Genomic DNA, 57671 nt, shown 5'->3' on the forward strand with positions numbered 1-57671 from the left:
ACGAGATCGTCGAGCGGATCATCGCAGAATGCGACGATGCCGGAGCCAACAATGTCCTGCTCGTCTGCAATCGCGGCGACATGTCGCAGGAAATGTATCTCAATCAGATCCGGCGGATCGGGCAGGAAGTCCTGCCGCGTTTGCAGGCGCACAATGTCACGGTCGTGCCCCATGCCGAAGCTGCGCTGAGCGAAGCCTGAGACTCGGAGAAGGGACTGAAGCATGGCGGACAAGCGCGCAAATATCGTAATCGTCCACGGGGCCTGGGTCGGGGGCTGGCGCTGGCGCAAGGTGGCCGACCTGCTGCGCGATCGCGGGCATTATGTCTTTACTCCCACGCTGACCGGCCTTGGCGAGCGGGCCCACCTCACGAGCCCCAAAGTCAATCTCGCAATGCATGCGCAGGATATTGCCAATGTCATCCGCTACGAGGAACTCGATGACGTCCTGTTGGTCGCGCACTCCTATGGCGGAATGCCGGTCTCGCAGGCGCTGGAACTGATTCCGGAAGGCGTCGTGCAGTCGCTGATGTATCTCGATGCCTTCTATCCCGAGGACGGCGAGTGCCTCAACGAACTGACGCACATGCCGGCGCACCTGCCCGAGAAGGAGGGCGACTACCTCGTCCCGCCACCGCGCGCCAAGCTGGTCGGGTTCAATGCGCATATGCAGGCCGATGCGCGGCAGTCCTACGAGGACCGGCGGACCCCGCAGTCGGTCTATTGCTTCAGCGACAGGGCGAAGCTGACCGGCAAGCGTGAGCTGGTGCCGAAGAAGACCTTCGTCGTTGCCACCGGGTATCAGAACGACACCTTTGCGCCGATGGCGGAGAAGTTGCGGCAGAAGCCCGGCTGGCGAGTGGAGGAAATGCCCTTCACGCATGACTTGCAGCATGTCGCCGTGGTCGAGACCGCCGATGTGATCGAGAGCGCGATCCCCTAGGGCGCGGGCAGGGAGATGGAACAGGCAGAAGCGCCCCCGACTCAGGCGAGTCACCCGTTGCTGCGGCCCGGCTATCGGCGCTGGCTGGTCTTTGTCCTGTTGCTGGTCGCGATCCTGAACTTTGCGGACCGGGCGATTCTCAATGTCCTTGCCCAGCCGATCAAGGAAGACTTGCAACTGACTGACACGGATCTCGGACTCCTGCAGGGTCTGGGTTTCGCGATCTTCTATTCTGTCCTGGGCGTGCCGCTCGGAATGATGGCGGAACGCGTCAATCGCACCAGGATGCTGGCCATCTGCGTCGCGACCTGGTCGATGATGACGGCAGCCTGCGGGCTGGCTGCAAACTTTGCGACGTTGCTGCTCGGACGGATCGGAGTAGGGGTGGGCGAAGCGGGAGCGCAGCCGGTTACCAGTTCGTTGGTGTCCGATCAGGTTGAGCGCGATCGGCGAGGTTCTGTCCTGGCGATTACCCTCCTGGGCGCTCCGCTTGGTTTCCTGATGGGCCAATCGGTGGGGGGAATTGTCGCGGGCGAGTTCGGCTGGCGGGTGGCATTCTATGCGATGGGCGTACCGGGCGTGTTGGTCGCGCTGCTGGTGTTGTTCACTGTCCGCGAGCCGCCCCGCGGTCTTGCCGATGGCATAGCCGGAACACCGGAAGCCAAGGATGCTCCAGGGCTCAGGGACGTTGTCAGTTACCTGTGGGCCAAACCGACCTTTCGCCAGTTGCTGCTCGGTTTCATCGTCGCGGGATTCGCGATGAATGCCATCGCCAATTTTGTCCTGCCGCTTTATCTGCGCGGATTCGAGGTCCCGTTGGCCACATTGGGCGTGCTGTTCGGTATCGTCAGCTTCTTTTCCAACGGCATCGGGATGTTGCTGGGCGGATTCTGGTTCGATCGCCTGGCCCGGCGGGACCAACGCTGGGCCATGCGCGCGCCGGCGATCGCCCTCGTCGCCTGCACTCCAGCCTATTTTGGCGCATTCATCAGCAAGGATATTGCTGTTTCGCTGACCTGCCTGTTCTTCGGCAACCTCCTTCTGGCCACGCATATGGCGCAAACAGCCGCGACCATGCAGAACCTTGCCAAGCCGCGCATGCGCGCCACGACGTCGGCGGTCATTGCCCTTGTGGTCGGAATTCTCAGCGCCGGTCTCGGGCCAACTGTCGCCGGCTATCTCAGCGACGTTCTTGGTCAGCGCGCATTCGGCGCGGCGGGCTTCTTCGCCAGTTGCCCAGGTGGTCGCGGCATCGACGGTATCGGAACGGAGCTCGATATCGCCTGCCTCTCCGCCTCCACGCAAGGACTACGATTTGCTTTGATCTCGCTGCTGGTGTTTTTCGTCTGGGCCGCGATCCATTATCTTGTTGCAGCAAAGACCCTGCAGCGCGATCTCTATTCGCCCCGGGAAACAGCTAGATCGGACGGCTGAGGCTCATCTCAAGCAAGACCTTCGACGATTGGGCCTTCGCTTTGGCCAGATCCTGCGCGGTCTCGAACGGTGCGCGCTTGAGCAAATTCTCGACCAGCGAAAAATAGGCTGTCTGGAGCTTGCGCGGCAGTCGCTCGGGCAGGGCAGGGTGGAACCGCGCCTCATGGGCGGCAAGGCAGCGCGAGTAGAAGTCGATCATGGGACTGTCGGCAAGCTGCGACACGAAATGCACCAGGCCGAGTAATTCGACGCGGTCAATCGGGTCGCTGGCGGCAACCTTGGCAAGTCGCTTCCTCAGGTCCTCGAGTTGGGCCGGGCTGGCCCGCTCGACTGCCAGCGCTGGAATAAAACGATTGAGGCGAAACAACATGGTTCCGGCATTGCGGACATCGAGCCGACTGCCGATGAAATATGCGAGCAGCAGACGCATGGCGCCGATGCGCCGGCGGTTATGAATCACGAGCCCGTTGCCGCGCCCGCGGCGGCATTCGACGAAGCCGCCGTCCTGCAACAGGCGAATGGCCTGGCGCAATGTCAGGCGGCTCACGCCGAAGCGCTCGCACAAGTCCCACTCGGAACCGATCCTTTGCCCCGGTCTGCCGCCCTCGACAATTTCAGCGGCAATCCGGCTTGCGAGCGATCCTGACAATGTTCGCTCATCCGCGACTGTCAGGCCGACGCGTTCTTCGCTTGGCCCGCTCTCTGAATGATCGAGACACCGAAGCAGCGGTTCAAAAGCAGATTCATCGCTGAAACCTGCGATCGCCTCGCGTGCATCGGTAAGGCTGCGTTGGTCGGATGCAGCAGACTCGAAATAATCCGCAAGTTCCTTGCCGACGGCAATGGCAGTCGGGCTTGAAACGATAAACCCGCCGCTGGGTCCGGGGCGAAGCCGCCCAAGCCCCCGCCGCTCAAGCAGTCCGACGGCCTCGCGAGTTGCTGCGCGACCGGCGCAATAACGGCGCGAGAGGTCGCGCAGCGAGCCAAGTCCGTCGCCCGCTGGCAAATCGTGCGAAGCAATGTCGTCCTCGATCTGTCGCGCCAAACGCTCGGCAAGGCGCGCGTCGCCGGGCTCTTCGCGCGTCGAAGCCTGATAGATGCGTTGCGCAGCGTCCATGCAATCCTCTCGGATCGCATAAGAATGCACCGGCACAAGTAAAGCAATCCCATTCCCGCACTTCGGCGCAGCCCAGGGCGATTGCGATTGGCTCAACCGGCGTCGGCCTTCATCGCTTCGATGGTCGAGACTTCGGGCCCGTATTCGTTGATCGTGGTCCTGCGCATATCGCGCTTGTATTTGTAGCGTTCGAACGAGGTCGCGCTGTGCATGGTGCAGCGATTGTCCCAGATGACCATGTCGCCCACGATCCACTTGTGCGAGTAGACAAACTTGCGCTGGGTCGCGAAGGCATAAAGCTTGTCCAGCAGTTCGAGCGCCTTGGATTCCTCCCAACCTTCAATACCAACAGCATGCCAGCCCATGTAGAGCGCCTTGCGCCCGTTGGCGGAGGTTCGCACCAATGGATGCGCCATGCGCGGGAAGTTCTTGCGCATGTTTTCGTCGCCGAACTCGACTCCGTTGCGCTGGAGCGCGCGGAACAGGTCGTGATCCGCCCTGAGACCCTCGACTCTGTCCTTCAATCCCTGCGGCAATTCGTCCCAGACCGCGCGGGTATCGACATATTCGGTGTTCGCCCCTTCGGGCGGTACGACGTAAGCCATCAGGAACGACCATTTGGTAGGCAGCGAGTTGAATGGGCTGTCGGTGTGGAACAGCTCGAAGTCGGTCGGTTGCGCGCCATCGACCGGCGGTGGCTTGATTTCGCCTTCGGGTGTGAGATTTCCGATGTCGTAAAGTTCAGGAGCAATCCGCTTTCCGCCGGGAGGAGCCAGCTCGATCGGCCCGAAAGATCTGGCGAAACGCAGGTGGTTTTCATCGCCTAGCGCTGCATTGCGGATCACGCAGACGGCATATTTTGCCATGGCGTCCTCGACCAGGCCGACTTCCTCGGTCGACAGTGGACGCGACGTATCCAGCCCTGTGATCTCGCCCACGAAGAGCGGATGAAGCTGCCTGATCTCGATTCTTGCGCTCATTCCATCTCACCCCGACTACGCGGAATCCATCGCTCCAATTCAGAGCACTTATTTCATCTTGCTCCGCATCCTATGGGGCAACAAGGCACGAAAACAGTGCAGCCAATTGGCGTTGGGGAGAGTTGGTTTGAACGACAACACTAACGCGCCGGCTGGTATCGAAATCTATCGCTCGCACGAAAGTTCATGGCCGACAATCCGGCAAGCCTATCTTGCCGCCTGGGTGCTTGCGATCGTCCAGATGTGCGCACAGCTCAACAACGGCGTGATGACGCTGATGGTTGAGCCTGTGAAACGCGACCTTGAGCTTACCGATATCCAGATGAGCTACCTGCTCGGCTTTTCGGTTGTGCTGTTTTACGCCGTAATCGGAATTCCTGCTGCGCGACTGGTGGATCGTTACAATCGCAAATGGCTGATGATGGCTTCGATCGCGATCTGGAGCGCGGCGACCGCCGCCTGCGGACTCGCGCAAGGCTTCTGGCAATTCTTCTGGGCGCGCTTCGGGATCGGAACCGGAGAAGCCATCAACGGACCGCTCTCCTATTCCTTGCTGGCCGACTATTTCGAGCCCGGGAAGTTGCCGCGAGGGATCGCGATCTACAATGTCGGCCTGCAAGGAGGCGCAGCACTTTCGATGCTGCTGGGAGCATTGCTGATCAGCATCACGGGGGGGCTGCCCGCGGTCGATCTTTTTCTGATCGGCCCGGTGCGCGACTGGCAGATGGTGTTCGTCTTCACCGGCCTCACCGGCCTGCCGGTAATGGTGTTGATGGGATTGTTGCGCGAACCCGATCGACACGGCGTGAGGGTCGCCGTGACGGGGCGCAAGGGAGCGAGCTTGCGCGATGTCGTGGCCTACCTGATGCGCCACTGGAAGCTTTACGGGCCGATGTTTCTGGGGCTCGCATGCACATCGATCCACATGATGGGGCTGGGTGCTTGGAGCGCGGCGTTCTTTACCCGAACCTACGGTTGGGCACCGGCGCAGATCGGGCTCTATTCGGGCCTCATCAGCCTCGGCCTGGCGGCACCGGCGCTATACGGGGCGGTATGGTTCAACGAGTGGTTCGCCCGCACCGGCCGCGCCGACACCAACCTGCGCGTGATGGCGATCTTTATCACCGCCGCGATCCCGTTCACAATTGCCATGCCGCTCATGCCCTCGCCGTGGCTGGCCTTGTTGATGGGCGGACTGGGGCCGGCGATGATGCTGATTGCCGCACCATCGCTCAACACCGCACTGCAGATCATCACGCCCAACCGGATGCGTGGTCAGGTCACGGCGATCTATCTGTTCGTGATGATGGCTGCAGGAGGCATCATCGGTCCCACGCTGGTGGCGTTCCTCACCCAGATGGTGTTCGGCGACGAGGCAATGCTGCGCTATGCAATCGCGACCAGCGCGGCGATCTTCTTCCCGGCTTCGGCGGCGCTCTACTGGCTTGGGCTCAGGACCTATCGCGAGCGCATCCTCCAGCTGCGGGAGGAAGGTGCGCCGGTCTGACGTTAGATCCCCGACCGGCGCACCTGCCTGGGACTTGCCGCCGAACGATGCTGCTCGAACCGGGAATGCGTGAGGAAATGGGCCATGTGATTTGAGCCCGGCGTGGCACTGAATGGAGAGAGGAATGTCGAAACACTACGCGAAAGCCGGATTCATCAGCCTCGGTTTGGCACTGACAGTTACCGGGATCGCGCTCTTGCTTCCTTCGGGCCCTTCGGTCGCCCAGGACTCGGCCCTCGACGCTGCGATGCGCTGCGAGGCCATTTCCCGGCTTTCGCGATCGAACCTTGTGATCGAGCGGGCGGAGCTGATCGCTGCCGGGCCGATGGCACAGCCTGCCGGCGGACCGCCCGGACTGGGAGCGCCGCCCGTGCTCCCGGAGCATTGCATTGTTCGCGGAGTGATCAACAAGCGAATCGGATATGGCGGGCGCGAGTTCGGTATCGGCTTCGAATTGCGGCTGCCGACCGATTGGAACGGCCGGTTCCTGTTCCAGGGCGGCGGCGGGCTCGATGGACAAATCGGGGCTGCGATCGGCAATATTGCCAATTCCGAGGGTCCTCCGGCATTGCTGCGCGGCTATGCAGTGGTTTCGACCGATAGTGGTCATTCCGGTTCGATCGTGGATGCCAGTTTCGGGCTCGATCAGCAGGCCCGCACCGACTATGCCTATAACGCGCTCGACAAGGTTACCTTCGAGGCCAAGAGCATCATCGTCCAGTTCTACGGGGCCAATCCGGAATATTCCTATTTCCTGGGCTGCTCGAATGGCGGACGTCAGGCGCTGGTCGCATCGCAGCACCTGCCGCTCGAATTCGACGGAATTGTCGCAGGGGATCCGGCCATGCGCTTTTCGCGGCTCGCGCTCGGCGAAGTGTGGAACATGCGGGTGATTGCCCGGATCGCTCCGCGCGACGAAGACGGTCGCCCGATCTACGCAAAGGCCTTTTCCGACGGGGACCTGCAACTGGTCCGCAGTGCCGTACTCGACCGCTGCGATGCGCTGGACGGACTTGCCGACGGCTTGATCAACGACTGGCAGGCCTGCAGCTTCCACCCCCGCGAATTGATCTGCACAGGGGAGAAGACCGACAGTTGCCTGACTCCCGGCCAGGTCGGCGTACTGGACGACCTGATCCAGGGGCCCATAAGCAGCAGCGGCGAACACATCTACGGCCCGTTCACTTACGATACCGGTATAGCGTCTTCCGCCTGGCGCGGGATGAAGTTGGGAACGTCAGAGAGCGGGGAACCCAATTCGGCTGATTCGTCGCTCGGCCTCGGTCAGTTCCGCTATCTGCAGCTCACACCTGCGGATCCCGATTGGGACCCGCTGTCGCCCTATACGGTCGACGAGATGCTCGGGCGGATTCGCTACCAAGGCGGGATAGGCGATGGCGACAACCCGCTGCTGTCGACCTTTGCCCTCGGTGGCAAGATGATCGTCTATAATGGGATGTCGGACCAGGGCATGGCGACCGGCGCGATCATCGACTGGTACAACAAGATGGTTGCCGCAACCGGTGAGCCGGGCCGCGAGGCGGTGCGCTTCTTCCCGGTTCCGGGGATGCTCCATTGCGGAGGGGGCGAAGCGACTGACCGGTTCGACATGCTCGATGCGATCACCAACTGGGTCGAACGCGGCCAGGCGCCCGATCGAATTCTGGCAACCAGCCGAACGATGGAAGGAATATCGCGTCCGCTTTGCCCGTATCCCAAGGTTGCCCGCTACCAGGGCGGCGATCCGGCCAGTGCGGCGAGCTTCGCCTGCGAATAGCGCGTCACCTCCGGGCAAGCTCAATAAGTGTTGCGTCTCGGGCGGGGTGGATCACGGGTGGATCCGCACAGCTGAAGGCAATTGCAGCGAAAGTTCACTGCCGGAAGATCTCCAGGTCAACAGCCTCTGCCATGGCGCGGTTGCCATCGTCATTGGGGTGGACATGGTCGCCCGGATCGAAGACTGGGTTGATCCGCAGCGGATCGTCCGGATCGCGCGTAGCCGCATCGAAATCGATCACGGCGTCGAACCGGCCGCTGGTGCGGATCCAGTGATTGACCTCCGCCCGCAAGGCCTCGCCGTCCGCGCTGTAGAAAGGCAGGCCCCTGGTGGGCATGATCGTTCCCCCGGCGACCTTGAGCCCGTGCAGGTGGGCGCGGGTCACCAACTGGTCGAGCCCCGCAATCAGGTCGCTGGCAGTTGCGGCTTGCGATGCGGGCATGCCCGGCATGATCGACATGTTGATGTCGTTGATTCCCTCCAGCACGATTACCCAGCGTGCGCCAGGGCGGCTGACGACGTCTTCAGTGAAGCGCGCCAACGCGGATTCGCCGGCGCCGGGGCGCAGGATGCGATTGCCGGAAATGCCGGTGTTGATCACTGACCAATGTTCGAGGCCGGGTGTTGCCTGCAGCCGCTCGGCGAGCAGGTCGGGCCAGCTGCTATTCGTTCCCGGCGTGGTCGAATAACCTTCGGTTATGGAGTCGCCGAAGGCGATAATCGCCCCACCTTGATGGCAGGCCTGTGGCACGCTGACGCCGCGCAGCCAGAAATAGGATGCCGTGACCTGCGCATCGTCCAGCGCTTGGTTGCCGGTCTGGTTGCCTGGCGCGATCAAGGTCGGCATGAGCCCGATCTCGTCCACCGTTTCTGCCGGAGTTGCGCCTGGCAGGTAGATCGACACGGCGAGATGACCAAGCGGGCCGATCGGCAGTTCGACGGCGTCGCTGACCAACCGGGTGCCCGGCGGCAAGACGATTTCGCTTGCGCCGCCAAAGGTCACGCTTCGATCACTGCCAGCGAGGATATTGCCATGCGCATCCGTGAGCGCCGCATGGACCGCGCCGAAGCGCACCGGTTCGGCGCCGCTCCGGCTCGCAAATTCCAGCCGCAGCCGTTCTCCACCAACGCTGGTGCGCAACTGCATGCGGACGGTCTCGTTCTCCAGCTCCTGCGGATAGGGCATGCGCGGATTGGGTGGCCGGGGTGCATCGGGTGGCGGAGCCGGCACCTGCCGGGGAGGCGGCCCATCGCCGAATGGGGAAGGCGGTGGTGCATGCAACGGCAAGGCTGTGCCCCAGCTCTCCAACCAACATGTCTGCTCGCTCGCCTGGAGCGGCGCAGATGTCAGGGCCATCGCCAGCGCGGCAAGCAGGGCAGTCAGTCGCATACTTGTCTCCCGGAGGCCTACCTAACTTGACGAATGGGATTGCGCAAACGATTGCTCGGGCAGTCGAAGCCGCTATGCTGGTGAGATTGGGATAGAGGTGAGGATCGCCGATGCATTGGAGTACATTCACGCTGGGGGCTGCATTGCTCGCCTGTGCCGGGCCAGCCCTGGCACAATCCGAGGCGGATTCCGCTGTCGCCATGGGGCGAGAATTTGCCGCCGTGAACGGCACGACCATCCAATGCCCGCTCCCGGTGCCGAGGACTGCCGAAGCGCTTGCGTCGCAGTTCGAAGCCCGCCCGCGCGACCTCGATCTCCTGTCCCGGCAGGCGGCTGCATTTTTCAATGGCGACAGCGAGATCGCCGAGGCCTTCCGTGCGCGCCAGGCGCAGCAGTTCGCAACAGACTGGCCGCTGCGCTGCCGTTACCGCGACGCAAATGCCGAGCTGATTGAGAGCGGACAGCGGCCCCGGATCGTGTTCATGGGTGACTCCATTACCGAAGGTTGGGTTGAAGCCGATCCGGAATACTTCTCGGCAAACGGCTATGTCGGCCGGGGGATAAGCGGCCAGAGCAGTCCGCAGATGCTGGCCCGCTTCTGGCAGGACGTAGTCGCATTGCAGCCCGATGCCGTTCACATCATGACGGGTACCAACGATATCGGCGGAGCGACCGGGCCAATCACGGCGGACGAATATATCGGGACGGTCGCATCCATGATCGATATCGCGCAGGCAAACGGCATCGCGGTTATCCTCGCTGCCATGCCGCCAATGTCCCGACTGCTGCCGCGGCCGGAATTCGATACCCGCCCGGTCGTGCCGCAGCTGAATGCCCTGCTCGCCGAACTGGCGCGGAAAAAGGGGGCGATCTTCGTCGACTATTTCACGCCGCTGCGCGCGCCGGACAATTCCTTCGACCCCGCCTTCGCCAATGATGGCGTGCACCCGACCCGCGCCGGCTATTCGGTAATGGAGAGGGTGGCGGACGAAGCGATCCGGCAACTGCCAGGGCGCGGCGAAGACTGATCTCCCGCCGCCTTGAGGTCAGTCGGAAATCGTGCTGCCCCGTGCGGCCAGCTGCGGCTGCAACATTACGGATTCCACACTTTCGCCGGCGATCTTGCGAAACAGCAGGTCTACCAGGGCATCCGCTCCGGCCTCGAGGTCCTGTCTCACGGAACTGAGCGAAGGCACGGTTCGCCGGGCAAGCTCAAGATCATCGAAGCCGATGATCTTGACGTCTTCGGGAACCCGCCGTCGGCGGTCCTGCAGGGCCTGCAGCGCCGTCATCGCGATTGTGTCGGAAGTCGCGAAGATTCCGTCCAGCTTGTCCGCCAGGTCGAGGAAGCCGGAAATGTCTTCCACGGCCTGTTCGGCAGCGAAATGGACCGGCAGCGTCGCACCCGCGGCATCCTCACCCATTTCGCGTAACGCATCTCGAAAGCCCTTCAATCGCTGCTCCACTTCCGGCACGGACGGATCCCCGAAAAAGGCGAGCTTGCGGCAGCCAAGCGAGAGCAAATGCTCTGTGGCCATGCGGCCGCCCAGCCGGTTGTCGCTGCCCACCGAAGTATAGATCTGTTCGCTGAGCGCCGCGCCCCAAACGACCAGTGGATCGTAATAGCGGGCAACGCTGTTGATTACGTCGGACTGGTTGGACTGGCCGATGATGATCATTCCGTCCACCCGGCCCGTGTCGACCTGGCGGGATAGCCATTCCGGATCGTGCGGCACCACCTTGCTCAGCAGCAGGTCATAGCCGCGATCGGCGATGCGATCGGCGATGTAGCCCAGCAGCGTCATGAAGAACGGGTCGGAAATATGCTGCATTTTCTCGTGGCCGAGCGGGACGATTACGCCGATCGTTCCGGTCCGGCCGGTCCGCAGGCTCCGCGCCATGTTGCTGGGGCGAAAATCATACTCGCTGGCCAAAGCCCGGATCCGTTCGCGCGTGCCGGCCGAGATATTGCCCGTCCCCGCCAATGCGCGCGATACCGTGGCTGCCGACACGCCAGCAATCTTTGCCAGGTCCTGGATGTTCTGCGGCCTGGCCGCCTTGGGCGATTTGCTGCCTGCCAACTTGCTACACCCCTAATATTCCTATTGCCTGTCTGCGGGGTCACAATAGCGCAGTTGCCGCTCAGGGCAATGCGCTCTATAGCTTTCAGCAATCGATTGCAGAATCGAGTTTGTGGGAGAGGTTATGGTACCTGGACGGAGCCGCCCAATAGCCTGGAAGGCACAGTTCCGATTGATGGCTGTGTTTATTGCGCTGGCCGCCGCATTGACCGTTGCGTTCGCGGCTCCGGCCGCAGCCCACGACACTGCCGGCCCGCTTCGCGCGGGCGCGGCGCGAGTGGATATCACTCCGGCCGCAGCAGACCTGCCGCCCGGTTCGCAAGGGATCCTGGATCCACTCTACGGCCGCGCCATCGTCGTCGATAATGGCCAGCAGCGTGCCGCCCTGCTGACGGTCGATGCTGGTGGCTTGCCCACCGCCCTTTGGGAGGACCTGCGCCAGCGCGCCGAGCGCGAACTCGGGATTGCACGCGACAACTTCATGATTACCGCTACCCACACGCACAGCGCTCCATTCCGGCGCAGCGACAATTACGAAGAGAAGCTGTTCGATGCGGTTCGCCAGGCGGCCGCGCGGCTGCAGCCGGCGCGCATGGCATTCGGAACCGGCCAGTCGTGGATCAACGTCAACCGAAACATCATTGATCCTGAAAGCCGCCGCTGGTGGGAAGGACCCAATTATGAGGGCGCATCCGACAAGACCGTGGCCGTGTTGCGCCTGGAAACGCTGTCAGGCGAGCCGATCGCTGTCTATTACAATTACGCGGTCCACCCGGTCATAACCGGCAATCTCGACATGGTCAGCGGTGATATTCCGGGTGCGGCTTCCGCCTATCTCGAAGCCTCGCTGGGCGGCAATGCCGTGGCCCTTTGGTCCAGTGGGGCGTCCGGCGACCAGAACCCGATCTTCTTCAACCAGACCTACGAGCTGCGCGAGATCCGCATTCAGGATTACGCCCGTCGCGGCGAGGACATTTCCAACTCCATGCCGCCGGGCGGCCAGGGACTCGACCGCACCAATCCGCGGGTGCAGCTTCTGCTTGAACAGCAGAAGCATGTAAACTCGGCGCTTGGCCTGATGCTGGCGGAAGAGGTTCTGCATGTAATGCGGTCCAGCCTTCAACGGTCGGACGATGCCGCGGTGATCGCCGGGGCCAACCGGACCGCCACCTGCCCGGGGCGGCGGCGGCTGGACAGTGGTCGGGCCGGTTATGCAGGAACCTATGAGGATGCCGATCCGATCGACCTCAGGCTTAGCATGCTGCGGCTGGGCGACGTCTATATCGGCGGGGTGGATGCTGAAGTCTTCACACTCATCGCCCAGCGCTTCAAGGCGCGCTCGCCGCACGCCAATGCGATCATGGCAACGCTGACGAACGGCACCGCCGGCTCGGGCTATATCCCGAATGACGAGGCCTATGGCCAGTACACGTTCGAGGTCGTTTCGTCGCGCCTCAAGCCCGGTTGCGCCGAGAGCGCCATCATTGACGGGCTGGTCGACCTGATGGGGGAAGTGGAGGAATGAGGCCAGCAGGCCCGATCCGGCTGGCTGCCTTCGCGGCCGCCACGCTGCTGGCCGCGACCAGCGTGCCGCAAGCCGCCGATGCCCAGGCAGACGAGCGGATTTCCCCCGACGGTACAGTTCGGCTGGACGGGGTGAAGGTGCCGCTTTCAGAGCTGATGAGCGATGAAGCGCGCGGCTATCTGCGACACCTCGTTGTGGACAAGCCGTTTGGCATGGCAGTCCCCGATATTGCGGATGAGCGCCTGCGGCAGGACGGCATCATGTTCGACTTCTTGCGGCCAATGCGCGAGCGCTATGCCGTCGAAATTGCCGAACAGCGGATTGGTGGCGTGGTGGTAGACGTGGTGACACCAACCGGCGGGATTTCGGCCGAGAATGCGGATCGCCTGCTGGTCAATTTGCATGGCGGGGGTTTTACGACCGGCGGTCGTTCTGCCTCGCTGGTCGAATCCGTCCCGCTTGCCGCGCTCATGCGGATCAAGGTCGTCTCAATCGATTATCGCATGGCCCCCGAACATCAGTTTCCTGCCGCGAGCGAAGACGTGGCAGCGGTCTATCGCGAACTCCTCAAATCCTATGCGCCCGACCGGATCGGCCTGTATGGCTGCTCGGCGGGCGGTGTGCTGGCCGCCCAATCGGTTGCCTGGTTCCAGGCGCACGACCTTCCTGCCCCGGCAGCCCTGGGTGTGTTCTGCGCCTCGCTGAGTGGATATACTGGCGGCGATGCGACCGCGATTGCCGGCGCGCTGAACGGCTACCTGCCGCCGCTGGAGGCCCCGCCAGTGGGTGAGCAGCGGGCTGGCCCGCCGCCCGGGCCGAGTTATCTGGGCGCCGCCGATCGTGCCGATCCCTTGGTCTACCCGCTGGCCTCGGACAGCGTCATGGCCCGCTTTCCGCCCACTCTGTTCATCAGCGGCACGCGCTCCTTTGAATTTTCTGCAGCGCTCAACTCGCACAACGCCCTGACCCGCGTCGGCGTGGAATCCCGCTTGCATGGGTGGGACGGGATGTTCCACGGTTTCATCTACAATTCCGAGCTCCCTGAGGCACGAGAGGCTTATGATATCATGGTCGATTTCTTCCAGCAGCACCTGGCGGATTGAGCGATGAGCCCTTCCGCGACCTCAGGGCGAATGGAACGCCCTTTACTGCTGAAGGTGCTGGTTTTCGGCATGTTCGCAATGTTCGCGATGACCACCGATTCCGTCGGCACGGTAATCCCGGAAGTGATCCGCGAGTTCGAGCTCGGGCTGACCGCCGGTGGATCGTTCCAGTATGCCACCATGTCGGGCATTGCGATTTCGGCGATCGGTCTGGGCTTCATGGCAGACCGGTTCGGCCGCAAGGCCACTATCCTGCTGGGCCTCGCAATGTTCGGAATTGGTTCGGCGCTGTTCGCCGCCGGGCATGACTTCCTGTTCTTCACCGCGCTGCTGTTCATCTCCGGCCTGGGCATCGGGATATTCAAATCGGGCGCGCTCGCGCTAATCGGCGACTTGTCGCGTTCGACAATGGACCACGCCCGCACGATGAATCTGATCGAAGGCTTTTTCGGAGTTGGCGCGATAATCGGGCCGGCCATCGTCGCGTATCTGCTGCAAATCGGGGCCAGCTGGAAATGGGTTTACCTGGTCGCGGCGATCATGTGCGGCGTCCTGATCCTGGGTACTGGCCTGGCGCGGTTTCCCCGGCCCATCAAGGCCAATGACGAGCCAACGCGTGCCACCGACGCCATCCGCCTCGCGAGCGATCCGGCCTCGATCTTCTTCGGGTCTGCGATCATGCTGTACGTTGCCGCGGAAGCGGCCATCTATGTCTGGGCGCCAACCTACATTGCGGACTACAGCGGATCGTGGGTGGTCCTGGCCGGCTACCTTGTATCAATCTTTTTCGTGCTTAGGGCAGCGGGCCGCTTTCTTGGAGTGTGGCTGCTCGGCCGGTTCAGTTGGTCCATGGTTATTGCTACCTGCAGCGCGGCAATGACCCTGCTGTTCTGGATCGCGGTGATCGGCGGCCGCGAAGCCGCGATTTTCGCACTCCCGGCAACCGGCCTGTTCATGTCGGTGCTTTACCCTACGATCAACTCGACCGGGATCAGCTGCTTCGATAAGGGCCGACACGGTTCGATCGCCGGGCTGCTCCTGTTCTTCACCTGTGTCAGTGCCGTCGTCGCCCCCCTGGTGATGGGCGCACTGGGCGAATTGATGGGCGATAGCCGCTTTGCCATCCTCCTTGGTGCCGTGTTCTCGTCGCTACTGGTTCTGCTTTGCGTCTGGAATCTCGCCAGGCGTCCATTTCTCGATCGCCTCTCGCAACGCAATTCAGCAGATTACGTGAGCGGCGAAGCGGCGCTGCCGGCCGGAGCCTGAGCAAAATGACGGGCAGAGAAATTTTCCGGAATGAGGTTACACGTGCAGACCACGCTGTGCAATCGATTGCTGGTTCGGTGGCCGCTGGTGTGCGCGCGCGGACAGGTGGAACCGGGAGTACAATAACGGCTGGACAAACCGAGTGGCGACCTGATCCGTTTGCCTGGCTGCGACCTTGCCGGGCTGGCCAGGGAAGGTCCCGATGAGACAGTCGCCAAGCCTCCCGCTTCGGCAAGGCGAAGGCAGGACCCAGCCGGCGCGCTGGCAGGCACCGCAACGGGGCGGATTCGAGCCTGCGCCGGAGAATGTTGCACCCTTGATCGGCGCTGCCGATTTTGCCGCCGTCGCCCCGGATCTCGACATCTGGGATGCGTGGCCGGTCCAGCTGGCCGATGGCCATGCGGCGGACATCGGTGGTGGGGCGACACTGTGGATGGCGCTAGGCGCGCGGCGCTTCAGCGATCCGGACGAACGTCACGGTCATGCGCGCATCCATTTGCTGCTTCGGCGCGGTGGCCAGTGGACCCATCTTGGCCCGGCCATGCCAGATGGCTTTTCTCCAGGGAGCCGGGAATGGTCGGGGTCTGCGCTGCTCGATGCCTCGTCGAGAACCATCACGCTGTTCTTCACCGCTACCGGGCAGCGTGGCGAGCGCGAGCTGACCTTCACCCAGCGCATCTTTCGCGCGCGCGCGACCTTGATGCTCGATGGAAACATCGCGCTGAGTGACTGGCGCGACCTGGTGGAAGTCGTCCAACGCGATCCGGCATATTACATGGCCAGCGAGGGGGGCGAAGGCACGATCGGGACGATCAAGGCGTTTCGCGATCCCTCCTATTTCCTCGATCCTGCGGATGGCCGCAGCCATCTGCTCTTCGCCGCGTCGGCAGCAGGGTCGGCTTCGCCCTATAATGGAGTGGTCGGTCTTGCGACCGCCACTGACATCACGCTCGACAGGTGGCAGATTTTGCCGCCGATAATTTCGGCAGACGGCCTGAATAACGAGTTGGAGCGGCCGCATGTGGTTTGCCATGCTGGGCTGTATTACCTCTTCTGGTCGACCCAGCGGCACGTCTTCAATCCCGCCGGCGAGGCGGGACCTACTGGCCTGTATGGCATGGTCGCCAGCAGCCTGCAGGGAGACTGGAAGCCGCTCAACGGTACGGGCTTGGTAATTGCCAATCCGCCCGCCGCGCCCGCGCAGGCTTACAGCTGGCTGGTCATGCCCGATCTCAGGGTCATCAGTTTCGTGGATGACTGGGGCTGCCAGGTTGGCCGGCAAGCGCGCAGGTTTGGAGCAACTTTCGCGCCCGAACTAATGCTGGCCCTGGAGCTCGAAAAGGCCCGATTGAAAATCTGAGGCGCTTTGCCTGCGACCCTCCGCTACCCGCGTTGCACGGTCGTGCAATCGATTGTCTCTTTTTGGTTGACTTGCGTAAGGCATTACGGAATCTTGGCCAATGCAAAGGATTGCCTAAAGATGCAATCGAATGACCGGGGAGGAATGCAATGAGGTATTTGCGGCGGTTGACTGCATTCACCGCGATGGCGGTCGTGCTGGCCAGTGGTTCGGTTCACGCCCAGTCGACAGAAGGAGAGGCGGACGAAGCGGGCGATACTTCGGCCCGTGCCCAGTCGGACAATGTGATCGTCGTGACCGCCTCCAAAGCAGGCGTCCAGGACATCCAGGAAGTCCCGCTCGCGATCCAGGTGTTCGACGGGGAAGACCTGAAGGAACGCAACATCACCACGATCGGCGACCTGGTATCGGCCGTTCCTGGGGCCCAGGAGGGTTTTCGCCAATCCAACGGTTCGCGCTTTTACAATCTGCGCGGCAATGTGACCCAGAACGGCGATTCACCGATCGGCTATTATCTCGACGATACCCCGTTCATCGTCACCAATTTCGGCATCGCTCCGCCAGTCCGCTTCATCGATATGGAGCGCATCGAAGTGCTGCGCGGACCACACGGCACGCTCTATGGCCAGGGCTCGTCCGGCGGCGTATTCATCTTTCACACGCGTGATCCGGACCTCAACGACATCGATTATGCGTTCGAAGCCGAAGCCTCGAGCACGCTGGGGGCGGATGCTCTCAATTACGGATTTGCGGGAGCGTTTTCCGTGCCGCTGGTGGAGGATGTCCTGGCGATACGCGTCAGTGGCGGTTTGTCGCGCGATGCGGGCTATGCCGACGCCTATTTCGGGCCGTTCGACGGCACCCCGGACCAGACCAATGTGAACGAGGCGCGCAATGACGATATCCGGGTCGTCGCCCTGCTGCAGCCGGCCGACAATGTGCAGCTTCGCGCGCAATACTGGAAATTCCGGCCGCGGCAGGACTTTACCGGATTTACCGCCTCGGTCGATCCGGTCTATTTCCAGAACACCGCCGGGCAGGACAGCTTCTCCAATGGCGATTTCGAGCTGATGAGCCTGACCGCTACGGTCGATTTCGACGATTTCACGGTTACCAGCGCCACCAGCAATCTCGAAGGTGTGTTCGGGATCAATATCCCGATTTCGCCGGCCGGGTTCTTCTCGAGCCAGTTCCTGCCGCAGATGTTCGCGCAGGAGCTGCGCGTCAACTCCAACGGCGATGGTCCGTTCCACTGGGTCGTCGGCGGAGCCTACCAGAACGGCAGCGGGCCACAGGTCAATGCGCTGCAAATCCCGGCCTTCGGGGTCGACATCAATGCAGATAACGACACGCTGACGGAAAACTGGGCAATCTTCGGCGAGGTCAGCTACGAACTGCTCGACGGCAAACTGATACCGCTCGCCGGTATCCGCACCTATCATGATGACCGGTCGTTCAAGGACAATGATGGTACCGTTCCGACCAAGGCCAGTGTCGAGACCTGGCGCCTCAATCTGACCTATCTGCCCAATGATAACCTGACGATGTTTGTATCGGCGGCGACGGGCTTTCGGCCTGGTATCGTGCAGTCTCGAGTGCAGGTTGAATCGCTCGAGCTGGCCGGCGTTCCGGCTTCGGTAGCGCTTGAGCCGGAAAGCTCGCGCAACTTCGAGTTCGGCCTGAAGTGGCGCACGATCGACGATGCGCTCAATGTCGGCCTCAACCTCTACCGGCTGGAATATACCAATCTGCAGACCTCCGTAACCGGCGGTATAGATGGCGTGAACGGGTTTGCGAATTTCGGCGATGCGACGACGCAGGGTATCGATCTGGAACTGCGCTGGCATACGCCATTGAAAGGGCTGAACCTCGGATTTGTCGGTAATATCAACGACAGCGAATACGACACTGTGAACGAGGTGATCGCCGCCGCCCAGCCACTCCTGCGCCCGGGCGCCCGACTGATCAACACGCTGTCCCAAAACTATCGCATCGATGCCAATTACAGCACCCAAATCAGCAATGAATGGGACGGTTTTGGCAACATCTCCTTCAACCACAGTGGGGATCGCCTGCAAGCCAGCGGGATCATCGCCGATCCCTATAATTTGGTGAACGCCACTCTTGGCTTGCGCTCGGACAGCTGGGAATTCGCGTTGATCGGCAATAATTTGTTCGATGAGCGCGGGCCGATTTTCGTTGGCAATAACGGTCCGCTGTCGGGTTCTGGTCCGACTCCGAGGACGATCGGCCTGCGCGTGCGCCTGCTGTCCAACTGACGTGCCCTGGCGGAGAGATTCCGGTCGCTTTGCGACCTAATTTCCGCAAGACTGCGCCTGGAGGCAGACGAGCCGCATCGCATGCTGGCGGCCGGCACGAAGGGAGTAACTGCGATGAAGCTGAGCAGGCGCGATGCGGGGCGGCTGGGCATGGCCGCGATCGCCACAGCGTTGATGGCTCGCCCGGGCCTTGCTCTAGCACAGGGCGAATGGAGCCTTGCCGGTCGCAGTATTGGTGACCGGCTGGTCCCGATAGCGCCTGAGCTTCGGCCTGCCGCGCGCCGCATGATCGAGACCGGTTTCCCGCCGATCACTGCCGAAACTCTGCGGAACATGCCTGAAGGCGCCGGCCCGCCGGCACCGGATCTGCTACCGACCATCCCCGTGGCGGAGCGCGATATCCCGGCCAGCGGCGTCCTGCCTGCGGTCAAGCTGTTCGTGGTCAATTCGGAACCGACCCTGTCGCGCCCGGCGATCCTCCACATCCATGGCGGCGGCCACCTGGTCGGCAGTGCCCGTGGAGAGCTGCTTTACCTGCAGGAAACTGCACGCCAGCTGGATTGCACGATCGTGAGCGTGGAGTACCGACTTTCTCCGCGTGCCCGCTTCACCCAGTCCACCGAAGATACCTACGCCGGGCTCAAATGGCTCTATGATCACTCTGACGAACTCGGCGTCGATCGCACTCGCATCGCATTGATGGGTGAGAGCGCCGGCGGCGGTCATGCTGCCATTCTTGCCATCAAGGCGCGCGATCGCGGCGAGGTGCCGGTGCTATTCCAGTCCCTGGTCTATCCGATGATCGACGATCGCACAGGCAGCAGCACGCCGGTCCCTCCGCATATCGCGACGGTTGGCTGGAGTCCCCCGGAGAATCGGCTTGGCTGGGAAAGCTTCCTCGGCACTTTGCCGGGCACTTCGTCGGTACCGGTGGCAGCCGTGCCGGCCCGTCAACCGGATTTGGCTAACCTGCCGCCGGCCTGGATCGGAGTGGGCGCGGTCGATCTCTTCGCCGCCGAGGATATCGAATATGCGCGCCGCCTGGTGCTGGCAGATGTGCCGACCCAGCTGCTGGTCCTGCCCGGCGCCTTTCACGGTTTTGACCGGGTGGCGCCGGAAACCAGCCTGGCACAGCAATTCACCAATTCGAAGCTCGCCGCGCTGGCAAGGGCTTTCGCAAACGGGTGATCGCGCGTTATGGCTGGCGGCCTGACCGATAGGAACCCGACCCGCTGGAAATAGCGCATGCAGCTGCAGCTGTTTTGGCAGCTGCACCGGGATGGATAATGCGAGGCAAGTGAGAACGGGATGAGCGAGGCAACTGAGCCGCGGCTTGCAGGGCTGGAACTTGGCGGGACCAAGTGCGTCGCTGTGGTCGGCAATGGTGAGCGGATCCAGGAACGGCGCATACTGCATACGACCAGCCCGAGGGAGACACTCGGCGCCGCGTTGTCCGCCATTGAGAAATGGCATGCGCAGGAGCCGATCGAGGCAATCGGCATCGCCAGCTTCGGGCCGATCCGGGTCAATCCGGCGACGCCTGATTTCGGGACCATCTTGAATACGCCAAAGGCGGGTTGGGCCGGCGTGCGCCTGCTGGAGCTGGTGCGCGCAAGATTCGCCTGCCCGGTCGGATTGGACACCGATGTCAACGGGGCAGCGCTGGCCGAGCAAGCGCATGGTGCCGCCAGGAACTGTTCGAACCTTGTCTACCTTACGATCGGGACTGGCCTGGGCGGCGGCGTGGTGATCGGCGGTAGACCGGTGCACGGACGGATGCATCCGGAGATCGGACACGTGCGGCTGCGCCGGGTCGCCGGGGACAGCTTTGCCGGTGTCTGTCCATTCCATGGCGACTGCATCGAAGGGCTGATCGCGGGGCCGGCGCTCGAAGCCCGCCTTCCTGCGCATCCGCGCGACGTCGCACAGGACGATCCTGCCTGGGGCCCGGTCTTTCAGGATTTGGCCGAGTTGCTGGGCCATTTGATGCTCACACTCTCTCCGGAAAAGATTGTGGTCGGCGGCGGCGTCACCGCCCGCCAACCGCACCTACTTGAGCGGGCGCGGACGCTCTTGCCGATCCTGCTCGCCGATTATCTGGGTCCCCTGACCAGCACGGAAATGGATGTGCTCGTCTGCCCACCTGCGCTGGGCGACGATGCCGGCCCGGTCGGTGCACTGGTCCTTGCATCTCGCGCTCTGGCGAATTCGCGTTTGTGAGGCGCAATCGTTGCCATGTCACAGCAAACGCGGCAGCCGTCAGGGAAAGTGCACCAACCGGCGCAAATAGTGAGATGGACCACCTGTGTCGGATGGTTGACTTGGAAGGCGAGATTCTCGAAAGCCGGATCGCGGGGGACGATCGACAAGGCAACAGCCCTCACCTTCTTGAAGAATGCGCCGAACCGCAGAACCTCATCGCTTGAGACCTCGCGAGGATGCACGAAGTACTGCCTGGAGCCAGGTTTGCCTCGCCGGCTTGCGCTGGCTCCTGGCAATCCAGTCTCCGTTCCCGCTCAGCTCGCAGGCGGATCTACCGTCCCGCCGGACCGGTTGCCGGACGCATCGGGAGCGTCGCGATTGTTCTCCAGGCAGTTATATTCGCGGATGCGCCAATCGGGACGCTTGGAATAGATCAGCTCAAGCTCGATCGGCCGGGTGAATGCCAGCGGATCGGTCAGCACCATGTCGACCTGCATCGTGTCGCCATCGATATAGCGGAAGCGCTCGACGATATGCAGCTGGTCCGAATGGGGGATGCCGCCGCTCAGCTCGGTCCGGTCGTTCAGACCGATCGTATCGACGACCAGCGTGTCGCCTTCCCAATGGCCGATCGAATCCCCGTTATAGCTGGGATCGAGCTCCTCGAAGGGCAGGTGCTCGGCGCGATCGAGAAAGATCCGGCGGACCTGGCTTTCGGCTTCGAAGATCATGGTGATGCGGCCGGGCGTGTGCAGGATTTCGAACGGATAGGGATAGGTCATCACCTTGGGCATGCCCGGCCAGTCGCAATATTCGGCACCTTCGTCCCAGTGCGCGCGAGCCTCGCGGCGCGCCTGCTGGATTTCGCGATAGGCTTCGGTCAGCGGCGGAGGCGGCGGCGGAGCCACCGGTTCATTCGGATCGAGGCGGCGCAGGCCTTCGCGTTTCAACCGCTCGTCGAGCGTGTTGTCATTCATCCAAACCCCGCTGAAATCGCGCGGATCCTGTGGCGTGGTTCCGTCGGGCTCGGGACCGACTTCGGCGGCAGCAGCACCGGGGACGAGGCTCATCAGCGCGGCTGCAAGAAGCAGCGCCCTATCCATGATAGTAGAACACCTTGCCATCGGCGCGGTGCACTTCGACGAAGGAGCCGCCCGGATCGCCGGTTCGCAGCGGATAGATCAGCACGCGAACCTGGTCGCCGGACTTGAGCACCAGGCGGTTCCAGCCATTGCGCGATAGAATGCCGGGGCTCCCGCCTTCGAGACTCCATTCCCTGACTTTTCCATCTTCCCCGCGCACCGCCAGCTGGATGAAAGTGTGCGGATTGGTCCACTGGAACTCGATCACCCGGCCTTCCAGCCACATTTCCGCCTGGCTGTCGAACATGGCGAAGCTGTGATGGCCAATGGCCGGTGTCGTTGCGCAAAGCGCAAGGGCGAGAGCAGCGCCGGCTGCCAGGATGCGCAAATCCATTCTCCCGATCGTCTGCGTCGGGTCGGTCCACTCTTGACCACCGACGCGCCATGTATACGCTTATATCGAGGTGGGGATTTGTCTAGCGGGGGCTCTGCCTTGAGGAAATTCTTCGGTCTTTGTGCCGCCCTGGCGGCTCTTTCGTTCGCTGCCCCGGCCACATCGCATCACAGCTTTGCCATGTTCGACCGAGACCATCCGGTCGAGATTTCCGGCACGGTCCGTGAATTCCAGTGGGTCAATCCGCACACCTGGATCCAGATCATAGTTCCCGGCGAAACCCGGGTGACGGAGTGGAGCATCGAGGGTCGCAGCCCCAACGTGCTCGCGCGGCGCGGCTGGACCCGCAAGTCGATCCTTCCCGGCGACCGGGTGACCCTGACGATCTATCCGCTGCTCAGCGGCCGGCCAGGCGGGGCGATCGTTTCCGTCAAGTTTGCCGACGGGCGGGTTCTCAATGCCGATACGCCGACCGCGGTCGACACCAATGAAGAGGAGCCGAGATGAAGGCGTCAATCAGGCTGGCAGCGTTGGCGCTGGCCTTGGCAACGCCGGCGGCCCTGTCCGCCCAGGACGGGCCGCAACCGGGCGCCACTCCCGATTTCAGCGGCTTATGGGTCATTTCGCAACGCTCCAGCCCGCGCAACAACGACGAGAATTTCGTCGAGCTGAAGCCGGAGGATTACCTGAACGAAAAGGGCCTCGAGGCCATTGCCGTGGTCCGCCCGGCGCTCGATCCCGGCTCGCAATGCCTGCCCTCGCTTCCGCGGCACCTGAGTTATCCCTATCCGATGGAAATCGTCCAGACGCACAACCGGATGGTGAACCTGTTCGAAGCGGATACCGTGTTCCGGATCGTCTATCTCGACGGTCGCGAGCATCCCGATCCCGATGCCGATACGCGCTTCATGGGTCATGCGGTGGGCCATTGGGAAGGCGATACGCTGGTCGTTGAATCCGCGAATTTCAACGGCAAGGCCTGGCTGGAAGCGAGCGGCATTCCTCAATCCGAGCAATCGCGCCTGACCGAGAATTATTCGCTCGTCGACGATGGCGAAACGCTGCAGATCATTGCCAGGTACGAGGACCCAGAGTATCTCACGCGTCCGGTCTGGCGCCGCTACCTCTATAATCGGCGGAGCGATTGGGAGATCAGCGAATATATTTGCGCCGAGGGAAATCGCGACAATGCGTTCCAGCCGCGCGAAGGCCAGCCGGGCGCGCTCGAGATCGACGATGTCATCATCCGCGACGGGGGGAAATAGTCCGGACCGGTCGGCTCAGTTCCGCTCTTCGAGCCAGTTGGCGAGGGCGTCGAGCTCGGCGTCGGTCAGTTCCGTGGGCGCGAACTGCGGCATCGAACCGATCCCGCGCCGGACCACGGTCCTGGTATAGGCCGGCGGCAGGTCCTTGCGCTTGAGCAGTTCGGCCTCTCCCGCCGGCACTCGCCTTGCCAGGCTGCGCGTGCCCCATTCTCCGGCCGCGTGACACCAGCTGCACTGGTGGTTGTAGATCGCTTCGGGATCGCGCGGCTCGGCTGCGGTCAGTGCGACCGCTGCGCTGGCCGCGATCGCGGCGCCAAGCCCGAGGCATGGCAGCAGGTACCTCAATTGCCTTCCTTCCAGCTGCCGATGCCCTGCTTGCCGGGAGCAAGGATTCCGTTGGGATCGAGGGCCGACTTGATCCGGTCGTTGAGCCGGGGAAGGGCGCTGTCTCCCCAGCGGTGCATCTTCACCGCGTCCTCCATGAACAGCAGGTGCGAGCGATAGAGCCCGACGCCGATCTCGGCCATGTCCTTGCACAATTGGCGAAACAGTTCGCGGCAGCGGTCGGTATCCTGCTTGTCGGTGCGGGTGTAGAACATGTCGGCGACGAAGATCAGCGCCCGGCTGCCGATCCCGAACATGCCGATCCACGGATCCTTGCCGTATTCGATGAAGAGTTGCTCGATCTTGGCGTAAACCTGCTCGGCCCGTTCCCCGATCGGCGCGACGATCGGGCCGAAATCGCTGTGTCCGCCCGGGCTGCCACCCCAGTCGACCACGCCGAGCGGGGCCAGGCTGACTTCCTGCCGCATCCAGCTCTGCTGCCGTTCGCCCCTCTGCCAGCGGCGGATTTCGAGGGACGCATCGGGCAGGCTCGCGGCGAAGGCCTGCCGGATCCGGTCGAGCCGCAGATCGAGCCCCGCCGGGCTGTCGAACAGGTTGAACGTGAGGCTCCACCAGCCGGCATCGCGTTCGGCGAGCAGTTCCTCCATCCGCTCGCGCGGGATCGCGCCCGGCCCGTCCCACACCTGCGCCCTGACCCGCCCGCCGGTGATCTGGCGCCAGCCGTTGGCGATGGTGTAGGGCGCGTTGATCGTGTCGGTCATGCGCAAGGGACGCAGCGTATCGATCAGGGCGGCATAGTCCTCGCGCCGGGGAATGCTGATCCAGACGCCGGCCATGCCTTCGGGTTCGGGCATCAGCCACAGGCCCATCTTGGTGACGATGGCAAAGTTGGACTGGGTGAACATCCCGTCGAGCCCCGGCCCGAACGGCCAGCGGAACGCCTGCCATTCCTGCGTATTTTCGAGCGCGCCCATCCCTGTACGGACCAGCGTGCCATCGGCCAGCATCACTTCCATCCCACAGATCGTTTCGACGTGCTGGCCGTAAGGCGTGTAGCCCACGCCGTGTTCCAGTGCATTGCCGATCACGCTGCCCCAGCTATGCGAGGGTCCCGACATCCACAGGCGGGACTGGCGGCGGTCGAGCTCTGCCTTGAGATCGAAGAAGCTCACACCCGGCTCGACGATGGCCGTACCCATGCGCTCGTCGATCTCGATGATGCGGTTCATCCGCTTGAGGTCGAGGATGACACTGCCGCGCATCTGGGGGGCAGCGGTGCCATAGGCGAAGTTCTTGCCCATCGAGACCGGCCACAGCGGGATGCGGTAGCGATTGGCGATTTCGAGTATGGATTTGAGATCATCGGTATCGGCCGGCGCGAGGGCTGCCGAATTGGCGTGTTCGTCCTGGTCGCCGATATCGAAGGGATCGAGATAGCTCGCCCGGTCCTGCTCGGATGCCAGGACCCATTGCAGCCCGATCGCCTCGCGAAACTCGTTGAGGGCCCGGTCGAAGGTCTGCTGGTCAATTCCTGGAGGCAGCACGGCCATATTTACTCGTCTCCCGGCCATTTCCGGTAATGTAGGCGTTTGCGTTTGTCTCCCGAATTGTCCAATCAGGAAAGCGCCGGGTGTGGCTTTGTCCGGCTTGGCGGGCGCGACGGAGAACGGTGCATGACATTGTCCTACAAGGACCATCCCGCGTTACAGGGCGATTCAGAGCCCGCGCGTTTCGATTCCGAAGTGTTCGATTGCGAAGTGGTCGGCGAGATTCCCGCCGGCCTTTCCGGCACCTTCTTCCGGGTGGGGGCAGAGTGGTTCTACCCGCCCAAGTTCGTCGACGATTCCCCCTTTGCCGCCGACGGGATCGCGTCGAGCTTCCGCATTGCCAACGGATCGTGCGATTTCCGTGCCCGGTATATCGAGACGCCACGGTACCTCGCCAACCGCGCGGCCCGGCGGCAGCTGTTCGGCTATTATCGCAACCCCTTCACCCACGAGCCCGAGATGGTGGGCAAGTTCAACAGGCAAGACACTGCTTCGAACACCAACATCATCTGGTTCGCGGGCAGACTGCTGGCGCTGAAGGAAGACGCACCGCCGATGGAACTCGATCCCGAGACGATGGAGACCCTCGGATTCTTCGATTTCGGCGGCGATTACCGCGCGCCGACTTTCACTGCGCATCCCAAGGTCGATGGGCGCACCGGCGAGATGATTACCTATGGCTACGAGGCCGAGGGTCTCGCGACCAATGCCATCTGGATCTACACGATCGACAAGTCCGGCAAGGTCACGAGCGAACGGATGATCGAGGCGCCCTATGTCTCGATGGTTCATGACATCGCGATCTCGCAGAACTACATCCTCATCCCGGTTTACGGGATGGTCACCAGCATGGAGCGCCTTGAGGCCGGCAAGGTCCATTGGGGCTGGGACAAGAGTCGGCCGAGCTTCATCGGCGTCCTCCCGCGCGCTGGCGATGCTGCCGAAGTCAGGTGGTTCAAGGGACCGGAAATGGCGATGGTCCATACGTTCTCGGCCAGCGACAAGGACGGGGTGATCACCCTCGATGCGGCGGTAAGCGATTCAAACCCCTTCCCCTTCTTTCCCGACATCAATGGCGGTCCATTCGACGGTGCCGGGGCCAGGACCACGGTTCGCCGCTACGTGATCGACATGGATTCCGGCGCGGACGGCTGGCGCGAGGAAAGGCTGTTCCAGGACAAGCCCGGCGCGCTCAGCCGCATCGACGACCGCTTCATGGGCCATGGTTTCCGTTACGGCCTGCTGTCGTTTGCCGATGCGACCAAGCCGTTCGACGGCGATGCCGGCGGCCGGACGCCGTCGAACAGCCTTGGCAAGTTCGATCTCGCCAGCGGCAAGGTCGAAGCGATGTTCGCCGGATCGCATCATGCGCTCCAGGAGATCGCCTTTGCTCCGCGCAGTCCCGATGCGCCCGAGGCCGATGGTTGGGTCATGGCGATGGCGACCGACTATCAGCGCATGAAGTCCGAACTGGTGATCGGCGACACCGCCGATCTTGCCGCAGGTCCAGTGGCTCGGGTCCGCTTGCCGTTCAAGGCGCCCGGCCAGATCCACGGGAATTGGGTTTCTTCCTGGCAGTTCGGCCAATGATCGTGATCGATCGCGCCAAGCTCGAGCAGGCGCTTGCGCGCTTTGCCGCAATCGTCGGGGCGGACTACGTCTGGGAAGGCGAAGCGGCGCAGGACGCGTACAAGGACGCGATGGCGCCGCGCGACCCGGCAAGCTATGCGCCACGCGCCGCGGTTGCCCCCGCGAGTACCGAGGAAGTACAGGCCATCGTTCGGGTTGCGGCCGAGCTTGGCATCCCCTTATGGCCGATCAGCCGGGGCAAGAATTTCGGCTATGGCGGTGCCGCGCCGCGCCTGGCCGAAGTGGTCATGCTCGACCTGATCCGGATGAACCGCATCCTCGAAGTCAATGCCGAGCTCGGTTATGCGGTGGTCGAACCAGGGGTCGGTTTCGACGATCTCTACAACCACCTGGTCGATAACCGGATTCCGCTGTGGATGTCGGCACCCGCGCACACCTGGGGCAGTGTGATGGGCAATGCGCTCGAGCGCGGCGTGGGCTACACGCCCTATGGCGAGCATGCATCGAAGGTTTGCGGGCTCGAGATCGTCACCGGGACCGGCGAGTTGTTGCGCACAGGGATGGGCGCGCTGGCCGGCAGCAAGACCTGGCAGCTGTTTCCCTATGGCTTCGGACCGGCCTGGGACGGTGCCTTCATGCAGTCCAATTTCGGCATCGCGACCAAGATGGGCATCTGGCTGATGCCCGAGCCGGATCACACGCTGAACCTGGCGATGCAGCTCGAGAAGACCGAGGACTTGCCGGCTGCCGTGGACGCGCTGCGCCCGCTCAAGCTCGACGGAACGGTCCAGGCCAACCCCAGCTTCGGCAACATTATCCGCAATCTTGCAGTGCGCGCGCCGCGCAGCGAATATTTCCAGGGCAAGGGGCCGATCCCTGCCGAGGTGCTTGAAGCCGCGCGGATAAAGTCGGGGGTCGGTCACTGGAACTTCAGCGTCCGCCTGTTCGGCAACGAGGACGTCAACCGGATCAATGCGGAGAGGGTGAAGGCCGCCTTTGCTTCCGCCGTTCCCTATGAATTCGAGGTTTCCGAATGGCATCGGGGCGATCCGTTGAGCGGTTCGGGATCGCCGACGCCAAGCCTCGGCGCGCTCGGCGTGGTCGATTGGCTCGGAGGTCCGGGTGGACACCTCACCTTTTCGCCCGTCTCGGTCTTTTCCGGGGCCGAAGCATGGAAGCAGTACCAGACGATACGCGGCATGTATGAGGATGCAGGCTTCGACTATTACGGCGGCTTCACGGCGGGCCAGCGCTACCTCAACCACATCAACATGATCGTGTTCAATCGCGATGACGAAGAGATGATGGCACGCGCAAATCGGCTGTTCAGCAGCCTCATCGAAACGGCCGCTCGCAATGGCTGGGGCGAATATCGCACCCACACGCTGTTCTATGACGAGGTGGCGCGCAGTTATGACTATAATGACGGCGCGCTGCGGCGCTGGAACGAGGCCGTGAAGGATGCGGTCGACCCCAAGGGGATCATCGCCCCCGGGAAAATGGGGATCTGGCCGAAGGCCTATCGGGAGCAGCAAACGTGAAAGCGCCGCTGCGCGCCCTTGCAGGCTGCCTTGTTGCCGCCGGAGCGATCGCCGCGGGGCCTGCCGCCGAGCCGCAGGCCGCAGACGGCAATGCCCTGTTCGTCGATAATTGCGGCGGATGCCATCTCGAAGGCGGCTTCGGCACACGAGTGCTCTCGCGCCGGGTAGCCGAAGGAGAAGCCTTGCTCGAAAGACGCAGTTACCTGCCGACCGAATTCACGAAGGCCGTCGTCAGGCAGGGGATCGGCTCGATGCCGCAGATTCGCGAGGCCGAGCTGAGCGACGAACAACTCGACCTGATCGCCCGTTACCTGGACAGGAAGCAATGATGCAGATCGATCGCCGCAGCATGATCAAGGGCTCGATCGCCGCTGGCGGCGCGGTTCTGGTGCCCGCTTCGCTGGCCGCCGCGGAAAGTGTCCCCGCGCTGTTCGTTTACGATGAACGGTTCTCGCCCTCAAGGGCGCGGGCCGCCTATTGGTCCGAGCGGGGGGTTGCCGTGATTGACTCGCGAAGGGAGGATCTTGGCGTGGCCTGGCGCGGGCGAATCCCCGCGCTCATCTCGGAAAATCGGCGGGTCGAAGGACTGACGCTGTGGTCCGACCGCTTCATTTGCGAGACGTTTGGAGACGAGCATGGCCTGCGAATCGAGATCGAAGCTGCCCGCCACGATCCGCCGGCATTGCAGGCATGGAAGCTCGCGTGAACTGCTCGAGGCGGGGATTCGTCGTTGGCGCTTTCGGTCTTGCACTCTTCCCGAGCAGATCAAGAGCAGCTCGCTCCAATCCTGGCGAAACTGGAGCGGCAGGCCCGGGAGAGATTTGGGGGATGGTCTACTGGTCGTGCGCTTCGTGCGCTCCGCCGCCCAGGGCAAGGCGCTCGCGCCCGCTGATCGGCGCCGGCTGGCATCCCGATTTCGCCTGAGCAGTCAGGTGTCCTGTTCGAAGGGTGGGCCTGGATGATCTTCGCCCACGAAGGAGATTTGGCGCCGTCCGGCACATTGCGGAGCATCGCTTCGATCCGCCGGATGCGCCCGTCTCCAACCTTGAAGGTCTCGAATTCGTATTGGCTGCGCGGCAGGCTGTTGCGCTTGCTTCGGTCCAGGTGCCGCTTGTGGCGCCGGCACGTTCGCCGTTGACCTGCACTCCGATGATCTGGACTTGAGGGGTCTGGCATTCGTCTTGCCGATTGCAGCAAAGACTGGCCACGATCCCGCCTGTGCCGTCCGCTCCATCATTCCAGGCTGAGGAACTTCTGGGTCAGGGCCTGGCGAGAGCGAATGTCAGCCGATTTGCCCGAGGCGAGTACCAAGTAAAGCGACCCTACAGCTTGCGGCAGGCGGAGCAGGCTTCCCTGCTCGACGTAGGTTGCCACATGCCGGTCCATGAAAATTGCACCGCCCTGACCTTCAAGAGTTTGCTGCAGGGAAATTTCCATGAACTGCGTGCCCGGAATCATGCGTTCCTTCGGGATGCCGAGCGACATCAGGCATTGGCTGGTCCAATGGGTCAAGGCTTCGGCTTCCATCGGCAATATCCAGTGCAATTCTCCAATGCGCGCCGCATCGCCTCCAATCGTCTCCATCAGATCCGGAGAGACATATAATCCGCAGGTTTCGATACGCAGGACCGAACAATCGAACTCGGGCCGATTTGGAATTGAACTCGTGTGGAGGAGATGGAAGGCGTCGGGGTTGGATTTGAGATAGACAAATGCGAGCCGCGCCTCGTCGAAAACCTTGAACTTCGGCAGGATGGGTGAATCGGCAGGAAACAGGTGAGTCAGTTGGTGTTTGATCCTGTCGAGCAGGAATGGCCGCACAAGCACGACCGGCCGTTCGACTGCGACCGACTTGCCTTGCGGAGTGCGCATTTGTCGCTGAAGCTCAAGCAGCTCCTGCGCCCGGACGAAGAGCTCCTCACCCAATCCCGTCAACTTGGCGCTTGTCCCGCGATGACGAACGAAGAGTCTGCCACCAACTTGCTGCTCAAGCGAATGCATCTGCTTGCTGATTCCCGGCTGGCTGATTCCGAGTGTTTCGGCAGCCTTGCAGAAGCTGCTGGACTGGGCCGCAGCCAGGAATATCTCAAGTTGACGCGCAGTTGGCATGCCCAACCCATTACATATTGGTTATGGGTCTAATACCCATCCGATATATTGCTTTGCAACCCCAAACCCCGAATGTCGCATGAACCGACCGGTGAACGTGCGGCGCGGGAACTCAAAGATGAGTCTGACGCGCGTTATCGGATTCGAGAACAGTGGATGCCCAATGGGAGAGATCAATGAGCAAGTCCGTTTTGCGGAAGTCCATCTATGGCCTGCCTTTGCTGGCCTTGGTAGCCGCCATGCCTGCCTTGGCACAGGACGAAGATGGCGGTGTGCGGGATGGCGAAATTATCGTTACGGCGCAGTTCCGCGAGCAGCGCCTGCAGGATACCCCACTCGCAATAACCGCGGTTGATGCGGCAACGCTAGAAGTAAAAAGTCAAACCGACTTGGCGACGGTTGCGGACAGCGCTCCGAACGTTCAGATTCGCCCGCAGACGGCAGCATTCGGCCCTTCGGTCACTGCCTCGATTCGCGGTATCGGCCAGAACGATTTCAACCCGGCTTACGAGCCGGGCGTGGGCATCTATATCGACGATGTCTATTATCCGTCGTTGACCGGCGCGATCTTCGACACCCTCGACCTGGACCGGATCGAGATCCTGCGCGGTCCGCAGGGCACGCTGTCGGGGCGCAACTCGATCGGCGGTGCCGTCAAGATGTTCTCGCGCCTGCCGAGAGGCGAAACTTCCGGAATGGGTGAAGTTTCTTACGGTTCACGAAACAAGATTTCCATTCGTGCATCAGCCGAATTCCCGCTGACGGATAACTTGTTTGCACGTATCTCGGGTGTGTCGAAAAACCAGGACGGCTACGTCGACCAGCTCGACTTCGGCTGCGTCTATCCGGCCGGCGGCGGAGACACCTTCATCAATGCCAACGGCGTTCCGGAACAGATCAACCCGGTCGGCGGCGAACCGCGGGTCGTCACCACGGACGATTGCCTGGTGGATAGACTGGGCGGAACAAACTACCAGGCGGCTCGCGGGATCCTGCGCTGGGAGCCCAGCGACCGCTTCGATTTCACGGTAATCGGTGACTATACCAATCAGGATAATACTGTTGCCGGTCAGGTGCTGGATGCCACTCTGAAGAAGACCAACCCCAATATCCTGACTCCAGCCGGCCTGCCGTTCGACGACCGCTTTATCTGCGGTCCGTTCTGTAACTTTCAGGTCGATGGAAACGCCTATGGCGGTGCGTTCGTACCGGTCATCCCGGGCGATCCGTTTGGCGCCGGCGGTACGATCATGGAGGCGACTTCCGGTTCCAACCGTACGACCTATCGAGGTTGGGGCGTGTCGGGCCAGGGCAATCTGGACCTGACCGATACGCTGACGCTGACCTCGATCACCGGTTACCGCGAATTCGATACGCAGTTCTTTGCCGACGGCGATCTCTCGCCGGCCCGTACCGGCTTCGGCATCAACAACCTTTCGAACTGGAGCTTCAGCCAGGAGCTGCGCCTGAACGCCGAACTGACCGACACGATCTTCGTGACGATTGGCGGATATTATTTCGAGCAGTCCTCGGTCTACGATTCGACTCAGGATTTACGTTATGTGGCGCCCTATCCGCTGCAGTTCCGCCAACCCGACACTGTCGATGCTGACGCCAAGGCAGCGTTTGCCAACGTCGCTTGGGAAATTGTCCCCGACCTGAATCTCAATGCCGGCATCCGCTACACTGAGGAATCGAAGGATCAGAACTATTTCCGCTACAATTTGGACGGCTCGATCAACGGCTTCCTCGACCCGGTCGGCGTTTGCTATGGCGAAGGCTATGAAGGCCCCGACACGGCCGACTGTGACGGGGACATGGACACCACCGAAACAGTCCGTGCGCTGACCGGCGGCGTTGCCTCCTACAAGGGTGACAAGGTCGATTACCGCGCCGCGCTCGATTATCGTTTCAGCGATGCCGTGCTGGTCTATGCTTCGGTAGCGACCGGATTCAAGGGCGGCGGCTCCAATCCGCGTCCGTTCAATGCCTTCCAGCTGCTGCCCTTCGGGCCGGAATCACTGACGGCATATGAAATCGGCCTGAAGACCGACCTCTTCGATCGGCGGGCACGGTTCAATGTGTCAGCCTTCCTGAACAAGTACTCCGACATCCAGTCGACAGCCAGCCCTTGCCCTAACGTGCCGCCGGCCTACGCCACTCCTTCGGCATGTCGGATCAACCTCGGAAGCGCCGATATCAAGGGCGTGGAAATCGAGCTTTTTGCCGAACCGGTCGATGGGTTCACCATTGACGCGTCGCTCAGCCATCTCGATTTCCAGTACACCGTCGTCAACCCGGCCGGTGGCGCCACGCTGGACGATCCTGGCACTGGCATGCCGCCGTGGAAGGCTTCGTTCGGCGCCCAGTACCAGATCGATCTAGGCGGGTCAGGTTCGATCACGCCGCGTTTCGACGTCTACTACCAGGATGAAACCTTCGCCGGTTTCCAGGGCACCGGCGCAAACCGAATGGTCCAGATCCTGCCGAGCTTCACGACGGCCAATGCCCGACTGACCTGGCGCAACATGGATGAAGACCTGTCGATCTCGCTCGAAGTGACCAACCTGACCGACGAGTATTATTTCAACTCTGTGTTCGACCAGCGCGCCAACAATGGTGGCCGGATCGTGACCCCAGCCCGTCCGCGCGAATGGGCAGTCACCGTCAAGAAGAACTTCTAGGTCGAAACGGACCGGGAAACGTTTCGAAGTGAGCAATACGGTTACGGATGGAGCGACCAGGAGCCTCAAATCGGCTTGCTGATCCTCCTATCCGTGGCCGCCGCTGCTTGGACCGCCTCGCCCTACTTGACCTCCAACTGGAAGGGTCCCTTTTGATCGGCCAGGCTTGACCTGGTCGAGCTCATGAAAGGCCAAGGCAAAGATAGTGAAATGCGATCGGCGAACGTTGCTTGGAGGTGCAGGGGCGATATTGCTGTTTGCCCGCGCCCCCAGCGCGAAGGCTGGCATCTCGACACTCGGCGGCACGCCACCAAGGCTGACCTTTTTTGCAGACCGCCCGATGATCGATCCATCGGGCCGCCTTCCAATCTATATACCGCCCGAAGCCCATCGCGGCGCCGCGGCTATCGGACGCCTCAGCGAGCAGGAATGGCGCAGCCTGAACCCGTTTGCCTAGCCGCCGGCAAGCGCGCACACGACGGAGAATCACCATGGTAGATATCTTCTCCAGTCCCGAAGCCCGCGGTTTCTTCGCGCCCTTGCGCTTCGAGGCCGAAGTCCAGGATTGCGAGGTCGAAGGGACGATACCGTCGGACATGGACGGGGCGTTCGTGCGGGTAGGTGGAGAATGGTTCTATCCACCAAAGTTCCCGGACGACGCGATCCTGCATGGCGACGGCTATATCAGCAGTTTCAGGATCAAGGACGGGCGCGTTTCCTACAAGGGCCGGTTCGTCAACACGCCGCGCTTTGCCACTAATCTCGAGGCGGGGCGCCAGCAATTCGGCTACTATCGCAACCCCTTCACCAATGACGCGGCGGTCAAGGGCGTGAACGGGACGGTCTCCAACACCTCGCCACTGATCCACGGCGGCAAGCTCTTCTCGCTCAAGGAAGATGCGCACCCGATCGAGATAGACCCGGTGACCCTGGAGACCATCGGGCTGTACGACTACGGCGGCGATTTCAAGAGCGAAACCTTCACGGCCCATCCGAAGATCGATCCGGTAACCGGCGAGATGATCACCTACGGGTACGAAGCAACCGGACTCGCGAGCGACGACATATTCGTCTATTTCATCGACAGGACCGGCAAGGTCACTCGCGAGATCCGGGTCAAGCAGCCCTATGTCTCGCTGATACACGACTGCGCGGTGACCCAGGACCACATCATCCTGCCGTTTGCCTGCTACATCACCAGCATGGAGCGCCTGCAGGCAGGCAGGATCCACTGGGGCTGGGACAAGCAGCTCCCCAGCATGATCGGAATCATGCGCCGCGACGGCGACGGATCCGACCTGCGCTGGTTCAAGGGTCCCGAACGCTGCATGATGCACACGCTCAACGCCTATAGCGAAGGCAACAAGGTGGTGCTCTATGCGCCATTCTACGACGGCAACTTCTTTCCCTTCTTCCCCAATGTCGATGGCTCGCCTTGGGATCCGACCAAGGCGGTTTCCTATTTCCGCAAGCTGACCTTTGACCTCGACAGCGCGAGCGAGGGCTGGGAGGAAGAAATCGTTTTCCCGACCCGGATCGGCGATTTGTGCAAGCCCGATCCGCGCTACATGACCCTGCCGACCCGCTATGGATTTACGAGCTTCGCAGATCCCACCCGTCCGTTCGACGAGGCGCGCGCAGGCAATGCCGGCGGCCGCGTTTCCAACACATATGGCCGGTTCGATTTCCATACCGGTGAGATCGATCGGTACTTCGTCGGCGACACGCACAGCCTTCAGGAATGCAGCTTCGTACCGCGCCGCGGCAGCACCGAGGAGGGCGACGGCTACCTGATCGGTACCGCGTCCAACTTCGCCGAGATGCGCACCGAACTGATCATCGCCGATGCGCAGCGCCTTTCCGAAGGCGATATCGCGCGCGTCTACCTGCCTTTCCGTGCGGGAACACAGGTCCATGGCACCTGGTGCGATGCCGAAGAGCTCGGCCTGGTCTGAACAAAGGGGAATTGCCCATGATCGATCGAAGGGAAGCCATCCGGGCATTTGCCGCAACCGGGGGAGCCGTGCTTGCCGCGCGCAGTGCTTCTGCCGGTGCACACCCGATACCCGATCCGGGCAAATTGCCGCCAGTGCGCGACTTTGGCGGGCTGCAGACGCGCTACGCCTTTTCCGTCAGCGTCTTCTTCAAGGAGCGGATCATGATCGATGCGCCCTATCGCCGCGCATTCGTGCCGGCGATCGGCGGCGAGATCTGGGGTCCGCGGCTTACCGGTATCGTCGTTCCCTATGGTGGGGCGGATTTTGGCGGCGGCGGCGGTCCGCTCGACGCGCACTACATGTTCCGCGCCGACGATGGCACACCGATCTACATCAACAATCGCGGTTACATGAAGCGCGTCGGCGCGCCTGCCAGTGTCGAGCGGTCGGAAGCGCCGACCAATCCCGATGGCAGCTTCAGCCAGGATTTCATCGCTCCGCCGGACAGCGACGTGCCGCTGCGGATGCGGACATCGCCATTCTTCGAGGCGCCCTCGGACAGCGCCCATGCGTGGATGAATTCAACCCTGTTCATTGGCCACGGCCTCCGCCGGACCGATCCCGACCGCACGGTCTTCACCTATTACGAGGTGCTGTGATGCTGGAGCGCGAATTCTCCGAAGCGATAGACCATGGCGAGGAATACATCGCCGATGTCGGCTTTGAACCTGCCTTTGCCGTCACGATCGAACACGAAGTGGCCGAGCCCGTTGCCGGGCCGTCGGGAACACGGCTGTTCCGCAAGATCACCGGCGGCGATATCGGGGGCCGCCTCAAGGGCACAGTCTATCCCCATGGCGCGGGCGAATATTCGCTGCTGCGCCCCGACGGCGTTACCGAAGTCAGTACCCACGTGGTCCTGCGCGGTGAAGACGGGCAGTGGTTCTATCTCTACAACATGGGCTATGCCCGCCCCGATGGCTATTATCGCGTGACGAGCTGGGTCGATGCCGATGTCCGCGGCGATCTCGATTGGGTCGCCGGCCTGTTCTTCATTGGCACCGGGAAATTGGCGGCGGACGGCCGCAGCACGACGATCAGGTATTTCGAGGTTACTTGAGCCGGGCCCAGGCTCACGGAGAGGAGAGGATCATGCGCAAGTTCATCGCGGCCGGCCTCATGGCGTCGGCTATGGCCCTGGCCGCCTGTTCGGCCGAGAGTGGCCCGCAGGACACTGCCGATGTCAACCTTTCCGCCGAATGCGACAAGGCATGCCTGGAAGGAATTGCCGCGCAATATCGTGCCGCCTACCTTGCCCATGATCCGGCCCAGGCGCCCTTTGCCGAGAATGTTCGCTATAGCGAAAACAATGTCGAGATGCCGTTTCCCGACGGGACGTGGGACACAGTCACGGAGGATGTTGGCCCTGCGCTGATCATGTCGGATCCCCGCTGGGGCGCGGTTGCGATCTTCACCCCGATCCGCCAGCGCGAGATCGAAGGCTATCTCGGCGCGCGGCTCAAAGTCGAAGGCGGCAAGATCACCGAGGTCGAGCACATCATTTCGACCCGCCGCAACCTCTCCAGCCCGCCGACGCCGATCGCTCCGCTCGATCAATACGAGCTCGATCCGTTGCTCGACCAGGTGGTGCCGGCAGACCAGCGGGCAACCCGCGAGCAATTGGCGGCCCACGCCAATGGCTATTTCGATACGCTCCAACTCAATGACGGGGAAATCCGCGGCACCTGTTTCAAGCCCGAGGCTATCCGGCGCGAGAACGGCCTGCTGTTCACCGACATCAAGGGCGGTTTCGAGTCCGGACGCTATTACTTCAACAACCGCGTTCGCCGCGAAGTCCTGCTCATCGACGAGGAACGCCAGATCGCGCTGGCCCGCGGATTCATCGACCACAAGGGGGTACTCGATACCTATAAGCTGACCGATGGAACCGAAGCCAAGTCGATCTTCCAAGAGCCGCAGAGCTGGGGCCTGCTGGAAGCCTTCAAGGTCAATGACGGATGCATTTCATCGGTCTTGGCGACCTTTTATCAGGCACCTTATTATACCGTTTCGCCTTGGGAAACGCGCCAGGAACCGGACGGACTGCATTAGCGGCAGAGAGCCGGGCGCTATTGGCTGTTGAGTCGGCCCTTACGCCGTCACCGGTGGCCCACCACCTGGCCTGAATGGGGTGGGGCGGTGGACGGACGCATGGTGCGGAGTCGGAGTGCCGAGCTTCACAGATGCGTAAACCGCGGAAGCGTGATTTCAGCCTACGCGATAGACCGCCAGCGTGACTGTCGAGCCCACTTTTCCTCCGGCTGCGACGAAGAGCGAACGATTGACCCATTCATAGGCGGAATGCCCGCTTTCGAGGCGGATCGCCGTGCGCATGTAGTATTCGGATGGCGGCACTGCCTCGCCCGCGGAAATGCGCGCCGCAACTTCGGGAGAGGCATCGCGAATGCCGCGGCTGACCACTTCTATGATCGCGCCGTCGCCGGTCTCCATCGCATAGCGTGCATCGAGCTCGGCTACTCCATTTTTCAGGACAGTCTGCCAGTCCGCTCCAATGTCGAGGATCCGGCCCTGCAAGAGCGGCCCGCTCACGGTTCCGCCGACGATCGGGATTATCCGCCTGGTTCCCGGGCCGCATTCGCCCATCTCACGCGGAGGAGATAGCTCGACCACCAGATCGCAGGCGTGCTCCAGCTGCGGTGTCATGCGTCGATCTTGGCTACTTTCGCGCCCTGGGGAATGGTGGGTGGAGCGGCATTGAGCTGGTCCTTCGCGAAGCCTGCTGCCTGTTGGTAGGCGAGCATGAATTTGGCGCGTTCGTCAGCCGGAATCACGTCGTCGATGTTTTCGAATTCGCCGCCACAGCGATCTTCGACCATATTCAGCAGCCCGAACGGCCCGGCCCCGCGATTGCGCAAGGCGATCTGGCCGATCGGTCCACACAGCTCGTCGTCATAGGCCTTCAAGCTCGCCTGGCTGGCTCCGTGTGCGAGCATGATCCGGCCGATCACGCGCGCATCGATGATCGCTTGCGAAGCGCCGTTTGAGCCGGTCGGATACATCGGATGCGCTGCGTCTCCCATCAGCGCGACCGGGCCATCGACCCAGCTCGGCACCGGATCGCGATCGATCATCGGATTCTCGAAGGCGATCTCGGATCTTGCCAGCAGTTCGGGCAGATCGAGCCAATCATAGACAAAGTCTTCGAACTCATGGGCGAAATCCGCCAGTTCGGCGCGCCGGAACCATCCCGACTTGGTCCAGTCGTGGTCGGTATCGTAGGTCTTCTCGGCGATCCAGTTGATGTCTGCCAGTCCCTGACCGTCAGGATGCGAGATCGGATAGAACACCACGCGGTGGCGGCTCGTGCCGAGACCGATGAACGACGAGCCGGTGCGGATCGGGACTCCGCGTGCCGTACCGCGCCACATGATTGTCCCGCCCCAGTGGATCGGCGGTTGCGCGGGATGCATCTGGGCCCTGACGGTCGAATGAATCCCGTCTGCCCCGAACAGGAGAGTTCCATTGAACTCGCATTGGCTGTCATCCGGCATCCGCACCAGCGCGGTCGCGGTTCCGTCAGCCTGTACGCGATAGCCGGTTACCTCATGGCCGAGCTTGACCGCGTCCGGGCCAAGCCGCTCGATAACCTTGCGGTAGAGCATCAGATGGAACTTGCCGCGATGGACCGCATATTGATGCCAGTTGTAGCCCGCGAGCTTGCCGCGCGGTTCGGAATGGATGTCCTTGCCGTTGAGTCCGACCAGCGCCCATTCGCGCGCGGGGATTCCGACCTGGTCGAGCTCGCTTTCGCCAATTCCCAGGTCTTCGAGTTCACGCACCGCATTGGGCTGCAGGTTTATTCCCACACCGAGCGGTCTGAGTTCGCGTACACTCTCGAATATGGTGCAGGGCACGCCGATCTGCTCGAGCGTCAGCGCCAGGGCGAGCCCACCTATGCCGCCGCCCGCAATCAGGACGTGATCCCCTTGCACCTTCGGCCTCTCCGCGTCCTGTCTCAGATTTTGTGGGTGGTGATCATGCGAGCGTCGCCATCTAGGCAAGTAGGACGGCGGTTGCAATGGCTTGCTCTAGCGATCGTTCGGCTTGTTGCGAGTGTCTCGGTTCGGGAAGAACCCCGGTCGGTTGTTCATTCCGTCGCTCTGAAAGCCTTCCCGGGGCACTCGATTTCGTCGACAGCCTGCTCAACCTGGGAGAGCAGGAAGCTGAAGCTGCCATATTCACCCGCATCAAGGTTGTGCAGGATCCTGGCCTCCATCTCGGCAAGTGGCTGGGTGCAGCACGCAAACAGCTCGAGGCCTGCGCTGGTCAGCTCCAGCACGTGTGACCGGCCGTCCTGAAAATTGGGCGAAGCGGTGATCATGTCCCGTTCCTTCAGGCGGGAGGTCGCTCTGCTCACGGCGACCTTGTCGAGCCTGGTGTATTTGACGATCTTGCGCTGCGTTCCAGGGCCCAGCTCGACCAGGGCGGCAAGTACCAGCCAGTCGCGCATGTCTATGTCATGATCGCTCAAGACGTCACGGAGTGCGATCGCGCGCAGCCGCGAAGACAGGGTGCAGAACCGGAACAGCAGGTGTTGGTGCAGGGGCAGGACGGAGTCCATCGCCTTGGCGGTTGCAGAAATCTCTGCTTGGGCTCTGTCGAGCTCGGCAAGGTTAAGTTCGGTCATATCCATCGCTATCGATCTTCGCTTGAGACAGTTATCGCGTATAACAGTCTTCTGCCGCAAAGTGGTTTCAAATTTGACTGGTTTTTACGGCCTGTTTGAATTCAGATTTCCTGATATACGGATTCCATGAAACATACATATCAAATTGACGAAGTCGACAAGAAAATCCTTACGCTGATCCAGCGCGATGCAACCATCAGCCACGCCATGCTGGCGGACCAGGTGGGTGCGTCTAGCGCGTCCTGCTGGCGCAGGGTCAAGGCGATGGAAGATGCGGGCATCCTGACGGCGGTTGTCCGGCTCGCCGATCCGGCCAAGCTTGGCTACGGAGTAAACGTCCTGTGCAATGTCAGGATCGCAAACCAGCCGGACAAATCCGCCGCTGCCTTCGAGGAATTCACCAGGCGGCAGCATGAAATCATCGAATGCTATTCGACTTCGGGGGATTGGGATTATCTGTTGCGGATCGTCGCTACCGATGTGGCGGATTACAATGCCTTCCTGACCACCAAGGTTTTGCAGCATCCCTCGGTCGCCGCGGCGTCATCGCATTTCGTACTCGAAACGATCAAGTTCACCACGGCCTTGCCGGTCTGAAGCAGCCTGCCGGGTCTCTTTGGTTCGATCGCCGTCATCTGCAACGCGATGAAGTTTTTCCGGACAATGGAGACCTTCCCCAAATTGATCTAAGGACCCCGGATGGACTTGGGAATCAGTGGACGCAAGGCGATCGTCAACGGCGGGAGCGCGGGGATGGGGCGCAGCGCGGCGCGCTCGCTCGCGCAGGCCGGGGTCGAGGTCTATGTCTCGGCCCGCGGGGAAGAGCGGCTGGTGGCGGCCTGCCGCGCGATTGCCGAAGAGACCGGGGCCAGGGTCGTTCCGATCTGCGCCGACCATTCGACGGCCGCAGGGCGGGAAGCGATCCTTTCCGCCTGTCCCGATCCGGACATCCTGGTGGGGACTTGTTCGCCGCCCGCGATGACACCCGACTACCGGGAAATCACGGAAGACCAATGGCGCGAGGCGATCGATATTTCGCTGCTTTCACCGGTCGCCTTCATGAAAGCAGTGCTCGACGGGATGGTCGAACGCAAATGGGGCCGGATCGTCAATATCGCGACGGTGGCCGCGAAATATCCCGGCGAGATAAGGGTCCTGTCCGGCAGCACGCGCGCCGCGCTCGCCAATTACACCGTCGCGGTCTCGAAGCTGGTGGCGAAGCACAATGTCACGATCAACAACCTCCTGCCGGGCATGCATCACAGCGCCTTCGTCGAGCAGCAATTCAACGAGCGCGCTGCGGCCAAGGGAACGACCTACGAACAGGAAGTCGCCGAATTCTCGCGCGAATGGCGGATCGCCGCCGATCGGTTCGGCGATTGCGACGATGTCGGCGATTTCGTGGCGATGTTCTGCAGCCAGCAGGCCAATTACATCACCGGCCAGAGCCTGGTGATCGATGGCGGCGCAACCAACTCAATCTTCTGAGGCGCGGTAAACCAGCCCCGCCAGGGGCGGCGGCAAGGGACGCGCAACCCGCTCTCCCGTCTGGCCGGAGATATTCCCGACAACCGGCCCCGACCAGTCGCGGATTATCCGGCTGGCGATCTTCCATTCGCCCTCCTCGCGGCGGAATTCGTCCTCGTACCAGCCCATGACATTGAGCAGATGCGGCCCGTCGCCCTGGCGCAATGCGACCGCGACATAAGCCTTGCCGCGCGCGCCGGCCTTGCTCGGTTCGAGCATGACATTGGTGACATGGTGCTGCCGCCCGGCGGTGCTCGGCTGGTCGCGCAAATAGGTTGCGAAATGTCGCAATGCGTCCGAACCCTGCCAAACCAGCGGCACCTCGAACGCATCCCATTCGAGCAATCCGTCGCTGGCGAAGCAGCTGACAAAGCCTTCGACGTCGCCGGTGTCGAGCGCCCAGCAATAGCGCGAAACGATATTGCGGATGGCGACCTCGTCGTTTGCAGACAGCGCATCGGCCACGATCAGGTCACCGCGTAGTAATCGAAGAAGGTCGAATCGCCGCGCCGTTCGGCCACCCCGACGAAGATGGTGTGGTTGAGCCATTCGTGCGGCCCGGCCGGCGCCTCGAAGCGCGGGGTGATCCTGCAATAGCTGTCGCCGGGCTCGGGCGTCTCGCCGGCCTCGATCCGGGCAAGCGCCGCTGGCGACGAATAGGCCAATCCGCGATTGTGGATATAGATCGGCGTGCCGTCGTCGGCTGCCATCATATAATGGGCTTCGAACTCGATCAGGCCGCTGTCCCACATCCACGGCCAGTCGCCGCCAGAATGCGGCACGACCTTGCCCGACAGGCGCGGGCCGGTGATGTCGCCGCCCGCAAGGCCAACAAATCCGCGGGTAAAGGCCTTGCCCGCAGGCATGAACCGGGTGCGCGGCCCGGGCTCGAAATCGAGCCGGACGTGGAACGCCAGTTCTAACCCAGGCTTGTTCAAGTCGTTGCTTCCCTCTTTCCCCGCCCGGCAAATGCGCTACGCAGGCCAACCAGTAACGGAGCGGATCGGCAAGTGGAAGAGTTCGACCATATCGTCGTCGGCGCGGGCAGTGCAGGGTGCGTGCTGGCCAACCGGCTGAGTGCCGATCCGAACCTGCGGGTGGCGCTGGTCGAAGCCGGGGGCGAGTGCCGCCATCCGTTGATCGACATGCCGCTCACCTGGATGCAGGCGGCGGCGGATCCGCGCTTTGGCTGGAATTACCTGAGCGCGCCCGACCCCAATCTCGATGGCCGCAGCCAGCCGATCCCGCGCGGCAGGGTGCTGGGCGGATCGTCATCGATCAACGGGACGATGTATATCAGGGGTGCCGCGGCGGATTACGACGCGTGGGCGGCGGCCGGGCACGAAGGCTGGTCCTATGCCGATGTCCTGCCGCTGTTCCGCCGCTCGGAGAATAATTGGCGCGGGGCGAGTGAAATCCATGGCGGCGATGGCGAGATGGCAATCTCGCCGATGCGGCCCGATCCGGAGTTGTTTCCGGCATTCATGGAGACCGCGCGCCGGCTTGGTTTCCCCGAATGCCCCGATTTCACGATTGCCCAGCCCGACGGCTTCGGAATGCCCGATTGCACGATCAGGAACGGCCGCCGCGCGAGCACGGTGCGGGCCTTCATCGACCCTGTAAAGGCACGGCCAAATCTCGAAGTCATCGGCAATAGTCTGGTGCGAAAGGTGCTGATCGAGGATGGCAGGGCGGTCGGGGTCGAACTGGCGGCGGGCGCGAGATCGACAATCCTGCGCTGCCGCGGCGAGGTGATCCTGTGCGCGGGCGCGCTCAACAGTCCGCATTTGCTGATGCTCTCGGGAATTGGCCCTGGCGCGGCATTGGCGGCGCACGGGATCGACCTGGTCGCCGACCTTCCCGGCGTCGGGCAGAATCTGCAGGACCATCCGATCGCCATGGCGCTTTACAAGGCGTCGGTCCCGATCGGCTTCAACCGCGAGATCAGGCTCGATCGGCTGGCGGTCAATTTCCTCCGCTGGCGGCTCACCGGCACCGGTCCGCTCAGCCAGAGCCCGATGTCGATCCAGGGCTTCATTCGCACCGGCGAAGAGCAGGAGCGGCCCGACATGCAGTTCCAGATCGTCCATTCGGGCTATGACGCACGGCCGTGGTTCCCGCTCTGGCGCAAGCCGCCGACGCCGATGTTTTCCTGCGGCGCGATCCTGCTCGACCCCGAAAGCCGGGGCGAGGTGACGCTCGCTTCGCCCGATCCGCAGACCCTGCCCATCGTACAGTTCAATTTCATGAGCGCCGAGGGCGACCGCGAACGTCTGAGAAAAGGCTTCCGCTTCATTCGCAAGTTCTTCGCAACCGAACCTGCCGCCAATCTGGCGGAGTTCGAGCTGGCTCCCGGACCCGAGTCACAGGACGATGCGGCAATCGACGCCTGGCTGCGCGCCTCGCTGATCAGCGCGGGCCATCCCACCAGCACCTGCGCGATGGGCAGCGTGGTCGACAGCGCGCTACGCGTGAAGGGGGTGGAGCGGCTCAGGGTCGCCGATGCCTCGGTCATGCCCGATGTCATCCGCGGCAATACCCATGCGCCGACGGTGATGATCGCCGAAAAGGCCGCCCAGCTGATCGCAGGCTAGATACATTCCGAGTTTGATCGAACCTCTTCGATCCTCCCCTGCAAGGGGAGGTGGCAGCGGCGCAGCCGCTGACGGAGGGTTGTAACCGCCGGCGGGGACACCCCACCACCACCGCCTTTGGCGGCGGTCCCCCTCCCCTTGCAGGGGAGGATCGGCAAAAAGCCTCAATCCTAAACGGAAAGATTCGAGGCTGTGCGCGGCGGGGAAAGGGCGATCACGGGAAGGGCGATTATCAGCAGCGACGCGAGAACCGCGATTGCCAGCGAGAAGCTGCCGCTGCTTTCGACCAGCACGCCGGTCAGCCACGGCCCGATGATCCCGCCCGCCGTGCCGAACATGCTGATCAGGGCGATCGCGCCCACCGGAACTTTGTCGCCGCCGATCCGAACCGAACTCGGCACGGCCCAGAACACGCCTTGCGCGGCGCCGAGGCCCAGGCCGGTCAGGGTGAGCAGCGCGAGCACCGGCCAGCCGGGCGCAAGGAAGGCGGCGAGCAGCATCGCGAGCCCTGCCGCCGCGCTCGGAATTCCGACATGGAGCAGCCGCTCGCCGCGTCGATCCGAACGGCGCCCGTTGACGAGCAGCCCGATCGCCAGCCCAAGCATGGGCAAGGCGCTGAGCGTGCCGATCATGAATTCGCTGCCGCCGATATCGAGCTGGCGGACCAGTTGCGGGAGCCAGAAGGCGAGCGCGTAGGAGCCGGTCATCACCAGCAGCCAGGTCGCGCAGCAGCGCCACAGCCACGGGTCGCGGGCGATTTCGGCAAATCCCGGCGGCGGCAGCGGCGTTTCCTCCTGCGCGCGGAATTCGTGCTTCAGCCAGGCGCGCTCCGGATCCGACAGCCAGCCTGCCTTGGCCGGGCGATCGACGAAATAGGCCGCCGCGGCGAACGCCAGCACCGCATTGGGAATGGCGATGACGAGGAACATGTAGCGCCACGCGGCAAGGTCGAGCGGGTTGGCTAGGCCCAGCAGCCAGCCGCATAGCGGCCCGCCGAGGACCATCGACAGCGGCACCGCGACCAGCGCACCCGCCATCGCTCGTGCGCGCAGCGATGGTGGCGCCCATTGCGAGATCAGCCAGGTCATGCCCGGAGCAAAGCCCGCCTCCCCCATGCCCAACAGGAACCGTGCGGCATAGAACTCGCCCGCACTGGTGACATGCGCCATCCACAAGCCCGACGCCGCCCACACCAGCATCGAGGCGAGCAGCCAGAGCTTGATGCCCCACGCCCTGAGCAGCCGGACATGGGGGTACTGGAACACCAGGTAGGCGACGAAGAACATGCTCACGCCCTGGCCGAACTGGCTCTGCGTCAGGCCAAGATCGGCCGACATCGCGGCCCCGGCATAGCTCACGTTCACGCGGTCGATCGAATTGACGAAAGTCAGCAGGGCGATCGGCAGGATCAGCCACAGGGCGAGCTTTGCCCAGACCTTGCCCTCCAGTGATGTCCTGTCGCTCTCGGCCCCGTCCGTCATGCACCGCTTGTCGTTCAGGCGATGGCAAAATGCCAGCGCATTTGACGCAAGCGGTCTTCGCCGACGAGACGAGTTGCCGATCGTCCGGCAGCGCCCTATCGTTCCGGAAACAAGGGGAGAAACGGATGTTCGCCGGCAACAAGTTCATCATCACGGTGGCGCTGAACGGAGGGATGCAGCAGGATCGCGATGGCGCAATGGTTCCCAAGCAGCCTGCGGAGCTCGGAGAGGCCGCTGCCCGCTGTTACGAAGCGGGCGCCGCGCTGGTGCACGTCCATGCCCGTGACCGCGAAGGCAAGAACTCCGGCGATCCCGCGATCTATTCGGAAATCATCAGGGAAATTCGCGAGCGTTGCCCGGTCCTTGTCCAGACGACCAACGGGATTGGCGTGCGGCGCGATCCGAAGACCGGAGGCTTCATCTGGCCGAGCGACGAGGAGAGGCTCGGGCTACTCAACATCGAACCCCGACCCGACGTGTTCGGTGTCGCTGGTGGCTCGGCGGATTTCTATCATCCGGAGGGCGGCTATCACAAGGAAACGCCCTATGTGAATTCGCCCGAGTTCCTGCGGTCGACCATCAAGGAGGTTTATGCCCGGGGATCCGCGCTGGAATTCGAGATCGTCGAAGCCAGCGTGATCCATCGCCTCATGCGCTATGCCGAAGAAGGCCTGTTCGACAGGCACCGCAAGAACATCTGGCTGCTTCACGGCGGCGGATTCGGCGCGGTACCAGCGATCACGCGCAACCTGCTGTTCAATGTCGAGGAAGGGCTGAGATATTTCCCGCAGGCGATCTGGGGCATGACCTCGACCGGGCGCGACATGTTCAAGATGGTAACGCTCGGCCTATCGATGCAGTGCGATCTCGTGCGCGTCGGGTTCGAAGACGGAATTCACCTGCCCGACGGTTCGGTAGCGAGGCATAATCACGAGATGGTGGCAAAGGCCGCCGAGATCGGCGCGCTGTTCGGAATGGAGCCCGCAACGGTGGCAGAGGCGCGCGAGCGTTTCGGCATCTGAAATGCCATTATCGCTGGCAGAAGATGCGGAGAGTCCGGACCGATTCTCTGCGCAAGCCTTGGCAGCGATCGGCGTTTGCACCGCGATCTACTTTCTCGACGGCCTGATCCACACGGTACTCGGCCCCATGGCGCCCGAGGTCTCGGCAGAGCTGGGACTGGGCCCTGCGGCACTCGGGCAGATCTTTTCGGCGAACCTGATCGGCCAGACTATCGGTCTCCTGGCATTCCCGGTGATTGCCCGGCGGCGAGACCATCGATTTGCGATCATCCTGGCGGTGTTCGGGTTCAGCCTGGCGCAATTTGCCACTGCAATCGCTTGGGACGCATGGTCGCTGTTCGCATTCCGGCTGGTCGACGGAATCTTTCTTGGCGGATGTTTGCCGAGCTGCCTCGCAATCGTCACCAGGATCGCGCCGAAGGCCCGCCTCGGCCTCGCTCTGATGGTTCTCTTTACCGGCTACGGATCGGGAGCAACCGTATCCGGCATTCTTGCCTCGGCCTTCCTCGACAATGGCGGTTGGCGCCTTGCCATCGGTCTTGTCGGGGCAACCTCCGCAGTCACCGCGATGGCCGCAATCGTCTGGCTGCGCGAACCGGGTCGCCGCCCGGGTCCGGCCGAAACGGCCGTGACCGGTTCGCGGACACTGGACGTGGTTACCCCCGGCCTGCTCGGCGGCACCTTGTTACTCTGGCTGATGTTCATCTCGATGCTGACGGTTCAGTACTGCCTTAGTTCATGGCTTCCGACATTATTGGTGGAGGTCGGACGCGACCAGTCATTCGCTGCGCTCTCGGTGACCATTTTCTCGCTTGGCGGGATTATCGCGGCGCTCGGTGTGGGCGTGCTCATCGATCGCTTCGGCGGTACCCTTGTGCTCGGCGCATTCCTGATCATCGCGACGGTCACGCTGTTCCTGGTCGGGCAGTCCCTCGCCACGGCGCCCGGCTGGTTGTTGATGTTGATGTTGGCCACCGGCGGCTTCTTCTTCCTGGGGGCCTATGGCGGCATCAACTACGTGCTGACGACCTATTATCCGGACGATCTTCGGGCATTCGGTATTGGCCTGACCAAGAGCGTGAGCCGTCTCGGGACGATCGTGGCGCCGGTGATAATCGGGTATGGCCTGGTCCTGGGGATCGCCGAGACGACCATCATGTCGCTGTTCGCGATCCCCGCCGCGCTGGCGGCGCTGGCGGTGTACGCGGTGGGACACCTGGTGCGCTCTCGGACGCTTTAGACCCCTGTTTTGCGGCGATCGTATTCCCGCTCAATGCTGGACGATCGGGTCCTCGAAATGGATTTCGCTGTCGAGCTTGGTGAGGAAATTGAGCCCGTTTTCAACGTGCTCCCGCATTGCCGCCTCGGCGGCACCGGCATCGCCTTTCATGATCGCGGCAATGATGACCCGGTGATCCGCCGCCGCGGCGCGCAGGCGCTCGCCGCGATAGAAGGTCTCGAAAACCAGGTGATGGATTGGCGTATTCAACCGCCTGACGACCCCCTTGATCACGAGATCGCCTGCGCCCTCCATGATCAGCGAGTGCCACTTGGTGTTGAGCCCGCCGAACTTTTCGGGCGCGCCTTCCTCGACACAGGCCTCCATTGCGGCAGCGATCTCAACCAGTTGCGCCTTTTCTTCGGCGGTTGCGTTGCGCGTGAAATCCGCGGCGCAAATTCCCTCCAGCGCACCGCGAGCACGGTAGAGCTGGCGCACTTCCGTCATGCTGGGATTGCGCACCGACGCGCCGCGGAATTCCTCGATCTCGACCAGCCCTTCGGCCTCCAGCCGCTGCAGGGCCTCGCGGACCTTGAACCGGCTGCCTCCGGTTTGCCGGATGATATCGACTTCCACCAATCGCTGGCCGGGGACGAATCGGCCGCTGCGGATCATCCCGCGAATCCAGTCGGCGATCTCGACACCGCTGGGCCCTTTTCTTGGCAGCATGTTTTCGAAGTTTGTCACAAAAAGCAGGGCTATGCCGGGACGACAATATTGTCAACAATTTGGTTATCCACTTTTTCGTTGAAGCATGTTCGACACTGGCAAATGATCGTCGTCAATGAGGGAGAGGATTGACAAGGTTCTGTTGGCGATAATCGCCATCGGCGTCGCGCTTGGCGCATCGTCCCCGACTGTTGCGCGCAGCTATCCCGATTATCAACGCAGTTCGATCCATGTGCCCGTCCGCGACGGCACGAGGCTTGCGGTCAATATCTATCGGCCCGCCGATGGCAACCAGGTAGAGACCGGTGAACTCCCCGTCATTTTTGTCTTCACGCCCTACCGGGCGCGGTTCATCGGTCCAGACGGCGAACCCAGCGAGGCAGCGCTGAACGACAGCCTCGCGCTGCGCTCGCTGATCCGCGCGGGCTACGTGGTTGCAGTCGCCGATATTCGCGGCAAGGGCGCCTCTTTCGGCCATCGCCGCGGGTTCCAGGATCGCACCGAAGCGCGCGACGGCCACGACCTCGTCGAATGGCTGGCGGACCAGCCCTTCTCGACCGGCGAAGTCGGGATGATCGGCTGCTCCTATCTTGGCGGAACGACTTTCCATGTCGCCACGACTGCGCCACCGTCGCTGAAGGCGGCGTTCATCGGCGCTACCGATCTCGACAAATACGCGTTCGTCCGCAACGGCGGCATTACCGCGCAATTCAACACGCGTCCGGACGAAGATCCCTCGGTCGATCTCGCCAGCATCCCTGTGGATGCCGATCCCGACGGAGTCCTGCTCAGGCAGGCGGTGGCCGAGCACGCAGCCAACACCTCGATGTCGGGGCTGTGGTATTCGATGCCCTTTCGCGACAGCATTTCCGACCTGACCGGAAACGCCTTCTGGCTCGAAGCCGGTCCCTACACCTATCTCGACACGTTTCGCGCGGCGGACATTGCCACCTATTTCTGGGGCAACTGGCAAGACGAGCCCACCGGACAGGTGATCCTGGGGGCAGCCAATCTGGGCGGAAAGTTCCTCGCGGGTCCGGGCGGCCACTGCCAGACGCCGCCGGGATTCGATTTCACCGGCGAGATCATCCGCTTTTTCGATCATCACTTGAAGGGCGTGGCCAACGGGATCGATCTCGAGCCGAGGGCGACATATTGGGTCGAAGGGCTCGATGGAAGAGGCGGCTACGTCCGCTCAGACGAGCTGCCCGGCGTGGAATCGCGGCCGGTGCCCTGGTTTCTGGATGGCGCCGCGAGTGGGACCGCGCTTTCAGAGAGCGATGGTTTGCTGGTTCCTGCTCCGCCGGCAGCGGGCAGCAACAGCTTCACGGTCGATTACGACCTGCCCCCGCCGGACTATTTCGCCTTCTGGATCGGCCCGATGGACGAGCACGGGCTGAGCTATACCAGCGCGCCGATTGCCGCGCCGCTCAAACTGATCGGTTTTCCGACCGCGCGGCTGACGGTAGCGACCGACAATCCCGCGGCCGATCTGTGGGTTTATCTCGACCTTGTCGAGCAAGGGAAAGACGCCCAGGTCATCTCGTTCGGACGGCTCAAGCTTTTACACCGCAAATTGTCCCAGGCCCCATACGAAACGCTTGGACAACCGTGGCATTCGGGCCTCGCGGAGGATCTCGACCCGCCGGCGCCCGGAGAATCGGTGCATGTCTCGCTGGCCTTGACGCCCATATCGAGGGTCATCCCCTCGGGGGCGCGGCTAAGGCTGACGATAACAGGTGCGGACCCGCGCCAGCGAAATCTCAAGGAAATCCAGCTCGATCCGGCACCCAATATCACGGTGCTTCATGGCGGGCTCGATGCGTCGCGGCTTGATTTGCCGTTGGCCGATTAGACGGAAATTGCCGGCTTTCGATTGCCGGGAACTCGATGGAGGGTAGGATGCTAAAGAGTAGTACTAGGATTGGGCAGTCGCTGCTTCGCGGTGTATCGCTAACGGCAGTCGGCCTGGCCAGCTTGACTTACGCACAAGTTGCATTGGCTCAGGACTCGGAAGACGAGCCGTCGCAGCAAGGCGGCAATCAAGTCATTGTCGTGACCGGCAGCCGCATTTCCGGCGAAACTCCTGTTGGCGCGACGGTGACCACGCTTGGCCGGGAAGAGATAGAGACCGCTGGACAAGTCACGCTTGACCGCATGATCCAGGACTTGCCGCAGGTTTTCGACATCGGTTTTTCCGAGAACTCGCGCGCACAAAATGCGGGCAACGGCAATGCGACCTGGTCGAATTCGATCAATCTTCGCGGGCTCGGGCCCTTTGCGACCCTGATCATCCTTGACGGTCATCGCATGACCACCAACGGTCGGGCCATCAGCCCATCGGTTATCCCGACGCTTGGCGTCGAGCGGGTCGAAGTCATCGCCGACGGCGCCTCCGCGATCTATGGCTCGGACGCGGTTGCCGGGGTGGTCAACCTCATCCCGCGTCGCAGCCTGGACGGAGTCGAAGCGTTCGGCCGGATCGGAACCACCGGCAACGGCGATTTCTGGGAATGGAACGCCGGTGTCGCCCTGGGCAAGGTGTTCGACCGCGGCCAGGTGATGATCGCATACGAGCATGCGTTTCGTTCGAACCTCGCAGGCGCGGACCGCGATTTCAACACATCCGACTTGAGGCCCTGGGGAGGACCGGACTACCGGGTCAACCAATGTTCGCCCGGCACGCTGATCTATGGCGGGCAGAATTATGCACTGCCCGACCAGCTAACCAGTGCAAATGCCAACAGCCTGGTTGCCGGAACGCAGAATCTCTGCGACCCGCAGGCGGAGCAGGACCTCTTCCCCGAGCAGGAATACGATTCGGTCAGCGGCACGCTGACCTACGAGATCATGGATAACGTCGAGTTCCTGTTCGACGGATACTACAACAAGCGCGACTTTGTCCGCATGCCCGGGGTCATCACCCAGACGATTCGCGTACCCGAGACCAATGCCTTCTTCGTGGCCCCGAGCTTCTATGTGCCGGGGTCGGGTGGCTACCAGATTGCCTATAATTTCATCAACGAGAGCGGGCAGGATCTCTACGGAGGATTTCAGGAGAACTGGCAGGTCACACCGGGCGTCCGGGTGTTCCTTCCGTCCGACTGGAAGTTCGAAGGCAGGCTCGGATACGGCAAGGCCGTGGATCGTGCCGATTCAACCGCGGGCCTCAACCTGACTGCGCTCAATGCGGCATTGGCGAGTTCCAACCCTGCCACAGCCTTCGATCCCTATGGTCTTGGTAGAACTGCGGCCGCCACGATCGCCGGAATATTCGATGCCGACGCAACCTTTCCGACAGACGGCGAACTGACCACCTGGCAGGCCGGCTTCGACGGTCCGCTGTTTGCGCTTCCCGGCGGCGACGTGAAGATGGCCGTTGGCTACGAAGGCCAGGATTTCACGATGATCCTGGCGCGAGGACAGGGTACCGAGCGGATCTTCAACCGCAAGGTCCATTCCGGTTATGCCGAAGTCCTGGTGCCGATCTTCGGCCCCGGAAATGCCACTGCCGGATTCGAGGAGCTCGAACTGACCGCTGCCGTTCGATACGACGATTACAGCGATGTCGGCGATACCACCAATCCCAAGTTCGGCCTCAACTGGGTTCCGACCGACGGGGTAAAGCTGAGGGCGAGTTACGGCACGTCTTTCCGCGCCCCGACTTTTCCGGAGATCTTCGGCAACAGCACGTTCCTGTACGTGCAGAATCACCAGAATCCGTCAGGCGGAGCTGCATTGCCGGTGTTCAAGATCGGCTCCGGCCCGAATCCCGACCTGACGCCGGAAACGGCAACGACCTGGACCGTCGGCGCGGATTTCGAACCGGCGGACGGATGGAAGATCAACCTGACCTATTTCGACATCGCCTATGAAAACACGATTGCCGGCCTGCTGTCGAACCTGTCGATCCTGACCTATGCCGACGAATATGCCGGAACGGACGTGATCCTGTTCGGCAAGGAGGCATACGACCGGATCATCGACATCCGCGACAACGGTATCGCCGATACGGGTCCGGTAGCGATAAGGACGATCGGCGGTGCCAGTACCGCATGCCTCGATAGTCCCGCGCCGGACTATTCGAATTGTATCTATGCCGATGGCCGCAGCCTCAACCTGGGCCGTTCAAAGATGCAGGGCATCGATTTCAATGTCGAATACAGGGCCTTTGTCAGCAGCATGGATACGCTGACCTTTGCCTTCAATGGCACCTATCTCACGAAATACGATGTGGCGTTCACTCCCGGAGGCGATTTCGTCAGTTTGAAGAATACGATCTACAACCCGCTGACCTTCAAGGCCCGCGGCGCGATTGCCTGGGATCATGGTCCGTTCAATGCCCGGGCCATGGTGCAGCATGTCGGTGGGTACACCAACGACATCGTGGAACCCGACGAGAAGGTGGATTCCTACACCCTTGTCGACCTGATGTTCTCGTGGCGCCTGGACGAATCCTTCGAACTTGGCGCGGTCGACGGACTCACTTTGGGAGTGGAAGTAAGAAACCTGTTCAATACGGATCCGCCTTACGTGAATTCGCGGCAGGGCCAGAACAGCGGCGGCGGTTATGACCCGACCGTCACCAATCCGATTGGACGCGAGTTCGCGGTCAGCCTACGTACGCGGTTCTGATCCGGGAAGGGCGCAGGCAGGCAGCCAGCGATTGAGACATCGATGTCATGTCGAGCAATATCCATTGTCATGGCCGGCGATCTGGTTCTCGATGAACCGGACGCCGGCAACTGGCTGGCCGGAATTGCACCGGCATTTCGGGAGGCCGATCTTGCCATCGCGCATCTCGAAGTGCCGCATACGAACTGCCGGGCGGAACTCGCCGGCGACGTTCCAGCTCCCGGAGCCCCACCCGGGAATCTCAAGGCAATCGCCCAGGCGGGAATCTCGATGGTCTCGCTTGCCGGCAACCACATTGCCGATTGCGGCCCGCAGGGCATCGCAGACACGATCTCGGGGCTTGACGAGGCCGGCATTCTTCATTGCGGCGCTGGATCCGATCTCGACATGGCTCGCAGGCCTGCAATCGCAGTGGCCGGGAAGAAGCGAATTGCTCTCCTAAGCTATAACTGTGTTGGCCCGGAGGCGGCATGGGCCACCCATCAAAGGGCCGGGTGTTCCTCCCTACCCATCCGCACCGCCGATGGATCACCTGTGTCGCCCCGGGCCAGTCTTCGGGACATCAGCCCGGAAGCCATCGAGATTCTCAATACCGACGTTGCATCGGCACGCAAGGACGCCGATGTGATCTTGGTCGCAATGCACAAGGGCATCGTGCATGTCCCGGCGGTGCTCGCGCCCTATGAGCGAGATATCGCCCGGGCGGCAATCGACGCGGGAGCGGATGTCGTGATCGGCCATCATGCGCACATCGCAAGGGGCATAGAGTTTTATCGTGGGAAGCCCGTATTCCACGGACTGGGCAATGGCTGCGTCGTCACACGGGCGCTCTCGCCGGATCAGGACCATCCCGCGCGCCGCGAGTGGGCGCAAAAGCGCAAGGAAATGTTCGGCTTCGAACCCGACCCTGCCTACACATTCGCCCCGTTCCACCCGGAAGCGCGGAACGCTCTCCTGGGCCGCGTCGAAATCGATGACAGCGGATCAATCCGCGCGGGCATTATTCCAATCGATGTTGTACCGCCCGGGAAGCCGACCATCGCCGACGCTTTGCGGGCGAAGGAAATCTCGCGCTACCTGGAAGAAATCACCGTGGCGGCGGGCCTGGATTCGATCCGGATCGACGAGCGCGGCGAACTGGCGGTGGCCGCATGACAGCTTTTCGCAGTCTGTTGACATGGATCGGGGGTGTGGCGCTGCTGCTTGCCACGCTCACAGACAGCGTTGCAGTGGTCGGGCGATATGTCGGTTTGCCCCTTCGTGGCTCGATCGAGCTCATGCAGGCGATCGTGTTGGTCGCTGCCGCATCGGGGCTCTCGCTCGCGACATTGGCGGCCAATCACGCCCGGGTGAAGCTGGTCGTCGATCGCCTGAAGGGCGGCCTTCGAAATATCGCAGATCGCATATCGGACCTTGCGACAGCCTTGTTCTTTGTTGCCTTGCTCGCGGGGTCTGGCTGGATCGCGCTCGATCTCTGGGGCGCGCACGAACGGAGCGAGTTGCTCGGCATTCCGTGGTGGTTGATCCGCCTCTACGCAAACCTCTGCCTGCTGTGCTGTGTCGGGATCGCACTTCGGCGCGCGGTTTTGGGAGGGGGCAAATGATCGCCACCCCCGAAACCGGCATCGTGGGAATCCTTATCCTGTTCGCACTTCTCCTGCTTGGCGTCCGGGTCGGTGTCGCCTTGGGGCTTGTCGGAATCGGCGGGCTCGCCCTGATCCTTGGGCTGGAACCGGCATTGATCAAATCGGGCGTGGTCGTGATCGACACGCTTGCGCGCTACGAGCTGGGCACTCTTCCCCTGTTCCTGTTCATGGCGCATGTCTTCTTTGCCATCGACGCCAGCCGCGACCTGTTCGATGCCGCCGCGAAATTCCTCGGCCACCGGCGCGGCGGGCTGGCCTACGCTTCGGTAGCAGGGTGCGCCGGCTTTGGGACAATCAATGGCTCCAGCCTTGCGACGGCGGCGACCGTGGGTCTTGTTGCGCTGCCCGAGATGCGCCGGCGCGGATATGCGGACACGCTGGCAACCGGCACGGTTGCTGCTGGCGGCACCCTGGGCCAGATGATCCCGCCCTCGGGCGCATTGATAGTGTTCGGCATCATCGCGGAAGCCTCGATCGGACAACTGTTCACGGCCGCGATCATTCCCGGCATCACCCAGGCGCTGCTCTATGGCTTGGTAATCTTCCTGCTGGTCAGATGGCGGCCCGAAATTGCGCCGGCGGGAGATCGCGCATCATGGAGCGATCGCCTCCGCGCACTTGCGCGGATCTGGGAAATTGTCGTCCTGGTCCTGGTCGTGATCGGCGGCATCGCGTCGGGCTGGATCAGCCCGCCCGAGGCTGCTGCGATCGGTTCGGCGGGGGCACTCGCAACTGCCGCGATCCGGCGGAAATTGAACCTCCCGATGCTTCAGGAGGCCTTTGCGGAAACGCTCAAGACCAGCGGCATGCTCTACCTGATCATCATCGGCGCGCTGACCTTTTCCAGCTTCGTCGGCATCACCGGTCTTGCCGAGGCGGCAGGCGAGGCCGTCGCGGGGCTGGGCCTCGGAACGATCGGCACGCTGTTCCTGATCGGTATCCTGTTGCTCCTGCTCGGCTCGGTGCTGGACGGCCTGGCGCTAATGCTCCTCACCACGCCGATCCTGTTGCCGATCGTCAGCGCCACGGGAATGTCGGCCATCTGGTTCGGCATCTTCATCACCAGGGCGATGGAGATCGGCTTCGTCCATCCGCCTTTGGGGATGAATCTCTATGTCATCCAGGGCGTGGCCAAGGATGTCTCGATCGGCAGAATATTCAAGGGCGTGCTGCCATTCCTGGCGAGCGATTTCCTGCACCTGTCGCTGCTGATCCTGTTTCCCGCACTCGTCTACTGGCTACCGGCGGTGATGGGATCATGACCGTAATCGCAAGCATTGGCCCCAACCTTCCGCAGGACCTCCTCATTGCGACAGGGAGCTATTCCGGCACCCTTCCGTTTAACCCCGACCAGGCATGCCCACGCGCCGGCAAGTGGCTTGAGAGCAAGTTCGCTCCGTGGGCATTGCCGGTGCTCGAAGCCTGGGCCGATGGCGGATACAACGCTTTCGACAGCGTGGTATTCAGTCGCGCCGACGACACATCGCACAGGCTTTACTACTATGTTTGCGAACTGCAGAGGCGGGAGCTGATCGGAGGGCCGGAGGCAATCGTCTTCGACGTGGCCAAGCTCGATCGCAGGTCGAGCATCGAGCGAACGACCGACCAGGTCCGCCGGCTTTCCGCGAAGCTCGGTCTGACGCCAGGACAACTCGAAGCCGGCATCGTTGAAACCAACCAGAAGCGTGGCGAGATGAAGGTCGAGCCAGGTCCCAGGCCGTGTCTCCTGGCCGGAACGCCTCCTCCCGACCGGCGCCTCCACGAGGCCATCGCCAAGGCCGGATTTTCTCCGGTTGGCGAGACAATCACGGAATACTGGTCGCGGCTTGGCACGCCGGTTGCCGAAGGCAGCGGCGATCCGGTTGCCGCGCTGGCGCGCCAGATCCATGCCGAGCCGATCGGTCCGCGCTGCCTCGCCGATCCGGCCAAGCGCCTGGCAGAGCAGATTTCATCGACCGGGGCGCAGGCGGTGGTCCTGTGGCGGATCGAGGAGGACGAGGCCGAAGCCTGGCACCTGCCCGCGCAACGCGATGCGCTCGATGCGTCGGGAATTTCCTATCTGGTCATGACGCGCCGCGATTGGCGCGCAGCAGATGGAGCCGCTGCCGAGATCGGGGCCTTCCTCGAGGGGGTATCGTCATGAAGCCGCTCGCGGGCCACAGGGTGGCGATCCTGGGCGGCATGGCCGAGCGCCCGCTGGCGCGGTTTCTCGCGTCGCTCGGTGCGGAACTTGGCGGTCCCGTGGACGGCGCCTCCTTCGTGATCGACGATATCGGAAGAGAGGGAAGCGTCGTGCCGGACTCAGCCAAGGAGGCGGTCCAGGTCTCGGTGACGACCTTTGGCTCGGGCGGGCCACGATCCGGCTGGCGCGGAAGGGAATTGGTCGCGTCCGCCATGGGCGGCGCCTTGCGGGTGACCGGCGAGCCGGATCTTCCTCCAGTCAAGGAAGCGGGGGACGCCTGCACCTTCCACGCCGACATGGTCGCGGCGGCCGGTGCGATGGCCGCCCATTATGCTCGCGGCACGCACGGCAAGGGCCAGCATGTCGATATTTCCATCCAGCAGGTCGCGTTCAGCCGCAACATCAACGGCGTGCTGGTGTGGCAGTTCGACAAGCGCAAGCTTGCCCGGGCCGGTGGGTCAATCGCATACG

General features: G+C 62.5%; 52 protein-coding genes (1 of these 52 running past the window's edge). 36 read left to right on the forward strand and 16 right to left on the reverse strand.

The window, feature by feature from the left end:
• The 3 genes from AC16XC_RS10665 to AC16XC_RS10675 form a co-directional block, all read left to right on the forward strand.
• Nucleotides 1-200: hypothetical protein (locus AC16XC_RS10665; protein ID WP_484034638.1), on the forward strand; the 200-nt coding region annotated here is incomplete at its 5' end.
• A gap of 22 nt (nt 201-222) precedes the next feature.
• A complete protein-coding gene (locus AC16XC_RS10670; RefSeq protein ID WP_484034639.1) occupies nt 223-942 on the forward strand; it encodes an alpha/beta fold hydrolase in 720 nt (239 codons plus the stop codon).
• Between the two features lie 15 nt (nt 943-957).
• Nucleotides 958-2376 carry a spinster family MFS transporter gene (locus AC16XC_RS10675; protein ID WP_484034640.1) on the forward strand — a complete coding sequence of 473 codons (1419 nt, stop codon included), beginning with the start codon at nt 958-960 and terminating at the stop codon, nt 2374-2376.
• On the opposite strand, the gene AC16XC_RS10680 is transcribed toward AC16XC_RS10675, so the two are convergent.
• A complete protein-coding gene (locus AC16XC_RS10680; RefSeq protein WP_484034641.1) occupies nt 2360-3589 on the reverse strand; it encodes a FadR/GntR family transcriptional regulator in 1230 nt (409 codons plus the stop codon). The genes AC16XC_RS10675 and AC16XC_RS10680 overlap by 17 nt on opposite strands.
• Nucleotides 3586-4473, reverse strand: a complete 888-nt coding sequence (locus AC16XC_RS10685) for a TauD/TfdA dioxygenase family protein (protein WP_484034642.1) — start codon at nt 4471-4473, stop codon at nt 3586-3588. The genes AC16XC_RS10680 and AC16XC_RS10685 overlap by 4 nt, the downstream gene beginning before the upstream one ends.
• A gap of 127 nt (nt 4474-4600) precedes the next feature.
• On the opposite strand from AC16XC_RS10685, the gene AC16XC_RS10690 reads away from it, so the two are divergent.
• Together AC16XC_RS10690 and AC16XC_RS10695 are read left to right on the forward strand one after the other, a co-directional pair.
• Nucleotides 4601-5980, forward strand: coding sequence for an MFS transporter (locus AC16XC_RS10690; protein WP_484034643.1), 1380 nt, complete (start codon nt 4601-4603; stop codon nt 5978-5980).
• Between the two features lie 124 nt (nt 5981-6104).
• A complete protein-coding gene (locus AC16XC_RS10695) occupies nt 6105-7757 on the forward strand; it encodes a tannase/feruloyl esterase family alpha/beta hydrolase (RefSeq protein ID WP_484034644.1) in 1653 nt (550 codons plus the stop codon).
• Between the two features lie 94 nt (nt 7758-7851).
• On the opposite strand, the gene AC16XC_RS10700 is transcribed toward AC16XC_RS10695, so the two are convergent.
• Complete coding sequence (locus AC16XC_RS10700; RefSeq protein WP_484034645.1) at nt 7852-8988, reverse strand: SGNH/GDSL hydrolase family protein; 1137 nt, start codon at nt 8986-8988, stop codon at nt 7852-7854.
• Between the two features lie 269 nt (nt 8989-9257).
• On the opposite strand from AC16XC_RS10700, the gene AC16XC_RS10705 reads away from it, so the two are divergent.
• The gene (locus tag AC16XC_RS10705; RefSeq protein WP_484034646.1) at nt 9258-10175 is read left to right on the forward strand and encodes a GDSL-type esterase/lipase family protein; all 918 of its coding nucleotides are present in this window, start codon (nt 9258-9260) and stop codon (nt 10173-10175) included.
• An 18-nt stretch (nt 10176-10193) separates the two neighbouring features.
• Here the strand turns inward: AC16XC_RS10705 and AC16XC_RS10710 are convergent, their stop codons facing one another.
• A complete protein-coding gene (locus AC16XC_RS10710; protein ID WP_484034647.1) occupies nt 10194-11228 on the reverse strand; it encodes a LacI family DNA-binding transcriptional regulator in 1035 nt (344 codons plus the stop codon).
• 175 nt (nt 11229-11403) lie between these two features.
• Here AC16XC_RS10710 and AC16XC_RS10715 point away from each other — a divergent pair, with 175 nt between their 5' ends.
• From AC16XC_RS10715 to AC16XC_RS10745, 7 genes are all read left to right on the forward strand, one after another.
• On the forward strand, nt 11404-12753 hold the full coding sequence (locus AC16XC_RS10715; RefSeq protein ID WP_484034648.1) for a neutral/alkaline non-lysosomal ceramidase N-terminal domain-containing protein: 1350 nt from the start codon (nt 11404-11406) through the stop codon (nt 12751-12753).
• Entirely contained in the window at nt 12750-13856 is a 1107-nt protein-coding gene (locus tag AC16XC_RS10720) for an alpha/beta hydrolase fold domain-containing protein (RefSeq protein ID WP_484034649.1), read from the forward strand. Before AC16XC_RS10715 ends, AC16XC_RS10720 begins: the two co-directional genes overlap by 4 nt.
• A 30-nt stretch (nt 13857-13886) precedes the next feature.
• Complete coding sequence (locus AC16XC_RS10725) at nt 13887-15122, forward strand: MFS transporter (protein ID WP_484034650.1); 1236 nt, start codon at nt 13887-13889, stop codon at nt 15120-15122.
• Nucleotides 15123-15324: 202 nt separating this feature from the next.
• Nucleotides 15325-16482: a glycoside hydrolase family 68 protein gene (locus AC16XC_RS10730; protein ID WP_484034651.1), complete on the forward strand. Its 1158-nt coding sequence runs from the start codon at nt 15325-15327 to the stop codon at nt 16480-16482.
• A 149-nt stretch (nt 16483-16631) separates the two neighbouring features.
• Nucleotides 16632-18761: a TonB-dependent receptor gene (locus AC16XC_RS10735; protein WP_484034652.1), complete on the forward strand. Its 2130-nt coding sequence runs from the start codon at nt 16632-16634 to the stop codon at nt 18759-18761.
• A gap of 114 nt (nt 18762-18875) precedes the next feature.
• Entirely contained in the window at nt 18876-19949 is a 1074-nt protein-coding gene (locus tag AC16XC_RS10740) for an alpha/beta hydrolase (protein ID WP_484034653.1), read from the forward strand.
• Between the two features lie 120 nt (nt 19950-20069).
• The gene (locus AC16XC_RS10745; RefSeq protein WP_484034654.1) at nt 20070-20981 is read left to right on the forward strand and encodes an ROK family protein; all 912 of its coding nucleotides are present in this window, start codon (nt 20070-20072) and stop codon (nt 20979-20981) included.
• Nucleotides 20982-21277: 296 nt separating this feature from the next.
• On the opposite strand, the gene AC16XC_RS10750 is transcribed toward AC16XC_RS10745, so the two are convergent.
• Nucleotides 21278-22066 carry a hypothetical protein gene (locus AC16XC_RS10750; protein ID WP_484034655.1) on the reverse strand — a complete coding sequence of 263 codons (789 nt, stop codon included), beginning with the start codon at nt 22064-22066 and terminating at the stop codon, nt 21278-21280.
• Complete coding sequence (locus tag AC16XC_RS10755; RefSeq protein WP_484034656.1) at nt 22059-22439, reverse strand: DUF6152 family protein; 381 nt, start codon at nt 22437-22439, stop codon at nt 22059-22061. The genes AC16XC_RS10750 and AC16XC_RS10755 overlap by 8 nt, the downstream gene beginning before the upstream one ends.
• On the opposite strand from AC16XC_RS10755, the gene AC16XC_RS10760 reads away from it, so the two are divergent.
• Together AC16XC_RS10760 and AC16XC_RS10765 are read left to right on the forward strand one after the other, a co-directional pair.
• On the forward strand, nt 22365-22946 hold the full coding sequence (locus AC16XC_RS10760; protein WP_484034657.1) for a DUF6152 family protein: 582 nt from the start codon (nt 22365-22367) through the stop codon (nt 22944-22946). The genes AC16XC_RS10755 and AC16XC_RS10760 overlap by 75 nt on opposite strands.
• The gene (locus AC16XC_RS10765; protein ID WP_484034658.1) at nt 22943-23704 is read left to right on the forward strand and encodes a hypothetical protein; all 762 of its coding nucleotides are present in this window, start codon (nt 22943-22945) and stop codon (nt 23702-23704) included. Before AC16XC_RS10760 ends, AC16XC_RS10765 begins: the two co-directional genes overlap by 4 nt.
• A gap of 15 nt (nt 23705-23719) precedes the next feature.
• On the opposite strand, the gene AC16XC_RS10770 is transcribed toward AC16XC_RS10765, so the two are convergent.
• Both AC16XC_RS10770 and AC16XC_RS10775 read right to left on the reverse strand, forming a co-directional pair.
• Nucleotides 23720-24049, reverse strand: a complete 330-nt coding sequence (locus AC16XC_RS10770) for a c-type cytochrome (RefSeq protein WP_484034659.1) — start codon at nt 24047-24049, stop codon at nt 23720-23722.
• Nucleotides 24046-25599 (reverse strand): FAD-binding oxidoreductase, encoded by a 1554-nt coding sequence (locus tag AC16XC_RS10775; RefSeq protein WP_484034660.1) that lies wholly within the window; start codon nt 25597-25599, stop codon nt 24046-24048. Before AC16XC_RS10775 ends, AC16XC_RS10770 begins: the two co-directional genes overlap by 4 nt.
• A 123-nt stretch (nt 25600-25722) precedes the next feature.
• Between AC16XC_RS10775 and AC16XC_RS10780 the strand changes: the two genes are divergently transcribed.
• The 4 genes from AC16XC_RS10780 to AC16XC_RS10795 are packed head-to-tail and all read left to right on the forward strand — an operon-like array spanning nt 25723 to nt 29433.
• On the forward strand, nt 25723-27186 hold the full coding sequence (locus AC16XC_RS10780) for a carotenoid oxygenase family protein (RefSeq protein WP_484034661.1): 1464 nt from the start codon (nt 25723-25725) through the stop codon (nt 27184-27186).
• Entirely contained in the window at nt 27156-28727 is a 1572-nt protein-coding gene (locus tag AC16XC_RS10785) for an FAD-binding oxidoreductase (RefSeq protein WP_484034662.1), read from the forward strand. The genes AC16XC_RS10780 and AC16XC_RS10785 overlap by 31 nt, the downstream gene beginning before the upstream one ends.
• On the forward strand, nt 28724-29056 hold the full coding sequence (locus AC16XC_RS10790; protein ID WP_484034663.1) for a c-type cytochrome: 333 nt from the start codon (nt 28724-28726) through the stop codon (nt 29054-29056). Before AC16XC_RS10785 ends, AC16XC_RS10790 begins: the two co-directional genes overlap by 4 nt.
• The gene (locus AC16XC_RS10795) at nt 29053-29433 is read left to right on the forward strand and encodes a hypothetical protein (RefSeq protein WP_484034664.1); all 381 of its coding nucleotides are present in this window, start codon (nt 29053-29055) and stop codon (nt 29431-29433) included. Before AC16XC_RS10790 ends, AC16XC_RS10795 begins: the two co-directional genes overlap by 4 nt.
• A gap of 527 nt (nt 29434-29960) precedes the next feature.
• Here the strand turns inward: AC16XC_RS10795 and AC16XC_RS10800 are convergent.
• Nucleotides 29961-30836, reverse strand: coding sequence for a LysR family transcriptional regulator (locus tag AC16XC_RS10800; RefSeq protein WP_484034665.1), 876 nt, complete (start codon nt 30834-30836; stop codon nt 29961-29963).
• A gap of 176 nt (nt 30837-31012) precedes the next feature.
• On the opposite strand from AC16XC_RS10800, the gene AC16XC_RS10805 reads away from it, so the two are divergent.
• From AC16XC_RS10805 to AC16XC_RS10825, 5 genes are all read left to right on the forward strand, one after another.
• Nucleotides 31013-33520, forward strand: a complete 2508-nt coding sequence (locus AC16XC_RS10805; protein WP_484034666.1) for a TonB-dependent receptor — start codon at nt 31013-31015, stop codon at nt 33518-33520.
• Between the two features lie 491 nt (nt 33521-34011).
• Nucleotides 34012-35475 (forward strand): carotenoid oxygenase family protein, encoded by a 1464-nt coding sequence (locus AC16XC_RS10810; protein WP_484034667.1) that lies wholly within the window; start codon nt 34012-34014, stop codon nt 35473-35475.
• A 17-nt stretch (nt 35476-35492) separates the two neighbouring features.
• Entirely contained in the window at nt 35493-36116 is a 624-nt protein-coding gene (locus AC16XC_RS10815; RefSeq protein ID WP_484034668.1) for a DUF3237 domain-containing protein, read from the forward strand.
• A complete protein-coding gene (locus tag AC16XC_RS10820; RefSeq protein ID WP_484034669.1) occupies nt 36116-36577 on the forward strand; it encodes a DUF3237 family protein in 462 nt (153 codons plus the stop codon). Before AC16XC_RS10815 ends, AC16XC_RS10820 begins: the two co-directional genes overlap by 1 nt.
• Nucleotides 36578-36609: 32 nt before the next feature.
• Complete coding sequence (locus AC16XC_RS10825; protein ID WP_484034670.1) at nt 36610-37569, forward strand: DUF8021 domain-containing protein; 960 nt, start codon at nt 36610-36612, stop codon at nt 37567-37569.
• Nucleotides 37570-37725: 156 nt separating this feature from the next.
• Here the strand turns inward: AC16XC_RS10825 and AC16XC_RS10830 are convergent, their stop codons facing one another.
• The 3 genes from AC16XC_RS10830 to AC16XC_RS10840 all read right to left on the reverse strand — a co-directional run bounded on the left by AC16XC_RS10830 (nt 37726) and on the right by AC16XC_RS10840 (nt 40171).
• On the reverse strand, nt 37726-38181 hold the full coding sequence (locus tag AC16XC_RS10830; protein WP_484034671.1) for a DUF3237 domain-containing protein: 456 nt from the start codon (nt 38179-38181) through the stop codon (nt 37726-37728).
• Nucleotides 38178-39470: a flavin-dependent oxidoreductase gene (locus tag AC16XC_RS10835; protein WP_484034672.1), complete on the reverse strand. Its 1293-nt coding sequence runs from the start codon at nt 39468-39470 to the stop codon at nt 38178-38180. The genes AC16XC_RS10830 and AC16XC_RS10835 overlap by 4 nt, the downstream gene beginning before the upstream one ends.
• Before the next feature lie 155 nt (nt 39471-39625).
• The gene (locus AC16XC_RS10840) at nt 39626-40171 is read right to left on the reverse strand and encodes a MarR family winged helix-turn-helix transcriptional regulator (RefSeq protein WP_484034673.1); all 546 of its coding nucleotides are present in this window, start codon (nt 40169-40171) and stop codon (nt 39626-39628) included.
• A gap of 120 nt (nt 40172-40291) precedes the next feature.
• On the opposite strand from AC16XC_RS10840, the gene AC16XC_RS10845 reads away from it, so the two are divergent.
• Nucleotides 40292-40762, forward strand: a complete 471-nt coding sequence (locus AC16XC_RS10845) for an Lrp/AsnC family transcriptional regulator (protein ID WP_484034674.1) — start codon at nt 40292-40294, stop codon at nt 40760-40762.
• Between the two features lie 102 nt (nt 40763-40864).
• Complete coding sequence (locus tag AC16XC_RS10850; RefSeq protein WP_484034675.1) at nt 40865-41653, forward strand: SDR family oxidoreductase; 789 nt, start codon at nt 40865-40867, stop codon at nt 41651-41653.
• On the opposite strand, the gene AC16XC_RS10855 is transcribed toward AC16XC_RS10850, so the two are convergent.
• Entirely contained in the window at nt 41642-42157 is a 516-nt protein-coding gene (locus AC16XC_RS10855; protein WP_484034676.1) for a nuclear transport factor 2 family protein, read from the reverse strand. The genes AC16XC_RS10850 and AC16XC_RS10855 overlap by 12 nt on opposite strands.
• Nucleotides 42158-42159: 2 nt before the next feature.
• Nucleotides 42160-42630: a DUF3237 domain-containing protein gene (locus tag AC16XC_RS10860; RefSeq protein WP_484034677.1), complete on the reverse strand. Its 471-nt coding sequence runs from the start codon at nt 42628-42630 to the stop codon at nt 42160-42162.
• Between the two features lie 72 nt (nt 42631-42702).
• Between AC16XC_RS10860 and AC16XC_RS10865 the strand changes: the two genes are divergently transcribed.
• A complete protein-coding gene (locus tag AC16XC_RS10865; protein WP_484034678.1) occupies nt 42703-44286 on the forward strand; it encodes a GMC family oxidoreductase in 1584 nt (527 codons plus the stop codon).
• A gap of 170 nt (nt 44287-44456) precedes the next feature.
• On the opposite strand, the gene AC16XC_RS10870 is transcribed toward AC16XC_RS10865, so the two are convergent.
• On the reverse strand, nt 44457-45767 hold the full coding sequence (locus AC16XC_RS10870; protein WP_484034679.1) for an MFS transporter: 1311 nt from the start codon (nt 45765-45767) through the stop codon (nt 44457-44459).
• 125 nt (nt 45768-45892) lie between these two features.
• On the opposite strand from AC16XC_RS10870, the gene AC16XC_RS10875 reads away from it, so the two are divergent.
• Complete coding sequence (locus AC16XC_RS10875) at nt 45893-46789, forward strand: beta-keto acid cleavage family enzyme (protein WP_484034680.1); 897 nt, start codon at nt 45893-45895, stop codon at nt 46787-46789.
• A 58-nt stretch (nt 46790-46847) separates the two neighbouring features.
• Nucleotides 46848-48029 (forward strand): MFS transporter, encoded by a 1182-nt coding sequence (locus AC16XC_RS10880; RefSeq protein ID WP_484034681.1) that lies wholly within the window; start codon nt 46848-46850, stop codon nt 48027-48029.
• A 30-nt stretch (nt 48030-48059) separates the two neighbouring features.
• On the opposite strand, the gene AC16XC_RS10885 is transcribed toward AC16XC_RS10880, so the two are convergent.
• A complete protein-coding gene (locus AC16XC_RS10885; RefSeq protein WP_484034682.1) occupies nt 48060-48755 on the reverse strand; it encodes a GntR family transcriptional regulator in 696 nt (231 codons plus the stop codon).
• 124 nt (nt 48756-48879) lie between these two features.
• Between AC16XC_RS10885 and AC16XC_RS10890 the strand changes: the two genes are divergently transcribed.
• The 7 genes from AC16XC_RS10890 to AC16XC_RS10920 form a co-directional block, all read left to right on the forward strand.
• The gene (locus AC16XC_RS10890) at nt 48880-50592 is read left to right on the forward strand and encodes a CocE/NonD family hydrolase (RefSeq protein ID WP_484034683.1); all 1713 of its coding nucleotides are present in this window, start codon (nt 48880-48882) and stop codon (nt 50590-50592) included.
• Between the two features lie 143 nt (nt 50593-50735).
• Nucleotides 50736-53372 (forward strand): TonB-dependent receptor, encoded by a 2637-nt coding sequence (locus tag AC16XC_RS10895; RefSeq protein WP_484034684.1) that lies wholly within the window; start codon nt 50736-50738, stop codon nt 53370-53372.
• A 69-nt stretch (nt 53373-53441) separates the two neighbouring features.
• A complete protein-coding gene (locus tag AC16XC_RS10900; protein ID WP_484034685.1) occupies nt 53442-54527 on the forward strand; it encodes a CapA family protein in 1086 nt (361 codons plus the stop codon).
• 17 nt (nt 54528-54544) lie between these two features.
• On the forward strand, nt 54545-54976 hold the full coding sequence (locus tag AC16XC_RS10905) for a TRAP transporter small permease (RefSeq protein WP_484034686.1): 432 nt from the start codon (nt 54545-54547) through the stop codon (nt 54974-54976).
• On the forward strand, nt 54973-56280 hold the full coding sequence (locus AC16XC_RS10910) for a TRAP transporter large permease (protein WP_484034687.1): 1308 nt from the start codon (nt 54973-54975) through the stop codon (nt 56278-56280). The genes AC16XC_RS10905 and AC16XC_RS10910 overlap by 4 nt, the downstream gene beginning before the upstream one ends.
• Nucleotides 56277-57161 carry a hypothetical protein gene (locus AC16XC_RS10915; RefSeq protein WP_484034688.1) on the forward strand — a complete coding sequence of 295 codons (885 nt, stop codon included), beginning with the start codon at nt 56277-56279 and terminating at the stop codon, nt 57159-57161. Before AC16XC_RS10910 ends, AC16XC_RS10915 begins: the two co-directional genes overlap by 4 nt.
• Nucleotides 57158-57671, forward strand: partial view of a CaiB/BaiF CoA-transferase family protein gene (locus AC16XC_RS10920; protein ID WP_484034689.1) — the 5' end (the start) only. It continues 1574 nt past the right edge of the window; only the first 514 of its 2088 coding nucleotides appear in the window; it begins with the start codon at nt 57158-57160; the stop codon falls past the right edge of the window. Before AC16XC_RS10915 ends, AC16XC_RS10920 begins: the two co-directional genes overlap by 4 nt.

The sequence above is a fragment of the Candidatus Andeanibacterium sp. genome (assembly GCF_057143545.1).

Bases quoted from the DNA above. Each gene is read 5' to 3' on its own strand.
- AC16XC_RS10760 (WP_484034657.1), top strand. From the start codon at position 22,365: ATGGCCAATGGCCGGTGTCGTTGCGCAAAGCGCAAGGGCGAGAGCAGC.
- AC16XC_RS10720 (WP_484034649.1), top strand. From the start codon at position 12,750: ATGAGGCCAGCAGGCCCGATCCGGCTGGCTGCCTTCGCGGCCGCCACG.
- AC16XC_RS10725 (WP_484034650.1), top strand. From the start codon at position 13,887: ATGGAACGCCCTTTACTGCTGAAGGTGCTGGTTTTCGGCATGTTCGCA.
- AC16XC_RS10750 (WP_484034655.1), bottom strand. From the start codon at position 22,066: ATGGATAGGGCGCTGCTTCTTGCAGCCGCGCTGATGAGCCTCGTCCCC.
- AC16XC_RS10875 (WP_484034680.1), top strand. From the start codon at position 45,893: ATGTTCGCCGGCAACAAGTTCATCATCACGGTGGCGCTGAACGGAGGG.
- AC16XC_RS10825 (WP_484034670.1), top strand. From the start codon at position 36,610: ATGCGCAAGTTCATCGCGGCCGGCCTCATGGCGTCGGCTATGGCCCTG.
- AC16XC_RS10805 (WP_484034666.1), top strand. From the start codon at position 31,013: ATGAGCAAGTCCGTTTTGCGGAAGTCCATCTATGGCCTGCCTTTGCTG.
- AC16XC_RS10810 (WP_484034667.1), top strand. From the start codon at position 34,012: ATGGTAGATATCTTCTCCAGTCCCGAAGCCCGCGGTTTCTTCGCGCCC.
- AC16XC_RS10800 (WP_484034665.1), bottom strand. From the start codon at position 30,836: ATGCCAACTGCGCGTCAACTTGAGATATTCCTGGCTGCGGCCCAGTCC.
- AC16XC_RS10915 (WP_484034688.1), top strand. From the start codon at position 56,277: ATGACCGTAATCGCAAGCATTGGCCCCAACCTTCCGCAGGACCTCCTC.
- AC16XC_RS10830 (WP_484034671.1), bottom strand. From the start codon at position 38,181: ATGACACCGCAGCTGGAGCACGCCTGCGATCTGGTGGTCGAGCTATCT.
- AC16XC_RS10850 (WP_484034675.1), top strand. From the start codon at position 40,865: ATGGACTTGGGAATCAGTGGACGCAAGGCGATCGTCAACGGCGGGAGC.
- AC16XC_RS10775 (WP_484034660.1), bottom strand. From the start codon at position 25,599: ATGGCCGTGCTGCCTCCAGGAATTGACCAGCAGACCTTCGACCGGGCC.
- AC16XC_RS10715 (WP_484034648.1), top strand. From the start codon at position 11,404: ATGGCTGTGTTTATTGCGCTGGCCGCCGCATTGACCGTTGCGTTCGCG.
- AC16XC_RS10780 (WP_484034661.1), top strand. From the start codon at position 25,723: ATGACATTGTCCTACAAGGACCATCCCGCGTTACAGGGCGATTCAGAG.
- AC16XC_RS10795 (WP_484034664.1), top strand. From the start codon at position 29,053: ATGATGCAGATCGATCGCCGCAGCATGATCAAGGGCTCGATCGCCGCT.
- AC16XC_RS10670 (WP_484034639.1), top strand. From the start codon at position 223: ATGGCGGACAAGCGCGCAAATATCGTAATCGTCCACGGGGCCTGGGTC.
- AC16XC_RS10765 (WP_484034658.1), top strand. From the start codon at position 22,943: ATGAAGGCGTCAATCAGGCTGGCAGCGTTGGCGCTGGCCTTGGCAACG.
- AC16XC_RS10745 (WP_484034654.1), top strand. From the start codon at position 20,070: ATGAGCGAGGCAACTGAGCCGCGGCTTGCAGGGCTGGAACTTGGCGGG.
- AC16XC_RS10870 (WP_484034679.1), bottom strand. From the start codon at position 45,767: ATGACGGACGGGGCCGAGAGCGACAGGACATCACTGGAGGGCAAGGTC.
- AC16XC_RS10740 (WP_484034653.1), top strand. From the start codon at position 18,876: ATGAAGCTGAGCAGGCGCGATGCGGGGCGGCTGGGCATGGCCGCGATC.
- AC16XC_RS10845 (WP_484034674.1), top strand. From the start codon at position 40,292: ATGAAACATACATATCAAATTGACGAAGTCGACAAGAAAATCCTTACG.
- AC16XC_RS10705 (WP_484034646.1), top strand. From the start codon at position 9,258: ATGCATTGGAGTACATTCACGCTGGGGGCTGCATTGCTCGCCTGTGCC.
- AC16XC_RS10675 (WP_484034640.1), top strand. From the start codon at position 958: ATGGAACAGGCAGAAGCGCCCCCGACTCAGGCGAGTCACCCGTTGCTG.
- AC16XC_RS10685 (WP_484034642.1), bottom strand. From the start codon at position 4,473: ATGAGCGCAAGAATCGAGATCAGGCAGCTTCATCCGCTCTTCGTGGGC.
- AC16XC_RS10840 (WP_484034673.1), bottom strand. From the start codon at position 40,171: ATGGATATGACCGAACTTAACCTTGCCGAGCTCGACAGAGCCCAAGCA.
- AC16XC_RS10815 (WP_484034668.1), top strand. From the start codon at position 35,493: ATGATCGATCGAAGGGAAGCCATCCGGGCATTTGCCGCAACCGGGGGA.
- AC16XC_RS10695 (WP_484034644.1), top strand. From the start codon at position 6,105: ATGTCGAAACACTACGCGAAAGCCGGATTCATCAGCCTCGGTTTGGCA.
- AC16XC_RS10735 (WP_484034652.1), top strand. From the start codon at position 16,632: ATGAGGTATTTGCGGCGGTTGACTGCATTCACCGCGATGGCGGTCGTG.
- AC16XC_RS10755 (WP_484034656.1), bottom strand. From the start codon at position 22,439: ATGGATTTGCGCATCCTGGCAGCCGGCGCTGCTCTCGCCCTTGCGCTT.
- AC16XC_RS10910 (WP_484034687.1), top strand. From the start codon at position 54,973: ATGATCGCCACCCCCGAAACCGGCATCGTGGGAATCCTTATCCTGTTC.
- AC16XC_RS10730 (WP_484034651.1), top strand. From the start codon at position 15,325: ATGAGACAGTCGCCAAGCCTCCCGCTTCGGCAAGGCGAAGGCAGGACC.
- AC16XC_RS10820 (WP_484034669.1), top strand. From the start codon at position 36,116: ATGCTGGAGCGCGAATTCTCCGAAGCGATAGACCATGGCGAGGAATAC.
- AC16XC_RS10900 (WP_484034685.1), top strand. From the start codon at position 53,442: ATGGCCGGCGATCTGGTTCTCGATGAACCGGACGCCGGCAACTGGCTG.